Source organism: Vitreoscilla stercoraria DSM 513 (assembly GCF_000382305.1).
In the GTDB taxonomy this organism is placed as follows: Bacteria; Pseudomonadota; Gammaproteobacteria; order Burkholderiales; family Neisseriaceae; genus Vitreoscilla; species Vitreoscilla stercoraria.
Genome location: NZ_KB908020.1, coordinates 115,343 through 173,013, shown reverse-complemented (window position 1 = coordinate 173,013; position 57,671 = coordinate 115,343). Strand labels below are relative to the sequence as shown.

At 44.7% G+C, this 57,671-nt stretch carries 49 protein-coding genes (2 of these 49 running past the window's edge); 18 read left to right on the top strand and 31 right to left on the bottom strand.

All coding sequences use genetic code 11. The annotated features are described in order from the left end of the window. From pcaF to antA, 9 genes are all read right to left on the bottom strand, one after another. Positions 1-1,119, bottom strand: the 5' portion of a protein-coding gene (gene pcaF, locus H150_RS0103415) for a 3-oxoadipyl-CoA thiolase (protein ID WP_019957650.1). The gene continues 90 nt to the left of window position 1, outside the view; only the first 1,119 of its 1,209 coding nucleotides appear in the window; its start codon is at positions 1,117-1,119; the stop codon falls past the left edge of the window. 34 nt (positions 1,120-1,153) lie between these two features. Beyond that, the gene (locus tag H150_RS0103410) at positions 1,154-1,822 is read right to left on the bottom strand and encodes a 3-oxoacid CoA-transferase subunit B (protein WP_019957649.1); all 669 of its coding nucleotides are present in this window, start codon (positions 1,820-1,822) and stop codon (positions 1,154-1,156) included. A 9-nt stretch (positions 1,823-1,831) separates the two neighbouring features. After that, positions 1,832-2,575, bottom strand: coding sequence for a 3-oxoacid CoA-transferase subunit A (locus tag H150_RS0103405; protein ID WP_019957648.1), 744 nt, complete (start codon positions 2,573-2,575; stop codon positions 1,832-1,834). Continuing rightward, entirely contained in the window at positions 2,572-3,501 is a 930-nt protein-coding gene (gene catA / locus H150_RS0103400) for a catechol 1,2-dioxygenase (RefSeq protein WP_019957647.1), read from the bottom strand. Before catA ends, H150_RS0103405 begins: the two co-directional genes overlap by 4 nt. A 70-nt stretch (positions 3,502-3,571) precedes the next feature. Then, complete coding sequence (gene catC, locus H150_RS0103395) at positions 3,572-3,862, bottom strand: muconolactone Delta-isomerase (protein ID WP_019957646.1); 291 nt, start codon at positions 3,860-3,862, stop codon at positions 3,572-3,574. Between the two features lie 13 nt (positions 3,863-3,875). Next, positions 3,876-4,985, bottom strand: coding sequence for a muconate/chloromuconate family cycloisomerase (locus H150_RS0103390; protein ID WP_019957645.1), 1,110 nt, complete (start codon positions 4,983-4,985; stop codon positions 3,876-3,878). A 13-nt stretch (positions 4,986-4,998) separates the two neighbouring features. Then, complete coding sequence (gene antC, locus H150_RS0103385; RefSeq protein WP_019957644.1) at positions 4,999-6,045, bottom strand: anthranilate 1,2-dioxygenase electron transfer component AntC; 1,047 nt, start codon at positions 6,043-6,045, stop codon at positions 4,999-5,001. A 10-nt stretch (positions 6,046-6,055) separates the two neighbouring features. Further along, positions 6,056-6,568, bottom strand: a complete 513-nt coding sequence (gene antB / locus H150_RS0103380; RefSeq protein WP_019957643.1) for an anthranilate 1,2-dioxygenase small subunit — start codon at positions 6,566-6,568, stop codon at positions 6,056-6,058. 3 nt (positions 6,569-6,571) lie between these two features. Beyond that, entirely contained in the window at positions 6,572-7,984 is a 1,413-nt protein-coding gene (gene antA / locus H150_RS0103375; protein WP_026353432.1) for an anthranilate 1,2-dioxygenase large subunit, read from the bottom strand. A 369-nt stretch (positions 7,985-8,353) separates the two neighbouring features. On the opposite strand from antA, the gene H150_RS0103370 reads away from it, so the two are divergent. Next, a complete protein-coding gene (locus H150_RS0103370; RefSeq protein ID WP_026353431.1) occupies positions 8,354-9,346 on the top strand; it encodes an AraC family transcriptional regulator in 993 nt (330 codons plus the stop codon). 72 nt (positions 9,347-9,418) lie between these two features. Here the strand turns inward: H150_RS0103370 and H150_RS0103365 are convergent, their stop codons facing one another. The 6 genes from H150_RS0103365 to H150_RS0103335 all read right to left on the bottom strand — a co-directional run bounded on the left by H150_RS0103365 (position 9,419) and on the right by H150_RS0103335 (position 17,300). Next, positions 9,419-10,774 (bottom strand): MFS transporter, encoded by a 1,356-nt coding sequence (locus tag H150_RS0103365; RefSeq protein WP_019957639.1) that lies wholly within the window; start codon positions 10,772-10,774, stop codon positions 9,419-9,421. Positions 10,775-11,321: 547 nt separating this feature from the next. Beyond that, the gene (locus tag H150_RS0103355; protein ID WP_040755622.1) at positions 11,322-12,521 is read right to left on the bottom strand and encodes a branched-chain amino acid ABC transporter substrate-binding protein; all 1,200 of its coding nucleotides are present in this window, start codon (positions 12,519-12,521) and stop codon (positions 11,322-11,324) included. Positions 12,522-12,707: 186 nt separating this feature from the next. Next, complete coding sequence (locus tag H150_RS0103350; RefSeq protein ID WP_019957636.1) at positions 12,708-14,201, bottom strand: aldehyde dehydrogenase; 1,494 nt, start codon at positions 14,199-14,201, stop codon at positions 12,708-12,710. Positions 14,202-14,211: 10 nt separating this feature from the next. Continuing rightward, positions 14,212-15,081: a 4-hydroxy-tetrahydrodipicolinate synthase gene (gene dapA / locus H150_RS0103345; protein WP_019957635.1), complete on the bottom strand. Its 870-nt coding sequence runs from the start codon at positions 15,079-15,081 to the stop codon at positions 14,212-14,214. A 36-nt stretch (positions 15,082-15,117) separates the two neighbouring features. Continuing rightward, entirely contained in the window at positions 15,118-16,356 is a 1,239-nt protein-coding gene (locus H150_RS0103340) for an NAD(P)/FAD-dependent oxidoreductase (protein WP_019957634.1), read from the bottom strand. Beyond that, on the bottom strand, positions 16,353-17,300 hold the full coding sequence (locus H150_RS0103335) for a 4-hydroxyproline epimerase (RefSeq protein WP_019957633.1): 948 nt from the start codon (positions 17,298-17,300) through the stop codon (positions 16,353-16,355). Before H150_RS0103335 ends, H150_RS0103340 begins: the two co-directional genes overlap by 4 nt. 138 nt (positions 17,301-17,438) lie before the next feature. Here H150_RS0103335 and H150_RS0103330 point away from each other — a divergent pair, with 138 nt between their 5' ends. Continuing rightward, a complete protein-coding gene (locus tag H150_RS0103330) occupies positions 17,439-18,245 on the top strand; it encodes an AraC family transcriptional regulator (RefSeq protein ID WP_169708860.1) in 807 nt (268 codons plus the stop codon). Positions 18,246-18,300: 55 nt separating this feature from the next. On the opposite strand, the gene H150_RS0103325 is transcribed toward H150_RS0103330, so the two are convergent. Further along, positions 18,301-19,503, bottom strand: coding sequence for a sugar transporter (locus H150_RS0103325; protein WP_019957631.1), 1,203 nt, complete (start codon positions 19,501-19,503; stop codon positions 18,301-18,303). Between the two features lie 69 nt (positions 19,504-19,572). On the opposite strand from H150_RS0103325, the gene H150_RS0103320 reads away from it, so the two are divergent. Further along, the gene (locus tag H150_RS0103320) at positions 19,573-19,875 is read left to right on the top strand and encodes a monooxygenase (protein WP_019957630.1); all 303 of its coding nucleotides are present in this window, start codon (positions 19,573-19,575) and stop codon (positions 19,873-19,875) included. An 82-nt stretch (positions 19,876-19,957) separates the two neighbouring features. Here H150_RS0103320 and H150_RS13635 read toward each other — a convergent pair whose 3' ends face one another. From H150_RS13635 to acnB, 3 genes are all read right to left on the bottom strand, one after another. Next, on the bottom strand, positions 19,958-21,511 hold the full coding sequence (locus H150_RS13635; RefSeq protein WP_019957629.1) for an LA2681 family HEPN domain-containing protein: 1,554 nt from the start codon (positions 21,509-21,511) through the stop codon (positions 19,958-19,960). A gap of 94 nt (positions 21,512-21,605) precedes the next feature. Beyond that, positions 21,606-25,061 carry a DNA translocase FtsK gene (locus H150_RS15300; RefSeq protein WP_019957628.1) on the bottom strand — a complete coding sequence of 1,152 codons (3,456 nt, stop codon included), beginning with the start codon at positions 25,059-25,061 and terminating at the stop codon, positions 21,606-21,608. 274 nt (positions 25,062-25,335) lie between these two features. Beyond that, positions 25,336-27,927: a bifunctional aconitate hydratase 2/2-methylisocitrate dehydratase gene (gene acnB, locus H150_RS0103305; protein ID WP_019957627.1), complete on the bottom strand. Its 2,592-nt coding sequence runs from the start codon at positions 27,925-27,927 to the stop codon at positions 25,336-25,338. Between the two features lie 353 nt (positions 27,928-28,280). On the opposite strand from acnB, the gene H150_RS0103300 reads away from it, so the two are divergent. The 5 genes from H150_RS0103300 (at position 28,281) to H150_RS14685 (ending at position 32,606) form a co-directional block, all read left to right on the top strand. Then, positions 28,281-28,592, top strand: coding sequence for an ArsR/SmtB family transcription factor (locus tag H150_RS0103300; protein WP_026353429.1), 312 nt, complete (start codon positions 28,281-28,283; stop codon positions 28,590-28,592). A 196-nt stretch (positions 28,593-28,788) separates the two neighbouring features. Continuing rightward, positions 28,789-29,622: an amino acid ABC transporter substrate-binding protein gene (locus tag H150_RS0103295; protein ID WP_019957625.1), complete on the top strand. Its 834-nt coding sequence runs from the start codon at positions 28,789-28,791 to the stop codon at positions 29,620-29,622. 103 nt (positions 29,623-29,725) lie between these two features. Continuing rightward, positions 29,726-30,370, top strand: coding sequence for an amino acid ABC transporter permease (locus H150_RS0103290; RefSeq protein WP_019957624.1), 645 nt, complete (start codon positions 29,726-29,728; stop codon positions 30,368-30,370). A 4-nt stretch (positions 30,371-30,374) separates the two neighbouring features. Further along, positions 30,375-31,130: an amino acid ABC transporter ATP-binding protein gene (locus H150_RS0103285; RefSeq protein ID WP_019957623.1), complete on the top strand. Its 756-nt coding sequence runs from the start codon at positions 30,375-30,377 to the stop codon at positions 31,128-31,130. 240 nt (positions 31,131-31,370) lie between these two features. Next, complete coding sequence (locus H150_RS14685) at positions 31,371-32,606, top strand: ankyrin repeat domain-containing protein (RefSeq protein ID WP_019957622.1); 1,236 nt, start codon at positions 31,371-31,373, stop codon at positions 32,604-32,606. A gap of 65 nt (positions 32,607-32,671) precedes the next feature. Here the strand turns inward: H150_RS14685 and H150_RS0103275 are convergent, their stop codons facing one another. Together H150_RS0103275 and H150_RS0103265 are read right to left on the bottom strand one after the other, a co-directional pair. Next, positions 32,672-34,195: a cation:proton antiporter gene (locus tag H150_RS0103275; RefSeq protein WP_019957621.1), complete on the bottom strand. Its 1,524-nt coding sequence runs from the start codon at positions 34,193-34,195 to the stop codon at positions 32,672-32,674. Positions 34,196-34,469: 274 nt separating this feature from the next. Then, positions 34,470-35,783: an MFS transporter gene (locus tag H150_RS0103265; RefSeq protein WP_019957619.1), complete on the bottom strand. Its 1,314-nt coding sequence runs from the start codon at positions 35,781-35,783 to the stop codon at positions 34,470-34,472. Positions 35,784-36,292: 509 nt separating this feature from the next. On the opposite strand from H150_RS0103265, the gene H150_RS0103260 reads away from it, so the two are divergent. Then, the gene (locus H150_RS0103260; RefSeq protein WP_019957618.1) at positions 36,293-36,925 is read left to right on the top strand and encodes a nitroreductase family protein; all 633 of its coding nucleotides are present in this window, start codon (positions 36,293-36,295) and stop codon (positions 36,923-36,925) included. Between the two features lie 198 nt (positions 36,926-37,123). Here H150_RS0103260 and lpdA read toward each other — a convergent pair whose 3' ends face one another. From lpdA to H150_RS13620, 7 genes are all read right to left on the bottom strand, one after another. Continuing rightward, positions 37,124-38,899, bottom strand: a complete 1,776-nt coding sequence (gene lpdA / locus H150_RS0103255) for a dihydrolipoyl dehydrogenase (RefSeq protein WP_019957617.1) — start codon at positions 38,897-38,899, stop codon at positions 37,124-37,126. Positions 38,900-38,921: 22 nt separating this feature from the next. After that, positions 38,922-39,518, bottom strand: a complete 597-nt coding sequence (locus H150_RS0103250; protein WP_019957616.1) for a hypothetical protein — start codon at positions 39,516-39,518, stop codon at positions 38,922-38,924. Positions 39,519-39,564: 46 nt separating this feature from the next. Continuing rightward, a complete protein-coding gene (locus tag H150_RS0103245) occupies positions 39,565-40,140 on the bottom strand; it encodes a hypothetical protein (protein ID WP_019957615.1) in 576 nt (191 codons plus the stop codon). A 93-nt stretch (positions 40,141-40,233) separates the two neighbouring features. Then, a complete protein-coding gene (gene aceF / locus H150_RS0103240; protein WP_019957614.1) occupies positions 40,234-41,877 on the bottom strand; it encodes a dihydrolipoyllysine-residue acetyltransferase in 1,644 nt (547 codons plus the stop codon). Positions 41,878-41,948: 71 nt separating this feature from the next. Next, the gene (aceE, locus tag H150_RS0103235; protein ID WP_019957613.1) at positions 41,949-44,624 is read right to left on the bottom strand and encodes a pyruvate dehydrogenase (acetyl-transferring), homodimeric type; all 2,676 of its coding nucleotides are present in this window, start codon (positions 44,622-44,624) and stop codon (positions 41,949-41,951) included. A 476-nt stretch (positions 44,625-45,100) separates the two neighbouring features. Then, entirely contained in the window at positions 45,101-45,742 is a 642-nt protein-coding gene (locus H150_RS0103225; RefSeq protein ID WP_019957611.1) for a Smr/MutS family protein, read from the bottom strand. An 11-nt stretch (positions 45,743-45,753) separates the two neighbouring features. Continuing rightward, positions 45,754-46,515: a SanA/YdcF family protein gene (locus H150_RS13620; RefSeq protein ID WP_019957610.1), complete on the bottom strand. Its 762-nt coding sequence runs from the start codon at positions 46,513-46,515 to the stop codon at positions 45,754-45,756. A 662-nt stretch (positions 46,516-47,177) separates the two neighbouring features. On the opposite strand from H150_RS13620, the gene H150_RS0103210 reads away from it, so the two are divergent. The 4 genes from H150_RS0103210 to H150_RS0103195 all read left to right on the top strand — a co-directional run bounded on the left by H150_RS0103210 (position 47,178) and on the right by H150_RS0103195 (position 51,623). Continuing rightward, on the top strand, positions 47,178-47,927 hold the full coding sequence (locus tag H150_RS0103210) for a gamma-glutamyl-gamma-aminobutyrate hydrolase family protein (RefSeq protein WP_019957608.1): 750 nt from the start codon (positions 47,178-47,180) through the stop codon (positions 47,925-47,927). Positions 47,928-48,000: 73 nt separating this feature from the next. Then, positions 48,001-49,335: a glutamine synthetase family protein gene (locus tag H150_RS0103205; RefSeq protein WP_019957607.1), complete on the top strand. Its 1,335-nt coding sequence runs from the start codon at positions 48,001-48,003 to the stop codon at positions 49,333-49,335. Between the two features lie 64 nt (positions 49,336-49,399). Beyond that, positions 49,400-50,764: an aspartate aminotransferase family protein gene (locus tag H150_RS0103200; protein ID WP_019957606.1), complete on the top strand. Its 1,365-nt coding sequence runs from the start codon at positions 49,400-49,402 to the stop codon at positions 50,762-50,764. A gap of 283 nt (positions 50,765-51,047) precedes the next feature. Further along, a complete protein-coding gene (locus H150_RS0103195; protein ID WP_019957605.1) occupies positions 51,048-51,623 on the top strand; it encodes an Ail/Lom family outer membrane beta-barrel protein in 576 nt (191 codons plus the stop codon). Positions 51,624-51,698: 75 nt separating this feature from the next. Here H150_RS0103195 and H150_RS0103190 read toward each other — a convergent pair whose 3' ends face one another. Then, positions 51,699-52,592: a LysR substrate-binding domain-containing protein gene (locus H150_RS0103190; protein ID WP_019957604.1), complete on the bottom strand. Its 894-nt coding sequence runs from the start codon at positions 52,590-52,592 to the stop codon at positions 51,699-51,701. Positions 52,593-52,700: 108 nt separating this feature from the next. On the opposite strand from H150_RS0103190, the gene H150_RS0103185 reads away from it, so the two are divergent. Then, positions 52,701-53,138 (top strand): PACE efflux transporter, encoded by a 438-nt coding sequence (locus H150_RS0103185; RefSeq protein WP_019957603.1) that lies wholly within the window; start codon positions 52,701-52,703, stop codon positions 53,136-53,138. A gap of 63 nt (positions 53,139-53,201) precedes the next feature. Here the strand turns inward: H150_RS0103185 and ispZ are convergent, their stop codons facing one another. Beyond that, positions 53,202-53,783 carry a septation protein IspZ gene (gene ispZ, locus H150_RS0103180; RefSeq protein WP_019957602.1) on the bottom strand — a complete coding sequence of 194 codons (582 nt, stop codon included), beginning with the start codon at positions 53,781-53,783 and terminating at the stop codon, positions 53,202-53,204. A gap of 264 nt (positions 53,784-54,047) precedes the next feature. Between ispZ and H150_RS0103175 the strand changes: the two genes are divergently transcribed. Then, a complete protein-coding gene (locus H150_RS0103175; protein ID WP_019957601.1) occupies positions 54,048-54,512 on the top strand; it encodes a hypothetical protein in 465 nt (154 codons plus the stop codon). A 65-nt stretch (positions 54,513-54,577) separates the two neighbouring features. On the opposite strand, the gene purM is transcribed toward H150_RS0103175, so the two are convergent. Next, the gene (gene purM / locus H150_RS0103170; protein WP_019957600.1) at positions 54,578-55,615 is read right to left on the bottom strand and encodes a phosphoribosylformylglycinamidine cyclo-ligase; all 1,038 of its coding nucleotides are present in this window, start codon (positions 55,613-55,615) and stop codon (positions 54,578-54,580) included. A gap of 50 nt (positions 55,616-55,665) precedes the next feature. On the opposite strand from purM, the gene H150_RS15075 reads away from it, so the two are divergent. From H150_RS15075 to H150_RS0103160, 3 genes are all read left to right on the top strand, one after another. After that, positions 55,666-55,806, top strand: a complete 141-nt coding sequence (locus tag H150_RS15075) for a hypothetical protein (protein WP_155970388.1) — start codon at positions 55,666-55,668, stop codon at positions 55,804-55,806. A gap of 234 nt (positions 55,807-56,040) precedes the next feature. Further along, on the top strand, positions 56,041-56,910 hold the full coding sequence (locus tag H150_RS0103165) for a DUF2797 domain-containing protein (protein ID WP_019957599.1): 870 nt from the start codon (positions 56,041-56,043) through the stop codon (positions 56,908-56,910). Positions 56,911-57,083: 173 nt separating this feature from the next. Further along, positions 57,084-57,671, top strand: the start of a protein-coding gene (locus H150_RS0103160; protein ID WP_019957598.1) for an ATP-dependent nuclease. Its footprint extends 918 nt past the window's final position; only the first 588 of its 1,506 coding nucleotides appear in the window; the start codon lies at positions 57,084-57,086; its stop codon lies beyond the right edge, outside the window.

Sequence of the window (57,671 nt, the reverse complement as noted above, 5' to 3'; positions counted from 1 at the left end):
CTGATTCAAAGCTGTCGTCACCAAACGGGCACCTGACGCACCCAAAGGATGACCAATGGCAATCGCTCCGCCGTTGGGATTCACATGCGCCGCACCATCGGGCAAGCCCAAATCACGTGTACAAGCTAAGGCTTGAGCCGCAAATGCCTCATTTAGTTCAATGACATTTATTTGATTTAAATTTAAATTGGCTTGTTTAAGCAATTTTTTAATGGCAGGTGCAGGACCAAAGCCCATAATACGTGGCTCTACACCAACCACAGTAGCCGCAATGATTTCAGCTCGTGGCTTCAAACCATATTTGGCAATGGCTTCTTCTGAGGCAATCAATACCGCCGCCGCACCATCATTAATGCCCGAAGCATTGCCTGCGGTCACGCTGCCATCGGGTTTGACCACACCTTTGAGCTTGCCCAAAGCCTCCAAAGTGGTTGAAGCACGCGGAAATTCATCCGCCGCCACCACCAAAGCATCGCCTTTGCGCTGAGGAATGCTCACTGGCACCAATTCTTTTTCAAAAAAACCCCGTTGGCGTGCGGCTTCGGTGCGTTGTTGGCTGTTAAATGCCAATAAATCTTGGTCTTCTCGGCTAATGCCAAATTGCTCGGCCACATTTTCAGCTGTTTGCGGCATAGTTTCCACACCATACAAAGCCTTCAGTTGTGGATTGATAAAACGCCAACCCATGGTCGTGTCTTCGATTTTTTGGCTGCGGCTGTAAGCACTGTCGGCTTTGCCCATGACAAACGGCGCACGGCTCATAGACTCCAAGCCACCTGCAATCATCAAATGCGCTTCTCCTGCTTTGATGGTGCGCGCGGCCATGGAGATGGCATCTAAAGACGAGCCACACAAGCGATTGATTGTGGTGGCAGGCACTTGATATGGCAAGCCTGCGAGCAAGGCTGACATGCGAGCGACATTGCGATTGTCTTCGCCAGCTTGGTTGGCACAACCATAAATCACATCGTCCACTTGTGCCCAATCTATATTAGGATGGCGTGTCATCAAGGCTTGAATCGGCACAGCACCCAAATCATCGGCACGCATGCCTGCCAAACCACCACCATAACGGCCAAACGGTGTGCGAACGGCATCGATAATATAAGCTTTGGTCATATTGTTCTCGTTTTCTTGTGTGAGCATGGGTCTATTAAGCTTGTTCCAAACGGGTTTCAGTAGCATCAATCAAGGGTGCGGCAGTCAAAGCTTGCAAAGCTTCAAAACTCAAGCCGCCTACTTTTTCAATCACTTTCAGGCCGCTTGGTGTCACATCCATCACGCACAAATCGGTGTAAATGCGATCAACACAGCGTTTGCCAGTCACAGGATACGTCAGCTCAGCCACAATCTTAGGCTCACCTTGCTTGGTCACATGGTCCGTGGTGACAAAGACTTTTTTCGCCCCTACCGCCAAATCCATCGCCCCGCCCACAGCGGGAATGGCATCAGGTGCGCCCGTATGCCAATTGGCCAAATCGCCATTGGCAGCAACTTGAAACGCCCCTAAAACACAAATATCCAAATGACCGCCACGCATCATCGCAAACGAATCACCGTGGTGAAAAAAAGCACCACCTGTCAGCATGGTCACAAACTCCTTGCCCGCATTGATCAATTCAGGATCTTGCTCGTTTTCTGGTGGCGGTGGACCAAAAGCCAACAAGCCGTTCTCAGAATGTAAAAACACTTCTTTGTCATCGGGTAAATACGAAGCAATTTTGGTTGGCAAACCAATACCCAAATTCACATAGGCACCATCAGGAATGTCTTGTGCCACACGTTCTGCAATTTGGTTGCGGCTGAGTTTTTGATACGTCATATGACCTCCTTAAGCTGCGGCTTTGGCTGGTGTCACTTGCACCACGTGTTGTACAAAAATGCCAGGGGTGATGATGTGTTCAGGATTAAGCTCACCCAAAGCCACCACTTCCGACACTTGTGCAATCGTACAGGCCGCTGCCATGGCCATAATCGGACCGAAATTGCGTGCCGATTTGCGATACACCAAATTGCCCCAACGATCGCCTTGATGCGCTTTGATTAAAGCAAAATCAGCACGAATCGGATTTTCCAACACATAATCTTTGCCTTCATACGTCATGGTCGGTTTGCCTTCGGCAAGCAAAGTACCAAAACCTGTTGGCGTATACACAGGACCCAAGCCCATGCCTGCCGCTTGAATGCGACAAGCCAAATTGCCTTGTGGCACCAGTTCCAATTCAATTTTGCCCGCTCGATACAACTCGTCAAAGACCCAAGAATCCGATTGGCGCGGGAAAGAGCAAACCATTTTGCGCACTGCACCCGTTTTTAAAAGCTTGGCCAAGCCGTAATCACCATTGCCGGCATTGTTATTGACAATTACCAAATCGCGCGTGCCCAAAGCTATCAAGCCATCGATTAATTCAGTGGGTTGTCCTGCCGTGCCAAAGCCACCAATCATAATGGTCGCACCATCGTGAATCTGCGCTAAGGCGTCCTGTAAAGAAAGATTGCTTTTGTCTATCATGATGTGCTTTCCATCAAAAAATGCACCCGCCAAAACGGGTGCAATACCATTTTCTTGACTCAAACAGACGCCAAGGCAACGCGGCGACGATCCACTTCCGCAGCAGGTGCACCTGCTTTTTCAGCCACCAATTTCACATCAAACACAATGTGTTTGAAGGGCTTGTCTGCGCCTAAACGAGCCATTTCAGCTGCATCGCTGACGTCAGCGGCCACGGCCACCAAGCCTTCGCGTGTCGCAAAAGCAAAGTCGTCCCACAAATATTGGTCGCCTTCAATGTTAAATTGTGTCGTCAACTTACGGAAACCTGGTGCAGATACAAAATAATGCACATGCGATGGACGGTTACCATGACGACCTAATTTATTTAACACCGCTTGCGTCGTGCCTTCTGGTGGGCAGCCATAACCGACAGGCATGGTGGTTTGCGCCACATAATGACCATTGCCATCGGCCATAATGGTGCGGCGTAAATTGAATTCAGATTGGGAGTTGTCAAAGAAAGAATACATGCCCAAACCATTGGCATGCCACATCTCGACTTTCGCGCCTTCAATCACATTGCCATCCACATCGGTGACGGTGCCTTCAATAAACAATAAATCTAATTTGTCTGACTCGGTACCATCGTCCATGCGTGCAAAACCCACAGATTCAGGCGCACCAGAGACGTACAAAGGTCCTTCGATGGTACGAGGTGTGCCGCCTAAAACGCCAGCTTGGGCATCGGCTTCGTCTGAACGCAAATCCAAGAAATGTTCCAAACCCAAACCCGCCGCCAACAAACCCAATTCATTGGCCTGGCCTGCATCGGTAAAATACTCCAAACCTTTCCAAACCTCGCTTGGACTCAAATCCAAGTCTTCAATCGCTTGGAACAAATCGCCCAACAAACGCACCACGATTTGCTGGATGCGCTCATCCACCACGCCCGTTGCAGTTTCCACATTCATTTTTTTAACCAACAAATCAATTTCCTGACGGTTCATCTTATTTCTCCTCGTTTTTATAGACGGCTTTGGGGTGTGTCAAAGTCAGTTTCAGATTTACAGGACGCTGTTACGCATCGCTGTCACGCACCGAAGATGGGTGGCGGTTCAAAGCCATCACTTCAATGTTCATGTAAGGATACAAAGGCAGTGCTTGTAACAAATTGTGTAACTCTTCATTGCTGTCCACATCAAAAATACTGATGTTGGAATATTGCCCCGTGATACGCCAAAGATGGCGCCACTTGCCTTGTTGTTGCAAAGCTTGCGAATAAGCTTTTTCAGTCATTTTGATTTGGTCGGCTTCTTCTTTGGGCATGTCTTTGGGGATGTTCACATCCATGCGTACATGAAACAGCATGTTTTTCCTTTCTTTATGCGCGGCGCAAATGCTCGATTTTGTCTTCGTCTATTTCCACGCCAATGCCAGCGGTCTGCGGTAAGTGCAATTGGTAATTTTGGTATTGCAATGGTGTTTTCAAAATGTCTTCGGTCAACAACAATGGTCCAAACAATTCGGTGCCATAAGCCAAGCTAGGGAATGTGGCAAATGCTTGGGCAGAGGCCATGCTGCCCACTGGACCTTCCAACATCGTGCCACCGTACAAATCGATGCCAGCGACATGGGCAATGTGTGCCACTTGGCAAGCTTCATACAGGCCGCCTGATTGCGCTACTTTCACCGCAAACACGTGTGCTGCATGTTGTTTGGCCAAACGGTAAGCACTGTCAGGTCCCGTCAAAGCCTCATCAGCCATGATGGCCACATCAAAACGTTGCGTTAATCGAGCCAGCAAATCGGTGTTGTTAATGGCGCAAGGTTGTTCAATCAAATCAATGCCACCGTCTTGCAATGCTCGTATGCCTTGGATGCATTCCATCTCCGACCATGCCCGATTGACATCGACCCGAATACTGACATCGGCACCCAAAGCTTGTTTGATGGCAATCACATGTGTTACATCTTCTTGCCACGGCTTGGCGCCAATTTTGAGTTTGAAAAAATTGTGTCTGCCCAAAGCCACCATTTCACGCGCTTCGGCAATGTCAGTGTCGGTGTCACCCGAAGCCAAAGTCCACAACACCGGTACGCTGTCACGCACTCGACCACCCAATAACTCGCTCACTGGCACGCCCAAGTGCTTGGCGTGAATGTCGAGCAAAGCCGTTTGAACCGCGCATTTGGCAAAACGGTTGCCATTGATGGCTTTGTGAATGGTTTGCATGGCTTGCGCCACATTGCTTGCAGACATGGTTTGCAACAACGGCGCAAAATAAGTTTGAATATTGGTCTGAATGCTTTCAGGGCTTTCTTCGCCATAACTCAAACCACCTATCGTCGTCGCCTCACCCCAACCCACGACTCCATCGGCAGCAGTGATTTTCACCAATACCAAAGTTTGGGTGCGCATCGTGGTCACCGATAAACGGTGCGCACGAATGGTCGGAATGTCGATTAAGATAGTTTCTATTTGCATAGACATGGGCTGTTTATCCTTAAACTGATTCAGTATTGGCAGTGTTCACATTGCTAGGTACAAATTTTTCACTGTACAAGCGATAGTCTTGCAAACCTTGCTCATCGAGCCATGTTTTCACCGCTTCAATCATCGGCGGCGGTCCACACAAATACATATCAAAAGCCGCTGCCGCCAAGCTTTCACGCGGCAAATGTGCATGAACATAACCGCGCTTACCCGTCCAACTTTCTGAACCTTCTGACACCACCAAATGGCATTCAAAATTCGGCAAGCGGTCTGAATACGCTTGTAAACGCTCCAGCTCACACAAATCTTGCTCGTGATTCACACCGTAATACAGGTGAATAAGCAAAGCGCAATCGGCAGCGGCCAAGTCATCCAACATACCCAAAAATGCAGACAAGCCCGTTCCACCAGCAACAAACACCAACGGTCGCTCGGCTTCACGCAAATAAAAACTGCCCAGCGGTGCTTCTAACAAAATGGTCTGACCCACTTGGCAACGCTCACGCAAGTAATCACTCATTACGCCACTGGGCAAAATGCGTATCAAAAATTGCAATTGATTGTCTGTATTCGGACAATGAGCAAACGAATACGAACGGTAAGTACCGGTATCAGGTACATACAAATGGGCGTATTGACCCGGCAAAAACTGCAACGTCTGCCCATTGGCGCTGGCATCCACTTTCAATACGGCGGTATTGGGTGAAACCCATTGCACGCTTTTGACCACGGCGGCAATTTTTTGTGAGTCGCCTGCATGGCAAATATGAGAATGGTGATCGAAATAAAATGCCGCATTCGATTGCACTTTGGTTTGGCAAGCCAAAATTTTTCGCTCCGCCAAATCCCGTTCGCTCAAAGCATCTTCGTCCACATAATCCAACTCATACAGGCCGCTTTCACATTGCCCTTGGCAAGTACCACACACGCCTTCACGGCAATCAATCGGGATTTTGATACCTTGACGCATTGCCGCATCAACCAACAATTCATTGTGTTTGACTTGGATGAAAAACGTCTTGCCATCGGCAAAATTCAAAGCCACTGCATGTCCCATCGCTTGCTCCTTACACGTGATAGAAGTCCAAAACCGAATCGATTTTGTCGTTCAAAAGCAAGATGTGTTGGTGGCGAATGCGAAAACCGTTTTCGGTTTCACGCAGTACATAGGTGGCGTGACCATAAAAACAGCCTTCCAAACCTTGGCGATTGAACAAAGTGCTCCAAGCAACTTTGGCTTCAATCAAACCATCGTCCAAACGCGTGACCATCACATTATTGATGGCATGGCTCGTGCGCGGCAAAGGCATGGCCGAAGCCGCTTTGCCCGTGCGCACACGGAACACACGGTCTTCCAATCCACTGCGGTCTTCGTAATAAATGTAAGACATGCCTTGATTCGGGTCTTGCACATAAGTGTGTTCGTCTATCCATTGTGGGATGTGGTAGATGCTGTCTTCATCGTACAAATCCAAATATTCATCCCACAAACGCGCGTCACACAAAGCGGATTTTTGGTATAAAAATTGGCTGACCGCAAATTGCAATTCTTGGGCTGTACTTAAAATCTCTTGGTTCATGGTTTAGGCCTCGCTGTTGGCTTGTTCGGTTTCGTTGGCAATGTGGATGTGCAAAGACTTTTTCTTCAAGCCTTGCAATAACAATTGCTGCCAATGACCATGTTGGTTGACGTACAAGCCTTCGTGAGTGATTTCAATACCAGTCATCACGGGTTGTATGTTCAAAATTTCACTGTTTTTGGTGGCGCCATAACACCAATTTTGATGACCACGGGAAATATCGCTCCACTTTTCCAAACGTGCTTGGAAGCCTTTTTGTTGTTCACGAAACTCCACCAAATCGTCAGGCGTGCCCAAACCAGAGACATTGAAAAAATCTTCAAATTGACGAATGCGATTGCGGCGCGCTTGTGCCGATTCGCCTTTCACACCCAGACATTGGCTGATGACTTCGGTTTTGTTCCAAGCGACAGGACGCACGATGCGCAGTTGTGAGCTGATTTGATCCATGAAAAACAAGCTTGGGTACAAATTCAAATTGCGCAATTTGTGCATCGCCCATTCGGCACGTTCTGAGCCATAGGTTTCCACCAAATAAGGCATCACCGTTTCATAACCTGGGCGCACCGCAGGATTGGGCATGTCGCTGAACAAAACGGAATGACCGTTTTTAAAACTGAAGAAACCATCGTCGGTTTGAGCATCGCCCGCACCCAATTTGCTGTAATCCAAGGTGTCCATGTTTTCACCTTTGGCAGCATTCAACTCTTGGCGGTGTTGTACGGTGCTGACATAGTTGTAATGCACAGTGCTGACGTGGTAGCCATCCAAACCATTTTCGTCTTGCAATTTCCAGTTGCCATCAAAGGTATAAGCGGATTTGCCTGGCAATACTTCCAATTCGCCCGTTGGCGATTGCTCCACCATCAAGTCCAAAAACACTTTGGCATCACCCAAAAACTCTTCCAACGTATCGGTTGCAGTCACATCCAAACTCACAAATACAAAACCACGGTAGCTGGCAATGCGCCCTTGTTTCAAACCACGACTGTCTTTGTCAAAATCTTGGCAATATTCAGCAGGGGCTTTGACTTTCACCAAACGACCATCCGACTTGTAACACCAAGCATGAAACGGACAAGTAAACGTCGATTGATTGCCCTTGCCCACACGAGTCAAAGTGGCACCACGGTGTTCACACGCATTGACCAAAGCGCGTAACTGTCCATTGCCGTCACGGGTGATAATCATCGGTTGACGACCAATTTGAACCGTTAAAAAATCGTGTTTGTTAGGCAATTCACTTTCGTGACAGGCGTAAATCCACACCTTTTCGAAAATCAATTCCATTTCCAATTCAAACAATTCAGGCTTGGTAAACATGTCGCGGCTGATGCGGTACACACCTTCATCAGGACGAAAATCCAAACTGTCTTGTACAAATTCTTGCCATTGTGAGGTGCTCAGATGTGTCATTTTCTCTTCTTTCATCGGTGATGATTTTCATACCATTGAACCGTGAATCCACCTTGGTCTCTATCCACTTTTTCCAATTTCATATCCATTTTGAGCACCCAGCTTCACATTTTGAATACATCGCAGCCACACAAATAAAAGCGTCCTGTAAATCTTTACAGGACGCTTAAAATCACACGCTTTGTGACACCAAACTCAGATAAGATATTGCAAGTGCACAATTTTTTTATCTTATGCAATTGACAACTCTAAAGTATTTTTTGTTATATTCCTTTATATCCATGCTCATTTGACATTTATCAAAGCATGCGATGCACCCCAATCATAATAAAAAATACAACCAATAAAGAACATCAAAGGAACCTCATCATGCAAAGCGCCATTGGAGAAGTCGATTTTAACCACCAATCCCAACATGCCGATTTTGCCCATCATTTGATGTCAGGCATTTGCGGACAACACCAATTAAGCACACGTTGTCGCGATGATTTGAATTTCAAATATGTGGGCATGCGTTTTCCGCAAAAACGCTTGGCCATCGGCTCCATCAGCTATGGTGCCAATGTCGCCATTCATGTTGCCAACTTGGGGGCTTATACCATCAGCTTGCCCACGCAAGGGCGCCAATGTTTGGACAGCCACGGCGCGCAATTTACCTCTAATATTCACCAAGGCGTGATTGTGTCGGGCAATGACACGCAAGACTTATTGATAGACAAAGACTGCATTAAATTGCAAGTGGTCATTCCTGTTGCCAGCATTGAACAAACTTTGGCGCATATGCTGCAAAAACCTTTGAGCCAAGCGGTGGTATTTGATCCGGAGATGTATGTTAATTCTCAACCTGCCATTGGCGTATGGTGGAAACACATCCGCCATTTTTTACAATCACGCAGCCATTACACCCAATTCAGTGGTATGCCAATGTTGGCAGCAGATTATGAAAATTTGGTCATCAAATCTTTGTTATTGTCGCAAGAGCACAATTACTCGGCAGCATTAAGACAATTGAACCAACCATCCATCCCCAAACACATCCAATACGTCCACCAATTCATTTTGACCCATGCACGCAATCCTATTTGCGTCGATGATTTGGTGCGTTTGGCAGGTGTTTCCAAATCCAAATTGTATGAAGAATTCAAGTTGTATTACGGCACCAGTCCAATGTCTTATTTGCGCCAATACCGTTTGCAACAAATTCACAATGCTTTGAAAAATCCATTCCAACAACCAAAACTGTCCATTTCACAATTGGCTTATGAATGGGGCTTTACGCATTTGAGCCGCTTTTCCGAAGAATATCGCCAAGAGTTTGGCGAAAACCCAAGTGAAACCAAACTCAAAGCCATTGCCCACTAACACGTCTGCCATCGAAAAAGCGGTATGGAAATCCTCCATACCGCTTCAAAACAATGGCAATTTCATCCCAGTTTATCGCGCCGACTCATTGACCACAGCATTCGCTTGGGCTGGAGCCGATACAGGCCGCTCTTTCATGCCTTTGAGCCACAAAGCCACAAAAGAAATGAAAGTAGGAATGGCCAACACAAAGAAAATGCTGCCCAAACTTAAATTGTACGCAAAAATCAACGCACCAAAGAAAGCACCCAAAATCGCACCAACACGTCCAATACCGTGCATCCATGACACGCCAACCGCACGGCACACCGATGGGTAGAAAATCGCAGACAAAGGCAATAAAGACGACTGTGCTCCTGCCAACAACGCACCAATCAAGAAAATGGTTACGCCCAACAAATAAATATTACCGCTGACAAAACCCGCCACAATCAACAATAACATGGCTAAGAAATACGATATTTTAATCACGGTATTGGGATTGGCTTTGTCCATATACCAACCCATGATGGTCGCACCAAACACGCCACCGAATGGGAAAATAGCGGCAATGAAACTGAATTGTTGGGTTGAAAAACCCGCTGTTTTCAAAATGGTCGGCATCCAACTGGTTAACAAATAAAACACCAACAAACTCATGAAACAACACAACCACAACATCGAAGAGCCCCACAAATATTTTCCCAACACCAATTTCACTGGACTGTCTTCGCCTTGCTGTTCTGATTTTGGCAATACCAATTGCACATCACCCACAAAAGCTTGTCCTTGAATGGTTTCCAAAATGCGTTTGGCTTGTGCGGTTTTTTGTTTTTTAATCAAATACGGTGTCGATTCTGGCAATTTCAACACCAATACCAATACCAAAGCCAATGGAATCAAGCCGCCAATGATGATGACTTTGGCCCAACCCAAATTGTCGAGAAAATAAGCCGACAATAAGCCGCCTGAAGAAATCCCCAACATAAAGCCACAACCTGCCAAACCAGTTAAAAAAGCTTTGCGTTTGGCTGGCATGTACTCCGACACAATGGTACTGATGTTAGGCATGGCAGCCCCCAAGCCCACGCCCGTCACGAAACGGTAAAACGTCAATTCCCCAATAGAGCTGGCAAAACCACACAAAATCGTGAAAATCGAGAACAAGCACGTGGTAATGACGATCACCCCTTTGCGTCCAAACTTATCTGACAAGGGTCCTGAAATGATGGCACCAATGGACATACCGATCAAAGCAGCGCTCAATACTGGTGCCAATTGTGGTTTGGTGATGTCCCACTCAGTTAACAACGATGGCGCAATAAAACCGATAATGCCTGTGTCCAAACCATCACAAAAAAATACCAAAAATCCCAACACAAACACCATCCATTGCAGTGGTGAAAGTTTGTCCCGATTGATGATGTCATTGACCTCTATTGTTTTCATTGCATTTCCTTTTGCGACCGATGAATTGTGTGTATTAAAGACATGATGAAGCTTTGAATGGGTGAGCCTTTAATCTGCCTGAAAATCACAAACAACCATGCATTCAAAAGACATCACACCCATTGATTGAACGCCAAAAAAATGTGGTTCACTATCCTTTTTTTCCGTTTTCACATCCAAAAAATCCATTTTAAGGGCATAGGAAATAGCTCATACCAATTCATATTCCAATATAATATGATTAATCAAATGTAATTTTGAAAAAAATTCATTTTTGCCTATTTTTCACTTCAATACTTAACATCAGTTTTTGCAATATTTCTAAGACAAAAGCCGTTTTTAATTCAGAACATTGAGATATTTTTGAAACTTTAATCATTGATTAAATGCTTTATTTCAATACAATATTATCTAATTCATAATGCATTTAAATCATGCTTTTTTGACTGTGGATGTCTTGCCAATTTACTGTTGGTTTTCCACAAAAAAGGCGTCCTGTAAACAGAACGCCAAAACCACAGGTCAGTGTGGAGGATTTAAATGGTTATTACATATTGCCCGCAGTCAAACTTTCAACAGGTACCCATTGACCTTTTTCGACTTTGTAAACGGTGATGGCAACGTCTTTCAAGTCACCTTTGTCGTCATAAGCAAAATTGTTACTGGTAATACCAGCCATGTTGGTAGCTGCCAATTTCGGCAAATAATCAGCGGGTTTAGAAGAATTGGCTTCTTTCATCGCATTGATCATCGCCCAAGTGCCATCGTAACCATAAGGTGAGTAAATTTGCACATCTTTGTTGTATTTAGCTTTGTACTTGGTTTCAAATTCAGGGCCTTTAGGCAAATCTTTCAACGGCACACCCGCCAAAGAAGCCATCACGCCTTCTGCATTTTCGCCCGCCACTTTAATGAAATTCGGGTTTTTGGTCATCTCGCCTGACAAGAATTGAGATTTGATGCCCAAACGTTTCATTTGCACAACCATAGGCGCCGCTTGAGGGTCTGCACCGCCGTAGAAAATCACATCAGGTGCGTTGTCTTTGAATGTCGTCAACACAGATTGAAATTCTGTGGCTTTGTCATTGGTATATTGACGTGGCAAAATCGTAGCGCCTGCGGCTTTGGCTGATTTTTCAAACTCATCTGCCAAACCTTGACCATAAGCAGTACGGTCATCGATGATGCCGACGGTTTTATAGCCCAATTTTTTCACCGCATACGTACCCAATACCAAGCCTTGTTGGCTGTCTGAGGTCATAGAACGGAAGACAGTTTTGAAGCCTTGTTGTGTCAATACTGGGCTGGTCGCCATAGACACGTTAGGGATATTGTTTTCTTCGTAAATCTTAGAAGCTGGGATGGTGGTACCAGAGTTAAAGTGACCAATCACACCCGAAACACCTTTGTCCACAAAACGTTCAGCCACTTGGGTAGCTTGTTTTGGGTCTGCTGCATCGTCTTCCGCCATCAAGACAAATTTCGCAGGCGCGCCATTGATGGTCAAGTTTTGTGCATTGGCTTCCTCAATTGCCATTTGCACACCTTCTTTGTAGTCTTCACCATAATGTGATTGAGGACCTGTTAATGGCGCAGAAAAACCAATAATGATGTCTTTACCGTCTGCGCTTGCTGTAGTCGATGCACCAGAACCGCTGCTTGATGCTGCCGTACCACTGCTTTGCTGTCCACCACATGCGGCCAATACTGCCATTGCCATTATGCTCACTGCCATCATCTTCATCATAACTTATCCTTTGTTCAATTGAGTTGCTTATCTGTATTGCCGTTTTTTTGTATCCGACCTGTGATGATGCTCAACTTCTGTGTGCCAGCCACTATCATATTGTTATGGCGCAACTGGCACAGGATGCTACTGACTCATATTGCTGACTACTGACTACCTCATACTGCTATTTATGACATAAAGATGTCAGTCTTGTACATACCAGATTGTTTTCGTTTGTACATATTGTTGTAAAGCTTCCAATCCTTTATCACGACCACCGAAACCAGATTGTTTAAAACCGCCAAAAGGTGTGGTGATATCGCCTTCAGAAAAACCATTAATCGATACCGTACCTGCACGAATGGCGCGGCTCACACGATGAGCAGTTTTAATACTTTCGGTATACATAGAAGCTGCCAAACCGTAAGCGGTCTTGTTGGCCAAAGCAATCGCTTCTTGTTCGGTTTCAAATGTGGTCACTGCCAAAATAGGACCGAAAACTTCTTGTTGGAACAAAGTCATGTCAGAAGTGACATTGTCAAAAATCGTTGGTTCCACATACCAACCACTGCCCACATCGCTGTGGATTTTGCCGCCATGCACAACCACGCCACCTTCTTGCAAGGTCGTTTCAATGAAACTTTTGACTTTATTAAAATGCGCCTCTTCCACCATAGGGCCAATAACCACGCTCTCATCACGTGGATCGCCCAATTTCCAAGCAGCCAAATCTGTTTTCAATTTCTCAAGCAAAGCCTCTTTTACAGCGGCCTGTACAATCAAACGCGAGCCACAAGAACAGTTTTCAGACATATTCCAAAACGCTGCATTCAAGATGTGTGGCACTGCTGCGTCCAAATCGGCATCGGCAAACACCACTTGTGGACTCTTGCCACCGAGCTCCAGCACAATTTCTTTCAAATTGCTTTCGGCAGAATATTTCAAGAAATAACGACCCACTTCAGTAGAACCTGTAAAAGACACCATGTCTACATCAGCATGGCGACCCAAAGCCTCACCCACTTTTTCACCCAAGCCACACACCAAGCTCAAAGCGCCTTTAGGCACGCCCGCTTCGTATGCCAACTCTACCAAACGGTAAGCCGATAACGATGTCAATTCAGCCGGTTTCACAATCACCGAATTGCCCGTTACCAAAGCAGGCGCCACTTTCCACGCAAACATTTGTGCAGGGAAATTCCATGGCAACACCACACCCACCACACCAATGGCTTCTTCTATCACCAAACCCAAAGCATCTTTGCCTGTAGGCGCGACTTTACCGAAGACCTTATCAACCGCTTCTGCGTACCAATAAAATGTTTCAATCGTCTCTGGCAAATCGGTATTCAAACATTCGGTAATCGGCTTGCCCGCATCGATACAATCGAGTGCCGCCAATTCTTCGATGTTCTCTTGCATCAAATCCGCCCAACGCAACATCACCGCTTTGCGCTCGGCAGGCGATAAATCTGACCATTCGCCGTTTTCAAACGTCGCACGCGCCACTGTGACAGCCGCATCCACATCTGCCGCTTCACCATCAGCAATGTAACCAATGACAGAATTGTCAATCGGGGTGCGGTTCTCCAGTTTCAGGCCGCTTGATGTATGTCCATCAATCCAATGGCCTGCCCACAATTGTCCTGCTTGCGCTTGATCAAACACAGTTTGAATGGCATTTTGAGTTTCGCTCATGTATGGCTCCTTAAGCTTGCGCCAATAAGTTTAAAAACTCAGTTTTATCAGCTTCGCCCAAGTTTGCCAACGGCGTGCGCACACCACCAACCGCAATCGTGCCTTTGACACAGCCCAATTTCGCTTTTTGGTTGTAGTCGCCAGACTCCATAGAATGAATCACAGGGTAAATTTGGCTCATCAACTTTTTCGCCTCATCCCAGTTACCGGCTTGAGTGGCGTTGTAAATCGCCACTTGTTCAGCAGGGAACACGTTCGCCGCACCGGCAATCCATGCACCTGCGCCCCAGAAGAAATAATCCACAGGTTGGTCGTCACAACCGCACACCACGGTAAAATCATCCCAGTTCGCTTGCAACATGCTCAACGCGCGGCTAAAGTCGCCACTGCTTTCTTTGATGCCGACAATTTTCGGGTGTTTGGCCAACTGCTCAACCGTTTCAAAATCAATGCTGATGCCTGTACGCGCTGGAAAGTTGTACATCACAATCGGCAAATCCGTTGTTTCTGCGACTTGATTGAAGTGGGCAATCACGCCTTCTTGGCTAGGTAAGCTGTATGGCGGTGGCGCCAACATCAAGCTTTCGTACCCCAACTCTTGCGCACGTTGGGCTTTTTTGGCTGAACCTTCGGTCGACAAATCGTTCACGCCCGCCATCAACGCCACTTTGCCTTTGGCAATTTCAGCCACGGTTGACAACACCAATTCGCGCTCTTCATCGCTGAATGTGTAATATTCGCCTGTCGTACCGCACACCACCAAACCATGCACGCCCGCATCAATCAAGGTTTGGGTCAAGGTTTTCAAAGTAGCCACATCAATTTGGTTGTTTGCATCAAACGGTGTCACCATCGGCACATAAATTCCACGAATACTCATCTTGCTTTCCTTTTTACTTTTCAATGTGTGTTGCTTTTAAAAACGATTCAAACGGTAAGGATGCAAATCCAAAATCGGCTTTTGAGCTTGCATCAAATTTTGCATCAATTGCGCGGTGATGGCCGCATGAGTCAAGCCCAAATGTTGGTGTCCAAACGCCAAAAAGACGCTGCCAAAACGATCAATCACAGGCAAAGAATCCACAATAGTCGGTCTGAAGCCCATCCATTCAGTCGCATCTTGGGCATTCAATGTGGTTTTGAGCATCGGATTGGCCAATTGCAACAATTTGCGTGCGCGTTCCATATTCGGAGCGGCCTGTAAACCTGCGTATTCAATCGTGCCGGCCAAACGCAAACCTGTGTCCATCGGTGTCATGATGAAACGTCGATCGGCACTGGAAATGGGAATGCTCAAACGGTTTTTTTCTTGCGGCAACATGTAGTGATAACCGCGCTCAGTGTCCAATGGCACGTTCACGCCCGTGATTTTTTTCACCAAATCTTTGGCATGTGCACCCATTGCAATCACCACTTTTTGGGCTTCAAAGGTTTTTTGTGCACTGACAATCTGTGTTTGGGTCGGCGAAATAGGCTGGATGTCGATGACTTCGCAATCTTCCATCACTTGTCCGCCATCTGCCAAAAATGCCTCTTTCAACGCCACCATCATTGCTGACAAATCGCTGACATGTCCTGTTTGTGGAAACAACAAGCCACCGATTTGATTGTTGGCCAATGCAGGTGCAGCGTCCTGTAAAGCATTGGCATGCAAATATTGGTTTTGCACACCCAAAGCATTCAATTTTTGACCATGTTCTTGCAAAGCGGCAGCGGTTTTTTCTTGCTCACACACGAGCAAAGAACCATTGACGTGCACCCATTTTTGCAAACCAAAATCTTGTACCATCTCGCTCCAAGCAGCCAAACTGACGCTGTTCATGCGCTTGATGGTTTCATGAATTTGCAAAAAGTTTTCAGGCCGCATGTTGAGCACCAAACGGCTCATCCATGGCAATAATTTCGGCAAATAACGCCAATCCACACGCAAAGGTCCCAATGGATCGAGCAACATTTTCGGCAAATGCTTGAAAATAGACGGGTCTGCAACGGGATACACTTGTTCAGTCGCCAAGTGCCCGGCATTGCCAAAAGACGCGCCCGAACCTATTTTCTTGGCATCCATCAGCGTCACGCTCATGCCATCTCGTTGCAAACGCGCGGCAATACTCAAACCGATGATGCCACCACCGACGACAACCACAGTCGGTTTCATACACTGATGCCCCAAGCAAATGGGTCTTGCTCATCAATAATCGCAACGGTTTCAGCGCAAACATACGCAGTACCGCGAATGGTTGGGATGATGTGTTGTTCATCCAAGCGGCGATATGAAGCGGTAAATGTGCTGCCAACGACACTTGCTTGCGTCCATAAAACCCCTTCTGCCAGTTTGCCATCTGCTGCCAAACACGCCAATTTGGCGCTGGTGCCTGTGCCGCAAGGCGAGCGGTCGTATTGCATACCAGGACACAAGACAAAACTTTGGCTGTCGGCAAAATCACAATTTTGGAACAACTCAATGTGATCAATGTCGCCTTCATTCGCGCCTGTGATATTTTGTGCAATCAAAGCTTGGCGTATGCGGCCTGTAATGTCAGTCAATTGAGGTTCATTTTCCAAATTGATGTCAACAAAATGTTGGTTGACCAAGAAAAACCAATTGCCGCCCCACGCAATGTCGCCAACAACCGTACCCAAACCTTCTACTTCGACCGCCACATCTTTTTGATGGCGATAAGCAGGTACGTTGTCGATGCTCACCGAGCCATCTTCATGCAAGGTACACGTCACATCACCTACTGGCGTTTCCACCAAATGCACGCCTGCTTGAATTTTGCCTTGGTACGCGAGCGACGCCATCAAACCGATGGTACCGTGACCGCACATGTTCAAATAGCCTGCGTTATTGAAAAAAATCACGCCCGCACAAGCATCGGGATTCACAGGCTCACACAATAAAGCACCCACCAACACATCATTACCACGCGGCTCTAACAAAACGGCTTTGCGATAATCGTCATGCTGATTTTTCAAAACATCCAAACGCTCGGCCATAGAACCATTTCCCAAATCAGGAAAGCCTGCGTATACCATGCGGGTTGGTTCGCCGCCGGTGTGTGAGTCGATGATGTGGATGCGTTGGTAACGGTCTGACATGGTGTTTTAGTCCTATTAATTTTGCATAAGATTGCCGTAATAAAGCAGTCATGTCTTGATGAGTTTGGGCAAATTGCTGCCGAAAAGCGCATAATGGGCTATGCTATGATTTTCCATCACGATAAGGCAGATGACACAATGAGCAATGAGCATGACCGAATCGATTGGCAAGCATGGGGACAGCAATGGCTACAAGCACGACCTGAAAGCCTTGAGGATTTACTCAAACACTTGTATATGGTTTTGCCTTTAATCAACGCCTTAGACCGCGTGGTCTTTTTTATCAAAGACACCGAAGCGCGTTATGTTTTGGTCAACCAAAGTTTAGTACAACGCCTAGGACATGCCCAAACCACGACTATTTTGGGTCTGACTTGTGTCGAAACTTTTGTTATTAACCATGGCAAATCGTATTTGGAACAAGACCGCCAAGTCTTGCAAGAAGGCATACGCATCACCGAAAAATTAGAGTTGCATGTGCATCACAACGGCGATTTGGGTTGGTGTTTGACTTACAAATACCCTATTTTTGACACTCAAAACCGCATCATTGGTTTGATGGGCATGTCGGTGGATTTGGCTTCCAATGAGTTGAACGAAACCAAAACCAACTTGCGTTTGGGTAAAATTGAGCAATACATACGCGAACATTTAAGCGAAGAATTGCGCATTCAAACCTTGGCACAATTGGTCAATATGAGCGTGTCACAGCTAGAACGGCGCTTGAAAAAAAATTTCCACATGACACCCAAGCAATTGATACAAAAAATTCGCCTCGAGCAAGCCATACAATTGCTGCAAAACGAACACGCCATTGCCGACATCGCCCAAGCATGCGGCTATACCGATCACAGCGCCTTCACGCGCCAATTCAAGCAAATGACGGGTGTATCCCCGAGCCAATTCAAACAATCTTTGCCCAATAAAAAACGCGGTACTTCTTGACCCTCCCCAATCAAAACAGGACGCTTTTTAAGCGTCCTGTAAACTGGTATGCCGATTAAACAAGCGGTTTGCGTACGGGTTTAAGCCACAATTTGCGTCCCAACACACAAAACAACAACAAAGCCAATACCGCCAATACACTGCCCACATAACCCACCATAGGCAAGCCCAAATGCATGATGACTTGTCCGCCTATCAAAGCGCCGCCACCGATGCCCAAATTGTAAACGCCCGAGAACATCGCAATGCCAATATCGGATGCATCCGATGCCACTTCCAACACTTTGTTTTGCAACACCATCGCCAAAATCGTGATCGCCACACCCCAAGCCAAAGCCAAAGTGAGCATGCCCACCAAATTCAAACTGAGCGTGTGCAGCAATAACAAACACAGCAACAATACCGCCATCGGCATGATGAGCAAACGTGTTGGATGTGCATCCGATGTGCGTGCAAAAATGATGCCGCCCACAATTCCCTCCATGCCAATGACAAACAAAGTCGCCACAATCGCCGTTTCACCCAAGCCGCCCACTTCGCCCAAAAACGGCGTGATATAAGTATAAGCAGTAAAGTGTGCGCCAATGACCAAAGCGAGCGTGGCGTAGACATACAACAATTGCGGGCGTTTGAGCAAGCTTGGCAACACTTTGATGCTGCCTGAAACCGTGCTTGGAATGCGTGGCAATACCGATAACAAAAGCAACAAAATGCACAAAGCCAACACGCCTATCACGCCAAACGTGGTGCGCCAACCAACCGCTTGCCCCAAAATCGTGCCCAGTGGCACGCCCAACACCGTCGCCAAAGACGAGCCTGTGATGATGAAACTCAAAGCCTTGGCACGTTTGCCCTCAGGCGCCAAACGCACTGCCATCGGAATGGTGATGGCCCAAAACACCGCATGCGCACCCGCAATGCCCAATCGTGCCACCAACAGCGCTTCAAAACTCCAAGCAAAAGCCGCCAAAACATGGCTCAAAATAAACAACACAAACAAACAAGCGAGCAAACCGCGCCGCTCAAAGCGTGCCGTCATCATCGTAAATGGCAACGAAAACAACGTCACCGCCCACGCATACACTGTCATAATCAAACCTGTATGCGCCACTTGCATGTCAAAACTGGCTGCAATATTGGGCAACAAGCCCACAGGGACAAATTCGGTGGTGTTAAAGATAAAAGCGGCAATGGACAAAGCCACCACCGCCAACCAAGAATGTTCAGGACGCTGTTGCGCCCGCGAGAATAAAGCCATGATGATTTACAATATGCCGCAACACCACATATGAAAATGTGGTCAGACATCTTTTCAAAGGAATAAACCATGATTGTACTGCAAATAGACTTTCCAAGCAGCGGCCCTTTTGGCACACAAATGACCGAAGCATTCACGGCTTTGGCGCAAGACATTCAGCAAGAAGCGGGTTTGATTTGGAAAATTTGGACTGAAAACGAAGAAGAACACACAGCAGGCGGGATTTATTTGTTCAACGATGAAGCTTTGGCGCGCCAATATTTGGACAAACACACCGCGCGTTTACAGTCGTTTGGCATTCAAGACATACGCAGCAAAGTGTTCACAGTCAATGAAGCGCTGTCAGCCATCAATGGTTTTTCATTGGCTTGATGATTTAAGAGCTTTGAATGTGAGAAATAAAATGTTTACAGGACGCTTGTGACTGAAATAAGCGTCCTGTAAACATTCATAATCAATCATATGGCTTCAAATAAATCTTCACTTCCTGCAAATTTTCATCACTATGATTAAGAGCTCTTTGTCGTAAATCCTCACTTATGGCAAAAACTGTTGAGAAAATTGCTGAGCGCGTTAATTGCATCAAATTTAACAAATTTTCTTCAAATTCATTTAACTTAACCCAAATAGCATCCGTGTCAAAATAAATGCTGTTAGGCGCATATCCTCCATTCTCGGTCAAAAATAACAAATCGTGCTCTAATTTATTACGCCACTTTTTGTAAAAGTGAAATTGTCCCTTTTCTTGGTTGGATAAATCATTAATGATGCTGCGCAGCGCAATCAAAGCAAAATTGTCTTTAGATTCAAGAATGTCTCTATTGCCATCCCAAAAAGTTGTAAAATAAGTCTTGTTTGATACTTTCAAATCAAAATAACGACAAAGAATGATGGCCAATTTGTCTAAAATGGAAAAATTCAAACGAAAACAGGTTCGTAATTTTTCTACATTTAAATTAATCACTTCTGCCTCAGGCAAACTCGTGAAACCCGTTTCAAAATCATGTTGTTTTGATTCATCATGCACAGCCTCATAATACAAAACACGCATCAATGAAAACTCAGATTTAATCCGATTCAAATATTGTTCAAATTTTAAAATATCAAATCTTGCTATAGGATTGTTTGACACAATCATCAAATTATCACGCTCTGTTGCCACGCAAGAACAATACAAAGCATGAACGTTTAAAGTCAGGTTTTGTTTCAAACACCACTGACGAAACGGTGTCATTTGCTCAAAATCGGCTTTATCTTGCTCAATCTGCGCCTCAACTTCATCAAAAGATATTTGTTTTTTTAACCATGTAATTTGACTTAAAAGATTGTCTTTATATTCAGACCATTCTGGTCTTTGTTTTGAATGATAAATTTGCTCATAATTTTTGATAACCTCATACACCAATTTGTCTGTACCGTGCTGCCAAAATTTAGCAATGCTTTCAAGGCACATGGCACGCCCCATACAAGCTTCAATCCAAATGGCAGTTTGATTAATATGAGTATCATAAAATCTCATTGCTTCTGAAAAACGGTATTGTTGTTTTAGAAGATTGGCCAAATTAATGGTATTTTGAGCAAATAAAAATGGTTCCGTATTAGCACCAATGCTAACAGCTGCTTGCCAATACAAATTTTTGATTTCATTGTATTGGTGTATGTTTGTCATACCAATACTTTCACCTCGATTTTCTAACTTCACCAAATCAAATTTGGCATTCGCTAAAAAATAATAATAAGTACCTTTTGAATACGCTAAAAATTCATCCTGATTCATTTGTAAAAGTAAGATGGCTTGTTCTATGGTTTGAGGGCATTGTAAATAAATGCCAATATCAATCAATTGGCCTATCAACTGTATATAATATTGACATAAATCTGAATAGATTAAAGACGCTTCTACTTTAACTAATGCTTGTTGGCATTGTTGCAAAGCCTCTTGGAAACTACCTTGTTGAATAAACGATTCAATAATATGAATATCAGAACTGCCAATGGGATGATTCATAAAGCATCTCTTAATATCTTAATTAGATCAACTTACAGGACGCTTTAAGCGTCCTGTAAACATGTCCTACCCAAATAAAAACCTCAAAACAAGCTTATTGAGCCTGTTGCGGTATCAACAAAGTGCGGTTGCCGTTGTGTTCGGGCGCGGACAACACGCCTGCCGCCTCCATTTGCTCAACCAAACGCGCGGCGCGGTTGTAGCCGATGCGCAATTGGCGTTGCACGGCTGAAATCGAAGTTTTGCCACTGGTTGCGACAAAATGCACCGCTTGGTCATACAATGGGTCTTCTTCGGCAGCACGCGCATTGCCACCATCTGCACCGCTGCTGTCATCAATGCCACCATGCGTGAGCAAGTCTTCGACATAATCAGGCTCGCCAAACTGCTTCAAATATTCCACCACATTGTGCACTTCATCGTCCGCCACAAACGCGCCATGCACGCGACGTGGATAGCCTGTGCCCGGTGGCAAGAACAACATGTCACCTTGTCCGAGCAAGTTTTCTGCCCCCATTTGATCCAAAATAGTACGTGAATCAATTTTGCTCGATACTTGAAACGCAATGCGAGTCGGAATATTGGCTTTGATCAAACCAGTAATCACATCCACCGATGGACGTTGCGTCGCCAAAATCAAATGGATGCCTGCCGCTCGGGCTTTTTGTGCCAAACGGGCAATCAATTCTTCGATTTTTTTGCCTGCTGTCATCATCAAATCAGCAAACTCATCCACGACCACGACAATGAAAGGCAATTTTTCTAATAATTCAGGCGTTTCAGGGGTGAGGCTGAATGGATTGGCTATGCGTTGGCCTTTGGCTTGGGCTTCGACAATTTTTTGATTGTAACCAGCCACGTTGCGCACGCCCAAATGACTCATCAAGCGGTAGCGTTTTTCCATTTCACCCACACACCAATTCAAAGCATTGGCCGCCAAACGCATGTCAGTCACCACAGGTGCGAGCAAATGCGGAATGCCTTCGTATACCGACAACTCCAACATTTTCGGATCAATCATAATCATGCGCACTTCTTCAGGCGTGGCTTTGTACAGCAATGACAAAATCATTGCGTTTACGCCCACAGACTTGCCTGAACCTGTCGTGCCTGCCACGAGCAAATGCGGTGCTTTGGCCAAATCAGTCACCACAGGATTGCCCGAGATGTCTTGACCCAAAACCAAAGTCAATTTGGACTTGGATTCTTGAAACGCCACCGATTGCAAAACAGAAGACAGGCGAATGATTTGGCGTTTTGGGTTCGGCAATTCCAAACCCATGCACGTTTTACCCGGAATGGTTTCAACCACACGAATCGATGCAAAGCCAAGCGAGCGCGCCAAATCTTTTTCCAAATTCACCACTTGCGAACCACGCACACCTGTTGCAGGTTCAATTTCATAACGGGTGATGACGGGACCTGCATAAGCATCGGTCACTGTGACATTGACTTTGAACTCAGCCAATTTTTCTTCGATGATGATGCCATTGTTCAGCAAAATTTCTTCATTCGGACGCAAGGCACTGTCGTCTATCGCAGGTTGAAGCAATCCGACACTAGGCAATAATTCATTTGCATCGTCCCAAACAATTGGCGCCACCGTTTTTTTAGATGGCAATACAGCAGAATCAACAACGGTTTTAGAAGAACGCACCACTTGATTGGCGACATCCACACGGTTTGCCAGTGCCGCCACTGCTTTTTCTGTCACCGTATGAACTGGCGCAACAACAGGCATCAATACATTGGCGGAGGCAAATTGGGCTGACGCCTCCACAGGCAACGTCGTGTCTATAGCGGCCTGTAACACAGGCACCAACACCGATTCAGACGCAGCCGCTTGCGATGGCATAACAGGTACCACATTGACGGAGACAGGCTCCGTAGGCGCATTGGCATCGGTTTCAGATGTTTGCAATTCAGAATGTGAAAATGGGGTAAAACGGGTGGATATCGGCTGCACAGGAACAGAAGTACTGGCTTGTGGTTTCACTTTAAAACCATGCTCACCACCCACACGCGAAGTCGGTGGAATCACACTGTCACGCACCAATGGGCGTGGTTTTACAGGACGCTGTTGGCGATTGACTGGTGAATCGGTCTTTGCCAAATTCGCCAATACTTCTTCTTCAGCAATCACACTGTTAGACAACAAACCTGCTACTGCCACATCATTGGCACCACGACGGCGTGCCATGCGTTGACGCAATAAATTGGCACGAATATCATCATCGGCAATCATCGCTTGTGTGCGCCCTTCAACCATCGCATTCAACAATGCAGTATCCGAAGCCGCACGACCTGGACGCACGCTAGAGGTCATGGTTTCATTGGCCTGTACAGTTTGCAAACCTTCTTCGGTTAAAACAATGGTTTGCAAGCTTGGGGCAGATTTGGGCGTGACTTTTTTCACCACCGCATTAGGGAATTCAATCACCTCATGCGTCATTTTTTCTACTTTAAGCTTAGGCACATAAGTGTGCTCAGGCAAATGAATGGTTTCCAAACGGCTTTTGTCCACGCTCACTTTAGCAACTTTTTGAGCACGCGCTTGTAAAATATTTTGGTGTTGTTGAATTTCGTCTAAACCTATGGTTTGCAATGGCATTGTGATGGCTTGTTTTTCAGCTTCTTTAGGTATGAATTCAATGACTTCCAACTCAGGAGCAGGCGCAATTTTTTGCTCGGCTTTGATAGACTGAATCACATGTTCTACTGCCTCAGCCTCAATGGTTTCTGCCGCAAGCACAACAGGCACAGCCTCTTCCTTGATTGCACGAATCACATGCGCCACATCATTTTCTTCAATGATATTTTGATGAGGAATAAACTCAGGTTCAAATACATGCGGCTGTATACGTTGGCGCTCACGCAAACGCTCACGGCGGGCATTGATTTCCTCTAAAGTGATTTCTTGGCGCATATTGTCCTCAGTCTCATCTGACCAACGATCCCAATTTTCTTCGTGGGACATGAAGGCATCGTCATATTGCAAACCCGACTCATCCATTTGCATGGCTTTAAATACCATTTCATTCAAATCTGATACTTCAATCACATTTGTGCGCTGAGCGGCTGAATGAATGGTTGTATTTTGTTTGTTGGCGTCTGGTAATGTTGCTATCGCGTTAGGTATCTCTGTTTCAGTCGGCATCCACAACGGATAAGCAGCCAAATCTTTTGCATCTGGCTCATCATCCATCCCTGTCTCTGCCAATACAACAGCTTGTACAGGTGGCACCGACGTTGTTGTCTCAGCGGTCACCACTTTTTCAGATTTTTGATGTTTGGCAGCTTGTTTGACGCTGCTGAACCAATCTTGCCCACGCTGCAAAGACACAGAACTGGTTTCTCGCAAACTGTCTTGTACTTTGTGTTGTAAATTCTTCCACTTCACATCGGTATTTTTTTCTGGCTCTGGCGTGGTCAACAATTCATCATTGAATGCCATATTGATATTAACCGATGATGTGGCAAATTGACTTGGAATATCTTGGGTTTCAGGACGCTTGTGTGGTGTGGATACCAATTCTGAATTCAAATCCATCCCATCATCAACTATCGGAGATACTAATGGCTCGTCTTTTTCATGACGCTTTAAATATAGGTATTCCATCTTCCATTCTGCACGCTTTTTCGCTTCGCGCTTATAGAACCATATAATGCTTACCACCAATATCAATGCAAGAATCCAGATCATATTATTTTGTGAAGATTTGTTTGTATCCGTAAAGTGAGCTTATTGTACCTGTTTTCAGGACGCTTGCTACAAAAAAGCCCCATCCGAAGATGGGGCTTGATGCAAATCATTTATTCAATGATTAAATCTCAACTTTAGCAGCAACCGTTTCGTATTTTTCAATTTGATTGAAATTCATGTAACGGTAAACTTCTGCGCCTTTTTCGTTGATGATGGCCACATTTTGATGGTATTCCTCAACGCTTGGCAAGTGACCCAATTTAGATGCAATCGCAGCCAATTCAGCCGAGCTCAAATACACGTAAGTGTTTTTGCCCAAACGGTTCGGGAAGTTACGAGTAGAAGTAGACACCACAGTCGCACCTTCGCGCACTTGTGCTTGGTTACCCATACACAATGAGCAACCTGGCATTTCCATACGCGCGCCAGCACGACCTAAGATGCCGTAGTAACCTTCGTCAGACAATTGCTCTGCGTCCATTTTGGTAGGAGGCGCAACCCACAAGCGTACTGGAATGTCCGCTTTGCCTTCTAACAATTTACCTGCAGCACGGAAGTGACCGATGTTGGTCATGCAAGAACCGATGAACACTTCATCAATCTTAGTGCCAGCGACTTCAGACAATACTTTCACATCATCTGGGTCGTTAGGGCAAGCCAAGATAGGCTCTTTGATGTCGTCCATGTTGATTTCGATAACAGCTGCGTATTCAGCATCAGCATCGGCTTCCAACAAGTTAGGATTCGCCAACCATTTTTCCATGCTTTCAATACGACGCGCCAAAGTGCGGGCATCTTCGTAACCGTCAGCAATCATGTTTTTCATCAATACGATGTTAGATTGCATGTATTCAATGATCGGTTCTGGGTTCAATTTAACCGTACAACCTGCAGCAGAACGCTCAGCAGAAGCATCGGTCAATTCAAACGCTTGCTCTACTTTCAAATCAGGCAAACCTTCAATTTCCAACACGCGGCCAGAGAAGATGTTTTTCTTACCAGCTTTGGCAACAGTCAACAAGCCCGCTTTAATAGCGTACAAAGGAATCGCGTTCACCATATCACGCAAAGTGATACCAGGTTGCAAGTTACCAGAGAAGCGTACCAATACCGATTCAGGCATGTCCAAAGGCATCACGCCAGTGGCAGCAGCAAATGCTACCAAGCCAGAGCCTGCTGGGAATGAAATACCGATAGGGAAACGAGTGTGCGAGTCGCCACCAGTACCTACTGTGTCAGGCATCAACAAACGGTTCAACCAAGAGTGAATCACGCCATCGCCTGGACGCAAAGACACACCGCCACGAGTTGAAATGAACTCAGGCAATTCTTTGTGGGTTTTCACGTCAACTGGTTTTGGATACGCTGCAGTGTGACAGAATGATTGCATCACCAAGTCAGCAGAGAAGCCCAAGCAAGCCAAGTCTTTCAATTCATCACGAGTCATAGGACCTGTGGTGTCTTGAGAACCAACAGTGGTCATTTTAGGTTCACAGTAAGTACCCGGACGCACGCCTTGGTTTTCTGGCAAACCACATGCGCGACCAACCATTTTTTGAGCCAAAGTGAAGCCAGCAGAAGTTTCAGCAGGTGCTTGTGGTAAACGGAATGCATCTGATGCAGGCAAGCCCAAAGCTTCGCGTGCTTTACCAGTCAAACCACGACCGATAATCAAGTTAATACGACCACCAGCTTGAACTTCGTCCAACAACACTTGTGATTTCAATTCAAAGTTAGCGATGGTTTCGCCTGCTTTAACGATTTTGCCTTCGTATGGATAGATGTCAACCACATCACCCATGTTCAAGTTAGACACATCTACTTCGATAGGCAATGCGCCAGAGTCTTCTTGGGTATTGAAGAAAATCGGTGCAATTTTGCCACCCAAGCACACGCCACCGAAACGTTTGTTCGGTACAAATGGAATGTCTTGACCTGTGTACCAAATCACAGAGTTGGTAGCAGATTTACGGCTAGAACCAGTACCCACAACGTCGCCCACGTAAGCGACCAAATTGCCTTTAGCAGTCAATTCTTCCAACAATTTTACAGGACCCACAGAACCTGCTTGGTCGGGCGTGATGCCATCACGTGGGTTTTTCAACATGGCCAACGCGTGCAATGGAATATCAGGACGGCTCCAAGCATCAGGGGCTGGAGACAAATCGTCGGTATTGGTTTCGCCAGTCACTTTAAATACAGTGATGGTGATTTTTTCTTCTACTTTAGGACGTGAAGTGAACCACTCAGCATTGGCCCAAGATTCAATCACTTCTTTGGCATAAGCATTGCCATTGTCCATTTTAACTTTTACGTCATGGAACGCATCAAACATCAACAAAGTATGTTTCAAGCCTTCAGCCGCAGTTGCTGCCAATTGTTCGTCGTCCAATAACTCAACCAAAGCTGAAATATTGTAACCACCCAACATGGTACCCAATAATTTGGTTGCCAATTGCGCATTGACCAATGGACTTGCCACTGAGCCTTCAGCCACAGCAGCCAAGAAAGAGGCTTTAACTTTAGCAGCATCATCCACGCCAGGCGGCACACGGTGGGTCAACAAATCCACCAAAAACTCACCTTCACCTTCAGGTGGATTTTTCAACAACTCAACCAAGTCAGCAGTTTGAGCAGCTGTCAATGGCAAAGGTACGATTCCTAAAGAGGCGCGCTCTGCCACATGGGCACGGTAACTATCCAAGAAAGACATTGATGTTTCCTTTTGTTTAAATATAAACGGTTCTTATTCGTATTCTATGCTGTTGCAAAACAACATGTAGATTTTAAATCAAATTTAGTCTGTATGAAACTGCTTTTATCACAATCATCTTGATTATAGATTTATACAATCTAAACAAGAATCAGTTACATTTAATAAAGTCATCCAACAATCTTCAAAAGATTAAGATACTTAATGAGTTTTTGTCATAATACATAGCTATCTTGCATATTTATAAAGAATATCAACTCTCTAAAAGTATTTATTTTTATTTACATTTTCATTCCATATGATTAAAATTTTATAAATTACTCTATTTTCTGTTTTCAATATGTGTGAATACCATGAATTCGAACCATTTAATGTGGCAACAAGCTGAAAATGTTGCACAAATTTACAAGTTACTTAGCAACCCACATCGCCTGATGATTTTATGTGTTTTATTGGAACACCAAGAATTGTGTGTCGGTCAATTGAATCGCTATATTCATTTAAATGCTTCGCCCTTATCGCAACATTTGAAAATTTTACGCGATGAAGGTTTGGTCAGTCCGCGCAAACAAGGACAGACTGTTTTTTATCATGTTTCAGATCCTATGATTTCACAGTTAATTACTTTAAGTAAGCAACTGTATTGCACCGATGCAACTGTTTAAGATACCCCTTTTAAAAAAACTAAAAAACACCCTCAAGCTTATTCATTGTTTCTAAAAAATCCAATTCGCGACAATTTCACACGTTTTGATTGCCAAACTTCACAATAAAGATGACAATCTCAAGTTGAATTTTGATGTTCTTGTCGCATTTTTAATCATTTTGTAGTTATACGCACTTCTTTAGGATGACCGTTTCATGCAAAAATTATTTGCCTCTTTGATGACAGTTTCTGTATCAGCCATGTTATTGAGCGCTTGTGGTGGCAATAGCAACCAAACCGCAGCTCCTACTACACCTGCTGCTTCTGACACACAAGCTGCCAGTGCTCCTGCAGCCGCTTTGCCAAGCAAAATCGTAGTAGGCTTGGATGACAACTTCCCTCCTATGGGCTTTCGTAATGACAAAAACGAATTGGTTGGTTTTGACATTGATATGGCTCGTGCTGCAGGCGCAAAAATGGGCATTGAGATGGAATTCAAACCGATTGATTGGTCTGCCAAAGAATCTGAATTGAAATCCAAACGCATCGACATGTTGTGGAACGGTTTGACCATCACCGAAGAGCGCAAACAAAATATTTTGTTCTCTAAGCCTTACATGGAAAACCATCAAATCATCGTGGTTGCAGCGGGCTCTCCAATCAAAGTCAAAACCGATTTGAATGGTAAAGTCGTCGGCGTACAGGACGGAAGCAGTGCGGTTCCAGCGATTGAGGCCGATGCCGTTGCCAAATCATTCAAAGAATTGAAAAAATATGGCGACAACGTGACCGCTTTGATGGATTTGGGCGTGAAACGCATTGATGCGGTGGTAGTCGACGAAGTGGTAGGTCGTTATTATGTGGCTAAAAAACCAACTGAATACGTGGTTTTGGAAGACAACTTTGGCACTGAAGAATATGGCGTAGGCATGCGTTTAGAAGACGCAGCCTTGCAAGCGAAATTGCAAGAGGCTTTGGATAATATGAAAGCCGACGGTACTTCTGCTAAAATTGCCAACCAATGGTTTGGTAAAGACATCGTGAAATAAGCACGATACTGCGTTTGTAACACCTTACAACGCTGTCTGAAATATCATTCAGACAGCGTTGTCTTTTGTTGAAAACGTACCGATTTTAAGTTTGGAAACACACATGGATTATTTATTACAAATGCTACCGCCCATGTGGGAAGGGGCTCAAGTCACGCTAAAACTGTTCGTGATTACCTTGATGCTCTCTGTCCCTTTGGGTTTGATTTTGGCATTAATGCGCTTGTCAAAATACAAAATACTGGATGTACTGGTCAATGGCTATATTTGGCTGATGCGTGGCACACCTTTGATGCTGCAAATGCTGTTCATCTATTTTGCCTTGCCATCAGTGGGCATCTTGCTGCCTGATTTTACTGCGGCAGTGGTGGCATTTGCTTTGAATTATGCTGCTTATTTTGCCGAGATTTTCCGTGGTGGTATTTTGGCCATCGGCAAAGGTCAATACGAAGCGGCCAAAACTTTGGGTATGTCTTACCCCCAAACCATGCGCCGCATTGTGTTACCGCAAATGTGGAAAAAAATTCTCCCGCCTTTGTCCAACGAAACCATTACCTTAGTCAAAGACACTTCTTTGGTTTACATCTTGGCATTGAATGATTTGTTGCGTGCCACACGCAATATTGTGCAACGCGATTTCAACGTGACCCCGTTTATCACTGCTGCTGCCTTTTACCTCATCATGACTTTGATTTTGACTTGGATGTTCCAATACATGGAGAAACGCTATGCCGTCTACGAAGACTGATTGGATGATTGACGCTCAGCACATCCGCAAATCTTACGGTTCATTGGAAGTGTTAAAAGATGTGAGTTTACAGGTCGCTAAAAGCGAAGTGGTGGCGATTATTGGTTCGTCTGGCTCGGGCAAATCTACCTTGCTACGCTGCTTAAACCATTTGGAAGTCATCAATGGCGGCAGCATTGCCATTGAAGGTTTGACGATGGTGGCATCTGATGCCCAAGGCAACGCTCAATACAAATCAGACCAAGAAGTCAAAACCATTTGTGCACAAATGGGCATGGTGTTCCAACAATTCAACTTATTCCCGCACATGACTGTGATTCAAAACATCATCGAAGCGCCGATGACAGTCAAAAAAATGCGCAAAGAAGACATTTTGCCTTTAGCGCACGAATTGCTTGCCAAAGTCGGCTTGGCTGAAAAACACGATTTTTACCCATCGCAATTGTCTGGTGGTCAAAAACAACGTGTGGCCATTGCCCGTGCGTTGGCGATGCAGCCTGACATCATGTTGTTTGATGAGCCAACTTCGGCACTGGATCCAGAACTCACTGGTGAAGTACTCAAAACCATGCAGCAATTGGCCGAAGACAATATGACCATGGTCGTGGTGACGCATGAAATGGGTTTTGCGCGTGAAGTGGCAGATACAGTGTGCTTTATGGATGGCGGTGTGATGTTGGAAGTGGGCGAAGCCAAAGCTTTTTTTGACAAGCCCAAGCATCCACGTACACAAGCTTTTTTAAGCAATATGTTGAAATAAATATTGCTTTGACTGACCCACATGACAAGCGTCCTGTAACCATTTACAGGACGCTTGTCATGTGGGTCATGATATTTTAATCATCAAGAGATATATTTCATATCACAATCGCATCACTGCCAGTGATTCATTCCAGCCGCCGTTCAAGCTTGAAAACTTTACCTAAAACAACATGCTCAGTCATAATTTGGTTTATGCTAAGGCATTCAGAAAATAATTTTAACCAAGGACAATGACAATATGGGCAGTCGTGATTATTATTTTCAAATATTGGTTGTCAATCGACAAGGCTATATCAATGAGTTAAAAGAAATTTTTGAGAACAAATTAGACATTCACGAAATGGATTCTGAGCAGCAAACCAATTATCTGCACATTGCTTTGCAAAATGCCACGCAAACCACGCCACCTATTGAAACGATACAATTTTATTTAGACCACCACTTAGATGTCAATTTACAAGATATCGTTGGCAACACACCTTTGCATTATGCGCTTGTTCACGGCAATATTGCATGCGCTTTATTGCTCTTAAAAGCAGGTGCCAATCCCAACTTGGTCAATCAAGAGGGGTTTTGCCCTTTGAGCATGTTGCAAGAAATCAATCATTTAGATTCGCGTTTAACATTATTACAGGCCATGTTAGCCCAAGGTGGCGATGTCACTGCCAAAGCACCCAATGCATTGAGCATTGCCGCATCTTACGCCTTTAAAACCCAAACAGACCCATCGTTTGAAGCAGTGGTCGCTGCGATAGAGCAACACACACAAACCATCATGCCAGCTGCTCACACAACGCCCAGCACAACCACACCGATCATGGCGGCCACCGTTGCCAATTTGGCAAGCACTTCTGCGGCAGTAGCTCCGACCAAACCCACCACCTTGCCTAGCCAAATCGAAAGCGAAATTCATTTTCGCGTACAAGAAAATATCTTGGTTTCTACCGATATCGTCCAACACATTATGGCGCAATTTCATTTAGATGAAACGGTGTTAACTCTGGTTCAAAATACGGTGCGTGAGCAAAGACAAGCTTTGATTGCGGCTCAAAAAAAATGGCCAAGCATGACCGATTGTGAAAAATTATTATTGGCATTTTATGCTTTGTTCAAGCAAGGCATCATTGCCTTGCCTGCCGCTTGCACCAATACCGATGGCAGCCATGCCCAAATTCATGCCTTTCAAACCCGTTATCAAGGTGACAAGACGTTTCAAGGATTTTGTTTTTTTAGCTCAGAAGACATACGCCATGTTTTAGCGCACCGTGAATTGCCATTGACGCTTGGCACCATTGCGTCACCCTCTCACGACTCAAGCACGCAGAGTATTAGCAAAATCATTGCCGAGCAATTGAAAGCACAAGGTCTGCATGTTTCTCAAGACAAACATGCCAACCAAACCATCACCATCAAAGATTTCACTTGGCGCAATCGCAGTGATTTTCATGTTTTTAAAACCAAATATCTGATCTAGTTTGCAAACAAAACAAGCGTCCTGTAAAGCTTACAGGACGCTTGTTTTATTCTTACATTTAATGATTAAAAGTTTTTCGGGTCTTCCAAACGTTTCACTTCTGCGGCCAATTTTTCTTCATTCAATTTATCCAGACCCATTTCAGAAGCCTGACTGGTTTCTTTGGCATCAGCCACCACCAAACATTCAGGATTGTGCACCACAATTTGCTCTTTGCCTTGAGCATCTTCCGTCACCCAATACATCATGCCTTTGCGATTAAACACTTTGTGACACCATCTTTGATACCAACCTGAAAAACCTGTTTTGGGTTCATCTGGATTGTAATAAAACGCATTCATCACGCCCGGCAAACCCAAACCACAAACCAAGCCTGACAACAACACGCACACGAATGTGTAGCCGATTAAAATATCACTGTATTTGCTCAATGGTGGCATATTCGCCACCGCCAAAATCAACGCTAACGAAATGCCGCCACGCACCCCACCCCAAGATAAAATCGTCAAGCTGCCATTGTAACTTTGGCGTCTAATACTGCGAAATGGGACAAATGCCAAGAAATTGGCGGCAAATCGAGCCAGATGCAAAATCACAAAAGCCACCACGCCACCAATGAGCAAATCAACATGAAAATCAATGATGAACAACTCCATGCCAATCAAAGTGAACAAAAATGAATTAATAATGCCTTCTACCGTATGCCAAAAATGGTTCACTTCAGACACTTCTTGTTCAGACAAAATTTCTTGCCAACGATTACCCACCACCAAACCAGCAATCACACAGGCAATCGGACCTGAAGCATGGGCATACAAAGCCACCAAATACGAACCTGAAGCCAAAAACGCTGTCGACAAAATCAAAGATTCCATCTCATGTTTGCCTTTGAGCAAACGCAAAACAAACCAACCAAAAGCCAAGCCAATGATGACAGCAACCACAATTTCATATGCCAAAACACCCAAAGCGCCCACCACAGTGAACTCGCCACCTTTAATAACAGCCAAAATCGTCATGAACAAAGCGATACACACCGCATCATTGAACAAAGATTCGCCTTCTAGCTTCACCATCAAATGGTGAGGAGCTTTGACCGAACTTAACACGCCTTTGATACCAATAGGATCGGTAGCACCCAAGGCCGCGCCCAACAACAACAAAACCAACAAACCAACTTTGTGCCCTGTCGCGATTTGATAACCATACAAAGCCAAGCCAAAAAATACGGCACACAAAGCCAACGCAATGCTGGCCAAGATGGCAATCGGTTTGAAATATGTCTTCAAATCAGAAATTTTGAATTTCAATGCCGATGAAGTCAAAATAAAACAAATCACGCCATTGATTAAAAAATCATAAAAATCAATGCCTCTTACCGCATTTTCAATTTCTTTAATATTGATGTGCACAAAATCATTGTGACCAAATAAACTGACTGCCCATTGCAACAAAAACACCGCTACTGCCGATACAATCGGCACACCAATGGCAGCAGGCAAACCCAATACCCGCTTATTGAATAAAGTCGTGGCAATGGACAAGCCAAATACCACTGTGAACATTTGCAAAAAAGAATAACTGCCCATTTCCCATCCCCCTTAAAACCTGTCTTGACACCGAGCGACTTGATAACACCCAAAAAATTCAATTCAATTTCATTTGATTCAATATAAATGAGTTTATTTATACCCTGTCATCAGTCTTTTAACCATATTAGATTATTTATTTCATGTCTATCAAATCAATTTACCATCTTTCATTAAAACTTCATATTTGAAACACATCAAAAAAGCGTCCTGTAAATGTTTTACAGGACGCTTGTCACGCTTCAATCAATTGATCATAAAAGGACAATGAAATTCATGCGGTATTTTTTTCAAATCGGCAATAAAACACTGCCGCTGCCACAGACACCACTACCGATAAGAACAACACATAATACAATGCCCCAATCGGCGAATATTGACTCAACCATTGCACAATAGGCAAAGTCAAGCCACCGACAATGGCATAAGCGACGTTATAAGTGAAAGAAATACCTGTAAAACGCACAGGCGCGGCAAACATACGCACCATCAACAAAGGTACAACGCCGACAGAGCCTGCCACCAAGCCTAAGACGGCATAAGCGATGAAAATGCTGCTCTCACTCCAAACCCCCAAATGGGTGTAATACACATAAGCGGCAATGCCCGTGGCCACGCCTCCTATCAACATGCTCTTGCCACCACCAATACGATCTGCCAACCAACCGAACAGCACACAACCGACCACTTGCATCACAATGCCTGTGCTTTGCAATACAAACGCATCAGCACGCTGGTAGCCAAATGTACTGGTTAACAATTGCGGCATAGACAACAAAATCACCACCACACAAGCGGTCAAAAACCATGTGAACAACATGCCCAAGACCACTGAGACTTTGTAATTTTGCAAAATCTCTTTAACAGGCAAACCTTGGTACAACTGTTTGCGCTCTTGCATGGCTTTGAACACAGGCGTTTCTTTCAAATAAGAACGCAAATACATGGTTAAAAAACCCAACAAACCACCAATGATGAACGGAATGCGCCATGCCCAATCGTGAATTTGGGCTTCGGTAAAATTTTTGGCAATGGCCAAAGACATCAACGCACCCAATAAAATGCCAAACGACAAACCCGCAGTCAGCGTACCATTGGCAAAACCCACATGGCGTGGCGGCACATGTTCAGACACAAACGTCCACGCAGCAGGCACTTCACCACCAATGGCAATACCTTGCATCACCCGCATCAATAACAACAATAGCGGCGCAGCATAACCGATAGTTTCAAACGTCGGCAAAATACCAATCATCAAAGTCGGTACCGCCATTAAGAAAATAGACAAGGCGAACAAACGCTTGCGCCCAACCAAATCACCAAAATGCGCCATCACCACACCACCAAGCGGCCTGAAAAAATAACCTGCGGCGAAAATACCATAAGTATTGAGCATCGCCCAAAATGGACTCAGCGTGGATGGAAAAAACAACTCCGAAATGATTTTGGCGTAAAACACATAAATCACAAAATCATAAAACTCTAAGGCACCGCCTAAAGAGGACAAAGACAAAGTACGGTAATCTTCACGATTGAGATAACGGTTGCCATGCACGTCATCGTATTGGTCAACTTTTAATTGGGTCATATTGTGCTTTTAAAAAAATAGTCAACGATTTCTCACTCTAAATAATACATTAAATGTATTTAAATTTCAAAATTTATAAAAATAATGAAATTTAATTTCAATTAAATATGTTTAAAATAAGATTTACAACAGAATATGTTAATTTATTTAAAAAATAAGTCAATCATAAGCCATCAAAATACGATGCAATCGTATTAAAAATACATATTAATAAAACATGGGGAGTCAAATTAAAAATTCAGTTGATTATTTTTTAATCAAAACACCAAATCATTGATATACCTAAACTAAACCATCTTATCAACACACTTATACACAGATTCTGTGCATGAATTGTGGACAAAATCAATCCTCTGTTTCTCAACACATACCTGCATTTGAAAAAAATCTAAAGCCTGAAAAAAATCCTTACAAATCCATACAGTTGACTCACTACCAAAACTATTTGGTCAAATTTGTATCTATTGTGATTGCCAACCACATCATGTTTACATGTTCAAAGGACTCAAATGCAATTGATTGACGCTTTACAACACCGCTCTGCCGTCAAACGCATGACAGGTGAAAAATTAGACCAAAACGTGGTTAACACTATTTTAGAAGCCGCTCGCCTAGCACCAACTTCGGCAGGCTTACAACCGTTTCACATCGTGTGCGTGAGCGATCAAACCTTAAAACAAGCATTGGCACCAGTGGCTTTTAACCAGCCACAAATTACCGAATGTTCGCATTTGTTGGTGTTTGTGTCGTGGGATGCGATGGACGATGCACGCATTGATCAACGTGATGCCGAAGCACGCACCATTCGCAAACAAGATGCGTCTGTAACCACCGAGACAATTCAAGGCTTGAAGGATTTGTTTGGCGGTTTTACCCAAGAGCAGCAATACCATCACTCAGCCAAACAAGCCCACATCGGCATGGGCGTGGCCATTGCTGCGGCAGCGCTGTTGGGTGTGGCTGCCACACCGATGGAAGGCTTTGACAAAGAAGGCATGGACCAAGTGTTGCATTTGTCTAAATTGGGTTTGAAATCGGTGACTTTGCTGGCGTTGGGCGTGCAAGACGTGGAAAACGATTGGTGGTCAAAACTTGAAAAAGTGCGCATGCCGATGGATGAATTTGTGATTATCAAACCATAATGGTCATGCTTAATGATGCCACCATAGGCGTTCTGTAAAGCTTTGACATAAATCGTCACCTTTGATGCTTAACCATAATCCAAAGCGTCCTGTAAACCTTTACAGGACGCTTTTAGCATATACATGACCTGCACAAAAAAACAGCCTGTTACCGAAGCAATCAGGCTGTAAAACCAAGCAAGCTTTCTTTCAATCAAATTATTTTTTACGCATCGGCGGCAAATCGGTACAAACGCCCAATGCCACTTCTGCTGCCATACCAATAGACTCACCCAAAGTTGGATGCGGATGAATGGTTTTGCCGATGTCTTCGGCATCACAACCCATTTCAATGGCCAAGCAAATTTCGCCTATCATGTCACCTGCGTGCGTGCCAACAATGCCACCGCCGATGATCAAGCCAGTTTCAGCATCAAAAATCAACTTGGTAAAGCCTTCGTCGCGGCCATTGGCAATGGCACGGCCTGAAGCTGCCCACGGAAACACCGATTTGGTGATTTTGATACCATCGCGTTTGGCGATTTCTTCGGTCACACCTACCCAAGCCACTTCAGGATCGGTGTAAGCCACACCTGGAATCACACGCGCATCAAAAAACGCTTTGTGACCGGCACAATTTTCCGCTGCCACATGGCCTTCGTGCACCGCTTTGTGCGCCAACATCGGTTGACCGACAATGTCACCAATGGCGTAAATGTGCGGCACATTGGTGCGTTGGGTTTTGTCAACATTGATAAAGCCGCGCTCGGTTACCGCCACGCCTGCTTTGTCCGCGCCAATTAACAAACCATTAGGTTGTCGGCCCGCTGCCACCAACACCAAATCATAACGTTGTGGCTCGGTTGGAGCTTTCGCACCTTCAAACGTCACGTAAATGCCGTCCTCTTTAGCCTCAACGCCCACCGTTTTGGTATTCAACATGATGTTGTCAAAGCGGTATTCGTTCATTTTTTGCCACACTTTGACCAAATCACGGTCCGCGCCTTGCATCAAGCCATCCATCATTTCCACCACATCCAAGCGTGCGCCCAATGTGCTGTAAACAGTGCCCATTTCCAAACCGATGATGCCACCACCGATAATCAGCATTTTTTCAGGCACGGCTTTCAATTCCAACGCACCCGTTGAATCCACAATGCGAGGGTCTTGCGGAATGAACGGCAATTGGGTCACGCGGCTGCCTGCGGCAATGATAGCGTTTTTAAAGGCCACCACTTTTTTGTTCGCGGTTTCGTCCTTGCCTGTGCCTGTGGTTTCGGTCACTTCAAAATGGTTGGCAGAAATGAACTGCGCATTGCCACGAATCACGTCCACTTTGCGCGCTTTGGCCATGCCAGCCAAACCTGTTGTCAGTTTGCCTATGACTTTTTCTTTGTAACCACGCAACATGTCGATGTCAATTTCAGGCTCAGCAAACTTGATGCCGTTGGCGGCCAAATGCTTGACTTCATCCATCACCGCAGCATTGTGCAACAAAGCTTTCGATGGAATGCAACCGACATTCAAACACACACCGCCCAAAGTCGCATAACGCTCAATGATCGCCGTTTTCAAACCTTGGTCGGCAGCGGCAAAAGCGGCTGAATAGCCACCAGGACCACCGCCCAACACCACCACATCGTACTCAGCTTCAGCGGCACCTGAAAAATTCGCTGCCGCTGGTATAGGCGCAGCTTCGGTTTTCGGTGCAGCTTCGGTTTGAGCAGCTGTCACCGCAGATGTGGATTCGGCTGCAGCAGCAACCTCAATCACCACAATCACACCGCCTTCAGAAATCTTGTCGCCCACAGCCACTTTGATTTCTTTGACCACGCCCGCTTGTTCAGCAGGCACATCCATGGTGGCTTTGTCGGTTTCCAAAGTGATTAAAGTGTCATCCACAGCCACGCTGTCGCCCACTTTCACATTCACGTCAATGATATCAACATTTTCGCTACCACCAATGTCAGGGACTTTTAATTCAATGAGAGCCATAATTACCTCTATTCATTTGTATTCAATTTTTCGGCACCAAAATACTGTTTGGTTGTTGATTCCTGCGCCGGTAATAAGTCATCAATAATTGTTCAAATTGCGGTTTGCTGTAATCTTTCACTCGGTTTACCAACATTTGCGAACTGGTTTGCTTGTATTTTCGATACACATCACGTTGTTTTTCACCTATTGGATATTGTTCTTTGACATAAAGATACTTGCTACCTGTATAAAAATGCAAAGTTACCGAAGCATAAACTTCTACCTGAATGGCTGCGACATTTTCCCATGCAAGATGGTAAGAAAGCGGTCTGTAAAGCGTCTGTACACAAATGCCTTCAGTGTTCAAAAACACATATCGAGGTGCTGCCAATATTCCTATATAAAAGCAGTAAAAACAACCAAACAACAATACCGACCAAAACACCAAAAAAAACAACGCCAATAACACTGCCCAACTGCCATGGATCAAAGCCATCCACACCGTCCCAACATGAAAAGCAGTCATGTAGGCGGGAATCGCTGAAAATGCGATGAGAATCACAACCGCCCAACAAAGACAAAAGTAATGCGTCCATGAAAATTCAATCACAGTGGCTTCGTTGGTGTCTAAAGTCATCCGCAAACCTCATGTAAAGCAGTGTTATGACATCCGCTCCGCTCTATCAGATTGCCTTGTCAGGAGCATACAAATTAAAATGGTATTGTAATAAATTCAACCACTCATACTCGTTATAGCCGACCATTTTTTTGGGCAACTTATGTTGGAAAACATCATTTCGATTGGGCTGATAATAGTTCTGACGCTGCCAGTACTCATAATCATAAGTCTGCGTCTGATACCAATAGCGATAACCCTTACAATAACGTATTTCCACCGATGAAGATGTGTGTTGAATAGCAACGATGTCTTCCCATTTGAATAAATGAGAGTTGCGTTTGTAAAACCTTTCTATCCAAATACCATGCTTATCGATATGAATCGCCGTCGCTGTATCTGCACAAACTTTACCCATGGCATACACAAAAAACCACAATAATAAAGCCCAGACAATCAAGATGACACTCACCCCAATTGCCATAGAGCTCCTCATGCTGAAAACAATGTATGCAAACAATGCTGTTCTGCAAAAAATAATGCAAGTCGGTATCGCTAAAAACAACAGCACCACGCCTACGCAACCATATTCAGAACGCTTAAAAGCCACTTTAATGACCGTATCTGAATCAAGTTGCATCATCTGCCCAATCCCATTCACTTAAGAAACACGATTAACATTCAGCGAAACCATCTGATAAGCGTCCTGTAAACTTTTACAGGACGCTTATCAGTCTTACAAAATCACACGGCGGAAGTCTGCCAACAATTGTGCGATGAACACAGTGAAACGCATGCCTGCCGCACCATCAATCACACGGTGATCAAACGACAATGACAATGGGCACATCAAACGTGGTGCAAACTCCTTGCCATTCCAAACAGGTTTCATTTGTGATTTGCACACGCCCAAAATCGCCACTTCAGGAGCGTTCACAATCGGTGTGAAGCCTGTGCCACCAATGCCGCCCAATGAAGAAATGGTAAAGCAAGCACCCTGCATTTCTTGCGGTTTGAGTTTGCCTTCACGCGCTTTTTTCGACAATTCAGCCAATTCTTGTGAAATTTCTTTCAAGCCTTTTTTGTCCGCATCTTTGATGACAGGCACGACCAAACCGTTAGGCGTGTCGGCAGCGAAACCAATGTTGAAGTATTTTTTCAACACCAAATTGTCACCATCCAAAGACGAGTTGAACTCAGGGAATTGTTTCAAGGCCACCACAGAGGCTTTGATGATGAAGGCCAAAGGCGACACTTTCACGCCTTCGCGTTCCCATTCTTTGTTGATGGTTTTGCGGAACTCTTCCAATTCGGTCATGTCCGCGTCTTCATTCACGGTCACGTGTGGAATCATCACCCAGTTGCGCGACAAATTTTGACCTGAAATTTTCTTAATACGGCTCAAAGGCTGAACTTCGACCTCACCGAACTTAGAAAAATCAATTTTAGGCCATGGCAACAAATCCAAACCACCGCCCAAAGACGCTCCCGCTGTGGCCGCAGGCACGCTGCCTGTCGCCATAAAACCTTTGACAAATGATTTGATGTCTTCCTTGGTAATGCGACCCTTGGCACCAGAACCCTTAACACGACCCAAATCCACGCCCAATTCACGCGCAAATTTGCGACTAGAAGGGCCTGCATGGGCTTTAGAGAAACCTGCTTCATCCACGGCTGCTGTCGATTGCAAAATCGTGCTTGAAGCGGCCACAGGTGGGTTGTTAGCAGGTGTCACCGTTGGTGCGGGCGCAGCAACAGGTGTTGCCACCGCCACAGGTGCCGAAACCACAGGCGCAACAGGTGCTGCTGTTTGAGATGATGTCGCAATCACAATAATGGCTTTGCCTTGGCTGACTTTGTCACCCACTTTGACATTCACCGCTGTGATGGTACCCGCTACTGTAGATGGCACATCCATGGTCGCTTTGTCGGTTTCCAAAGTGATCAAGGTTTCATCCAACGCAACCGTATCACCCACTTTCACAGGCACATCAATCACGTCCACATTTTCATGTCCGCCAATATCAGGCACTTCAATGCTCACTTCAGCAGCAGCCGAAGTTGAAACTGCTGCGGCTGCTTCAGCCACGGGAGCTTGGGTTGGGGCTGCAGCAGGTGGTGAAGGCTCAGCAACGGCTTCGCCACTTTCAATCAACACAATCACGCTGCCTTCAGAGATTTTGTTACCCACAGCCACTTTGATGTCTTTGACCACACCAGCCACATCAGTGGGAACGTCCATCGTTGCTTTGTCCGTTTCCAACGTGATCAAGGTTTCATCCACTGCCACGGTGTCGCCTACTTTGACTGACACATCAATCACATCCACATTTTCATGTCCGCCAATGTCTGGCACTTTGATTTCTACGATTTGACCCATCGAGATATTCCTTTAACGCTTAGCTCACTAAAGAGGCGTCCTGTAAATGTTTACAGGACGCAAGCCATTGATTAACGCAACCAGCTAGGGATCGCTTCGGCATCAATACCGTATTTGTCGATAGCCAAAGCCACTTGTTCTTTGCCAATCTTGCCTTCATTGGCCAAGCCATTCAAAGCGGCCACCACCACATGGTAACGGTCTACTTCAAAGAAGCGGCGCAAGTTAGCGCGAGAATCCGAGCGACCGAAGCCATCCGTGCCCAACACAGTGAAGTCAGCATCAATACCAGCACGAACACGGTCTGCAAACGAACGAATGTAATCGGTTGCCGCCACCACAGGACCTTCATGACCTTCTAATTGCGTGGTGATGAATGGCACTTTTTGCTCGCCTGTTGGGTGTAAACGGTTATAACGCAACACTTCTTGCAAATCACGATTCACCAAGTTAAATGACGTCACGCTCCAAATATCCGCATCAATATTGAAATCTTGTTTCAACAATTCTGCACCGCGAATCACTTCTTCCAAAATCACGCCTGAACCCATCAACTGTACTTTATGGTGTCCCGTGCCTTCAGCAGCTTGCAACAAATACATGCCTTTGAGCAAATCGGCTTTGACTTTTTCACCTTCTGGCAACGCTGGGTGTTTGTAGTTTTCGTTCATCACAGTCAAGTAGTAGAACACATCCTCATGTTCGTCATACATGCGACGCAAACCGTCCTGAACAATCACTGCCAATTCGTAAGCATAGGTTGGATCGTAAGAGATGCAATTTGGAATCAAGTCGGCCTGAATTTGACTGTGACCATCTTCGTGTTGCAAACCCTCACCGTTCAAAGTCGTGCGACCTGCGGTTGCACCCAACAAGAAACCTTTGGCACGCAAATCGCCCGCCGCCCAAGCCAAATCACCCACACGTTGGAAACCAAACATAGAGTAATAAATGTAGAATGGAATCATCGCGTAATTGCTGTTGGCGTAACTCGTTGCCGCCGCAATCCAAGAGCTCATCGCACCAGGCTCGTTAATGCCTTCTTGCAACATTTGACCTGATTCAGATTCTTTGTAGAACATCAATTGATCAGCATCTTGTGGCGTGTATTTTTGACCTTTAGGGTTCCAAATACCGTATTGACGGAACATGCCTTCCATACCAAAAGTACGGCTTTCGTCTGGCACAATCGGCACCACACGTTTGCCAATTTGCTTGTCTTTGAGCAAAGTACCCATGATACGAACAATGGCCATGGTGGTAGAGAATTCACGGTCACCTGAAGCTTTCAACTGTGCATCAAAAGCATCCAACGATGGTACTACCAATGGCGTTTTGTTCGCTTGACGGCTAGGCAAATAACCATTCAAAGCCTGACGACGCTCATGCAAGTATTGGATTTCAGGACTGTCGTCAGCTGGTTTGAAGTAAGGCACTTCACCTGCTTCCAATTGCGCATCGCTCACAGGAATGCTGAAACGGTCGCGGAATTTTTTCAGTGATTCCACATCCATTTTTTTGGCTTGATGCGCAATGTTCTGACCTTCGCCAGATGCACCCATGCCATAGCCTTTGATGGTTTTCGCCAAAATCACAGTCGGGCGACCATTAGCATTGGTGGTCGCTTCGTGGTATGCCGCATACACTTTATGAGGATCATGACCACCACGGTTCAACGCCCAAATTTCTTCATCTGACCAATTGGCAACCATGGCTTTGAGTTCTGGGTAGGCGCCGAAGAATTTCTCACGCACATATGCACCATCTTTGGATTTGAAAGTTTGGTAATCACCATCCAAACAATCTGCCATGCGTTGCTTCAAGAAATTGTCTTTGTCTTGAGCGAGCAATGGATCCCAACGACCGCCCCAAATCACTTTCAATACATTCCAACCTGAACCGCGGAAATCACCTTCTAATTCTTGAATGATTTTGCCGTTACCACGCACAGGACCATCCAAGCGTTGCAAGTTACAATTGACCACAAAAATCAAGTTGTCCAAACCTTCGCGTGCGGCCAAAGCAATGGCACCCATGCTTTCAGGCTCGTCCATTTCGCCGTCGCCACAGAACACCCAAACTTTACGACCTTTGGTGCGTGCCAAACCACGAGATTCTAAGTATTTCAAGAAACGCGCTTGGTAAATGCCCATCAATGGACCTAAACCCATAGATACGGTTGGGAATTGCCAGAAATCAGGCATCAACCAAGGATGTGGATAAGACGACAAGCCATTGCCATCCACTTCTTGACGGAAGCTGTCTAGTTGCTCTTCGCTCAAACGACCTTCTAAGAAAGCACGTGCATACACGCCTGGTGCCAAGTGACCTTGAATGAAAACCAAGTCACCGTCTTCGTTTTCATTAGAAGCTTTCCAAAAGTGGTTAAAACCCACATCGTACAAAGTCGCTGCCGATTGATAAGAAGCGATGTGACCGCCCAATTCCAAATCTTTTTTACCCGCACGCAACACCACTGCTGCCGCATTCCAACGAATGATAGAACGCAAGCGGTGTTCTAATTCGTGATTGCCTGGCGACTTCACTTCTTTGCCTGTAGGGATGGTATTCAAATAAGCCGTTGTAGCGCTAAAAGGCAAATGTACGCCAGTACGACGTACTTCACGTACCAAGCGCTGCAAAATGTAATGTGCACGCTCAGGACCTTCATGTTTTAAAACCGATGCTAAAGAATCCAACCACTCTTGGGTTTCAATTGGATCTACATCTTTGAATTGCTCAGTCATATTTTATCCTTCAGCACTCAAAATATTCAAAAAACAACATTTTTCAAAAACCAGCTAGTGATATTCTATATTGAAAATAAAACAGTTCGTTTTCGTTCGATTTGTTACAAATGAGTATGCCATGAATACGGAATATATTTTTCAGTTTAAATTCAAAGAACTTAAGCTTTTATATGGCGTCAAAAAACTTTTGATGCACCGCAACATACTGTATTTTCAGAATTATCCTAGCAGCAATTTCCCACTCAAGCAATTGCTAAGTAAGCAGTTCAATCTAAAAAAAACTTGCTTATATTTGTCAATTTATAAGATTTTCACTATTGAATGAAAAAGAAAATGAACAAAATGAAACACATGGATATTATTAACATTTAAATAAAATTGAATCCAGATTCATATTTATTCATCAAAAAAAATAATCTGCCTGATTCATTCATGCAGATTATTCGTTTTTGTTCAAAACCGCTGTTTTATCTTCATTCAGTCTCATCCCTCCAGACTCTTTTTAACAAGATTAAAACCGCACCATCATTATTCACATGAGGCTCTGTATACGCCAAAACCTCAGGATGTTGCATCAACCAACGTCTCACCATATTTTTCAGTACAGGCGCAAAACCACGAGAGCCCAAACCACTGCCATGAATGATTTCACCGCAAGTACCATATTGACGCACATAATCAATAAATTCATTCAATACTTCTTGCGCTTCTTCCAAAGAATAACCATGCAAATCCAAAGTCGAAATCACCCGCAATTTACCTGACAACAATTTTTCAATGTCTTTGCGACCTTGACCGCCCTTAGAAAACTGCTTTGGTGGCGTCTCATCGGCTTCTTGACTGACATAGAAATAATGGTCTTTTTCTGCCAAATCCATGCGCTCGCTGCGCACACGCGTCGGCGTTTTGTCCACATAGCGTGGTGCACGATTAGGATCTTTCAAGCGCGTCACACCCGCCATGGCTTTGTCAAAGTCAAATACTTCGGCTTCTTTTTCTGCCTTTAAGATTGCCAATTTTTGCTGCTGCTCTTGCACTTGCTCAACTTTGGACTGTTTTCCCAAAGTTTCTAATAATTTTTTAAAGTCTTCCATCATCTGTTTTTCTACCATCATCCATATTGCGGCTAAGACAAAGCGGCCTCTGTCTCTTTTTGTTCATCCAGCTGTTCCACATCGTTTTGAGTATCATGATTTAAGCATGCTTCTTTGGGAGCATCCTCATTCGATTTTTCAACACCATTTGTTTGAACATCATCAGTCTTTGTTGTCGTTAATGATGCACTCACAGGCGCATGAATGCGACCTGTTAACAATTCCCAACCCAAACGCATACGGGCAAAACGCTCACGCACTTGCACTTTCAGGCCGCTTTCCACATCACGCGCATTATAAGCATGCGCCCGCACATTCAAATGGTGCGCCAATATCATCGAACGCTGGTTGTGAAACGCTTGTGAAATAATCAACCAATCGTCCATCAAACCTTGGCTTTGGGCATACAACACACTGTTCAAAGTCCGCTCGCCGCCTTTGTCCATCACAATACACATCGCAGGCACGCCCATCGTCTGCAAATCATAACGCATGGCTTCAGGCTCGCTATAATCTTCACCATTGTCCGTACCCGACACCACCACCACATCAATTTTACCTTGTTGGTATAACAGCGCCGCCGCTTCAATTCGGTATTTATAATAATGATTCACCGCACCATTGGCCAAAACGGGCGCCGTACCCAAGACCAAACCATAACGGTGGTAAGGCACATCCTCCACATCATCGTAAATATCCTTTCGGTGGCGCCATGTCACCCAACTGTCCCAAGCTGCTAACGTCCCTGCCAACACCACACCAGTTCCCACCAAAGCTTTGTAACGTTTTTTCATCCAAATCCCTTTTTCAAGTCAACTGAGTCGTTAAAATCGTCTTAGCCAAGTTAAGCTTTTGCTCACTGAATTCTGCCAAACAACATGAAACCACAGCTTGCCATCTTTTGACTAGAAGCAATCATGGCAAAATACAATATTAACATCTTAAACAAAAAATACCTGATTCTCAGACACAAGCGTCCTGTAAACCAGATAACAATACAAATTGCCTCTATAAATACCAGCCATACTCAAAAAACAATCACTTATTTCACCCAAACAAGCAATCTTTAAAATACAAACAATCTCTTTTCAAATCAAAGCTTAAAAAACACCTTTCATTAAAATTGAATTTTAATTAAAAAAATAATGGCTATCTTAACCAAAGACGAAATCATTCAAAAAACTCAAAATAGGCTCAAATCATACCCAACAACATTCCACATAAACAATCCAGCCAACCCAACCATTTGATGACCATACCAAAACAGCAAATTGTTGCATTGCACCGCTTTGACTCACAAAAAATATTTTCAATTCCCCCCTTGCCAAGCCTCAAATGCCGTGTGATAGTAAAGGCAGGTTCATACACAATATGCCGCGTCGGGTGTCCAGTGAACCGTTTATTTAGTGTTGGTGAATGGACATACGGTGCGGAAAAACAATCTTAGGAGCGCATTATGCGTAGACCTGTCATCGGCATCCCTTGTGATGTCAAATTTGTTGGTAGAGCGGATTTTCATGCCGCTGGTGAAAAATACATTGCTGCTGTACAAGGCGCTGTCGGCGATGTGGTGTTGCTGCCTGCTTGGGGCGACTTAGAAATCTTAAAACGTTTGTTGCCGCAACTAGACGGCATCTTCCTAACAGGCTCATTGTCCAATGTCCAACCACATTTGTACGGCAGCGACTTGGATGATGCCAATACCTTACTCGATGCCAAACGTGATCAAACCACTTTGCCATTGATTGAACATGTTTTAGACATCGGCATGCCTTTGTTTGGCGTGTGTCGTGGTTTTCAAGAAATGAATGTGGCTTTAGGCGGCACCTTGTATCAAAAAGTACAAGAAGTGGCAGGTTTCATGGACCACAGAGAGCCCGATAGCCTAGACCATGAAGTTCTTTATGCCGATGCCCACGATGTTCAATTGGTGCCTGGCAGCCATCTACAACAATGGATGAATGGCATCCATGTCACAACCGTCAATTCCTTGCATCAGCAAGGCATCCAAGATTTATCCCCTCGTTTGACTGCTGAAGCACATGCCCCTGATGGCTTAATTGAAGCCTTTCGTGTGACAGATGCCAAAACTTTTGCGTATGCAGTGCAATGGCATCCTGAATGGAAATACACTGAAAAAGCCGCTTCTGTCGCTTTATTCAAAGCATTTGCCGAAGCTTGTGAGCAATATGCCAGCACCAAATGAGTTTTCCACCCCAAGCCTGTAAACAGGCCTTGATTCAAAGGAATCACAGCTAATGTAAACCAAGGACTTTTGTATGTATGACCAAATATTTGACTGGCTCAAAGAACACAGAATCACCGAAGTAGAATGCATCGTTCCTGATATTTCAGGTGTTGCCCGTGGCAAAATTTTACCCAAAGACAAATTCATTTCAGAGCCTGAAATGCGTTTGCCTGAAGCGGTATTGTTGCAAACGGTAACGGGGGAATTTCCTGATGTAGGCATCATGGACATGACCGACCCTGATATGGAATTGCGCCCTGATGTTGACAGCTTGCGCATCGTACCTTGGGCAACCGATCCCACCGCTCAATTGGTATTCGACTGTTTCTCTTCTGATGGCATTCCAGTGGAAACCGCACCACGTACCGTTTTGCGCCGTGTATTGAAACTGTATGAAGAGTTGGGTTATACCCCTGTGGTAGCACCTGAAATGGAATTTTATTTGGTGTCTCCCAATCCTGACCCAGACATTCCTTTGATTCCACCAGTAGGTCGTACAGGCCGCTCAGAGTTTGGTCGTCGCTCTTACGCCATTGATGCGGTGAATGAATTCGATCCGTTGTTTGAAGAGATTTATGACTATTGTCATGCCCAAAACTTGGAAGTGGATACGTTGATTCACGAAGTCGGTGCGGCGCAAATGGAAATCAACTTCTTACATGGCGATGCTTTGGATTTGGCTGACCAAGTATTTTTGTTCAAACGCACCGTACGCGAAGCGGCTTTTAACCACAAAATGTACGCAACCTTCATGGCCAAACCAATGGAAGGTGAGCCTGGCAGCGCCATGCACATTCACCAAAGTTTGACGTGCAATAAAACCGGCAAAAATGCGTTTTCCAATGAAGATGGTTCGCCTTCGGAAATTTTCTTCTATTTCATTGCCGGTTTACAAAAATACTTGCCTGAAGCGATGCCGTTTTTTGCGCCTTACGTGAACTCATTCCGTCGCTTGACCAAATACACAGCAGCACCCACCAATGTGGAATGGGGTTATGACAATCGTACGGTTGGTTTGCGTGTACCGCGCTCAAGCCCACAAGGCCGACGTGTGGAAAACCGTTTACCCGGTGTCGATTGCAACCCTTATTTGGTTTTGGCATGCTCTTTGGCGTGTGGTTTGTTGGGCATCCAGCAAAAACTGCAACCTTCGGCACCCAACTCAAGCAATGCCTATGAATTGCCATTTCAGTTTCCAGTGACGCCTGAAGAGTCAATTGACCGCTTGCGTGCCTGTACTGAAATCCAAGAAATTTTAGGCAAACGTTTTGTAGAAATGTATATCGGTATCAAAGAATCTGAAATTGCCGAATATTTCCGCGTGATTAGCCCATGGGAGCGAAAATTCTTATTGCTATATGTATAAAAAATCAACAATAAGAATTTTCGCTACAACCAGTCATAAAATGAATATTGATAAGGAAATTAACATGACCAATACCACTTTGAATGCAACTGCCAACCATTTACATCCATTTTCTGACAACCAACAATTGAAAGAAAAAGGTGTGCGCGTCATCACCAAAGCCGATGGCATTTATATCTACGACGATGCAGGCAATAAAATCATCGATGGTATGGCAGGTTTGTGGTGTGTGAACATCGGTTACGGTCGCAAAGAATTGGCAGACATTGCCCGTGACCAAATGAATGAATTGGCGTATTACAACACATTCTTCAAAACCTCACACCCTGCGGTGATTAATTTATCTGCCAAATTGGCCAGCATCGCGCCTGCAGGCTTTAACCATGTGTTTTACACAGGTTCAGGTTCTGAATCGGTGGATTCAATGATACGCATGGTGCGCCATTATTGGGATTCAGTGGGCAAACCATCGAAAAAAACCTTAATCGGTCGTTGGAATGGCTATCACGGTTCAACCATCGGTGGCGTGAGCATGGGCGGCATGAAAGGCATGCACAAACAAGGTGGCTTCCCAATTGAAGGCATTGTACACATCGAACAACCTTGGTTTTATGGCTTGCATGAAGAAGGCGAAACGGCTGAGCAATTCGGTATTCGTGCAGCCAATTGGTTAGAAGAAAAAATCTTGGAAATCGGTGCGGACAATGTCGCCGCATTTGTGGGCGAGCCGATTCAAGGTGCAGGTGGCGTGATTATTCCACCATCAACATACTGGCCACGCATCCAAGAAATCTGTCAAAAATACGATATTTTGTTGGTCGCCGATGAAGTGATTTGTGGTTTTGGTCGTACAGGCGAATGGTTTGGTCACGAAACATTTGGTTTCCAACCTGATATTTTCACCACTGCCAAAGGCTTGTCTTCAGGCTACTTGCCTATCGGTGCGGTGTTTGTCGGTGACAAAGTCGTTGAAGGCATCTTAAAAGGCGGCGATTTCAACCACGGTTTTACTTACGCAGGTCATCCTGTGGCAGCGGCGGTGGCTTTGAAAAACGTGGAAATTTTAGATGATGAAGGCATCATCAAAAACGTCCACGACAAAACAGGTCCTTACATGCAAGCCAAATGGCGTGAAATGTTGTCACAATTCAAATACGTGGACGATGTGCGTGGCGTAGGCTTGATTCAAGGCTTCACTTTAGTCAAAAACAAAGCCACTCGTGAAATGTTCCCGAACGAAGGCGAAACCGGCACGATGTTGCGCGATATTTTCTTCAGCAACAATTTGATCATGCGCGCTTGTGGCGACCACATCGTTGCATCGCCTCCTTTGACCATTACCAAAGAAGAAATCGATTTGATGCTTGCTACCGCTGAAAAATGCTTACAAGAATTTGAAACGGCAATGGACTCCAAACTAGGCGCATAATTTTTCAGTATTTGAATCCTTACAAGCGTCCTGTAAATGTTTACAGGACGCTTTTTTCATCCACACCATTTTCACACTCTTTTGCACAATTTCAATTTGAAAATCACTTTTCAAATGAATTAAAACAAACTCACACCAAAAACACATAAACACATGGGTTTTGACTTAGCTTAACCCAAGTTATCTTGCTCCCAAACCAACCCAAGTTTATTGTCAAAAAACACTGTTGCAAGGCTCAATTGAACCCTGACACAGTGGCTTTGACACAGAATAGGAGTTTTCTATGCGCTTCATACCCACTCTTTTATTGACCAGCGGCTTAGGCTTGATTGCGATGAATGCACAAGCACAAGATGCCCAAGGCAATCCCAATACCACTGTTTCCATCGGTTACAGTCACGGTAAGATTTCAGGCGCAGACAAATTAAACGGTGTAACTGCCAAATACAATTACCAATTTGACCAACAACCTTGGGGCGTGATGACCAATCTCACTTACATGGGTGGCAAACAAAGAAACAACATCACATCGAGTAACCAGTTGTATGAAAACGATGTGGATATAGACTATTACTCAGCAGGCGTGGGACCTAGCTATCGCATCAATCCCAATGTCAACGTCTATGGCGTGGTTGGTGTCGCCAAAGCGGACACCAAAGGCACTCAAAAACAAAACCGCACAGGCAGAATTTACAATATCGACAACAAAGACACCAACGTGATGTATGGCGCAGGCGTGCAATACAATCCCGCTCCCAATTGGTCGGTCGATGTCGGCTATGAAAGCTCACGCGTCAACGATGGCTACGACAAACGCAGCATGAATGCATTCAATGTGGGCGTGGGTTATCGTTTTTAATATCACCCTGCTTTAAAATGTCACAAGCGTCCTGTAAAGGTTTACAGGACGCTTGTGACATTCAATATTTTGATATTATGTTTTTTGCAAATACGCTTGCTCTTGCAACCACTTCAACCATGTCGCTACCGCCGTATGTCGCTGTCGTGCCAAACGATACACCGCATAATAAGACTCATGCCACACCAAGCTGTGTTGTGGAAATATGGGTCTGAGCAAACCTTGTTCTACCGTTTTAGAAACCAAAGCATCGCTGGCCAACACCAAGCCATAGCCAGCAATCGCTGCTTGTATTGCATCATTTTCTGTATCAAACACCCGCGTCTGCCCCACTTGCACGCCCAAATGCGCATATTTCTCTAACCACACCCGCCAATTCATGGCTTGGTAAACACAATCATCAGATTGAATCGCAATCACATTCACCGCATCTTGCCAATAAAAATGAGGCGAAGCATACACGCTCATGCTTTCTGCGAACAATGGTTCATAACCGAATTGCGCATCAAACGCCTCTTGCTCAGGCAAACAGCGCAAAAACACATCAATATTCAAATCAGAATCAGGCAAACGCCATTCGCCACTGGTCAATAAACGCACGTCAATATCAGGATATTGGCGGTAAAAATCGCCCAAACGTGGAATCAACCACAAACTCGCCATCGTGGTAGGCATTTGCACACACACGCTCAAAGCCCTTTTTTCAGGGCGCAATGTTTGTATGCCCGCTTGCAAATCAAACAAACTGCGGTGACACACTTCATACAATTGCGCCCCTATTGCGGTTAACACAATTTGATTGGCATGTCGCTCCCACAAATTCAATTGTAGGTGTTGCTCTAATTTTTTCAATTGCTGTGATACCGCTGCAGGGGTCACAAACAATTCTTGCGCTGCCAGCTTAATCTCGCCCAAACGGGCAGTCGCTTCAAACGCACGCAAGGCATTCAAGGGTAAATCTTTGAACATGATTTAGTTTTTCTAATGCTTGAGCAATAAAACTCGTTTGTAAAAACCACTGTATTTTTTTATACTGCTTGTCATTCCAACATATTCATGATTCTAAAAGAGGTTTTTATGCAATTGCAAGGCTTAAAACGCAAAATTGTTCAAGCCATCAGCTACGAAGTTTTAGCGATCATCATGGTATCGCCTTTTGTAGCCACCTTATTTGGTAAAAGTTTATCTAATGCTGCCAGTTTGTCGGTGATTTTGTCTATGTTGGCTTTGTTTTGGAATATGGCTTTCAATTATTTGTTTGAAATGTGGGAAGCCCGCCAAGCAGACACCACCCGTACTTTAAAACGCCGCATTATCCATGCTTTGGGTTTTGAAGCCGGCTTCGGTTTGCTGGTAGTACCGATTACAGCATTTTGGTTGGCGATTTCTTGGCAAGCGGCTTTGGCGACCAACATCGGTTTGATGTTGTTTTTCATGGTGTACCAATTTGGTTTTCAATGGTTGTTTGACAAAACATTTGGCTTGCCAAATTCGGCATTGGTCAACGCCAAATAATCTAAAAAGCGTCCTGTAATTTACAGGACGCTTTTGTATATGCAGACTCAACATCTCAATATATTATTTGATGTCTTTGCGCATAAAACCACGCAAAAACCAAAATTGCGCCACCATAAACACCACCATCACAATCATGTCACCAAAAGCGGTGAACATCGCCCAATATTCCACCCATACAAAGGCAAACAACGCTTGTAAAACCGCCATCAGTGTGAAAAATCCAACCCAAACCCAATTGAGTTTCATCCATTGTTTCGGCGTCATCTCAAAAATTGGACCTAACATTTTTTGGATGCCCGGAGTACCGCCTAAAAACAATGGACTCATCGCCAAGCCAAACGCAAACACCGCATTGATAATCGGTGCTTTCAAACGAATGTAAAAATCGTCTTGGAATGCCATCGTCAAGCCACCAAACACCACCGTCAACACCACCACCAACCACTGGCGTTTTTCCAATGTGAATTTTTGCAACACAAACATCAAGCCATACACAATCAAAGTAGCAATTAATAAGCCTGTCGTCGCTGCAATAATATGCTCGCTGCCCTCGCCCTCAGTCGTTTTATAAATGTAAAAAAAGACAATTAATGGAATCCAATCCAAAAACGGCTTGATAGCATCCAAAGTTTTCGCGTTCATAAACCCAAAGTATTAAAATTTAACAGAGCGCTATTGTAGCCTTAAATGCCGTTTTTGCCGTGAATTAACTGCGTTAATCCAAGCAAAGGATTTGAGACCGCTATGCTATTCGATTTTTTACCACAAAACCCTCACAATTGACCTCTTATCTGCTGACATCTGCAACAAAAATTTATTCATGCGTAGAATGAAACTTAGGCTAAGTTCATGCTTTCTAAATAGCTTTATGCCTGACTCATTTTCTTCCTCAATTAGGGGGTTCTTATGTATAAATTCATCATCTTGGCAGTGATTTTTGGCATAGGAGTACAAATCCCATCCGAATTGCCCACGCCAGCGGTCAACGGTATCCAACTCAATGACAATACAGAAACCGTTTTGTTAGCATTAGGCAATCCTAACGATCAAGACCAATACATTTACAACACTTGCGACCCTGAATCTAACAATATGCAATGGCATTATCCTGGCATGAGCATCACCTTTACCGAGTACCACAAACAACCCATGGTCAGCCAAATTGTCATTTACGATGGCAAATGGGCATTAGGCGGCATTCATTTGCAAGACGATGTTCAACAAGTCAAAGCCTTGTTTGGCGATGCCAATTTCATCCACGACGTCTTGCCATATAACAATCGTGGCGACGCCAGTTGGGAATTCACCATCCGTCACAACCAAGTGGCCAATATTGCTTTGAAACAAGCCTCTTGCAAATCCACTGTTTAAAATCGATGTGCATAAAAAAGCGTCCTGTAAACTGTTACAGGACGCTTTGATTTTGAATCTAAAACTTAAGCCACTTGGGTTTGATGCTCATCGCCTTGACGCTCACGAATCGCGCCCAAACGGTAAACGGTTTCGCCTTGTTCGCTCAAGAATGCTTGTGCACGGTCTGCGTCTTCCGCTGCAACCACAACCACCATACCGATGCCACAGTTAAACGTGCGGTACATTTCTTGTGCCTGAACATTGCCCGCTTGTTGCAACCATTGGAACAATTTTGGCAATTCCCAAGACGCTGCATCGATTTGCGCCACGGTATTTTCAGGCAACACGCGTGGCACGTTTTCAGTGATGCCGCCACCGGTGATGTGCGCCATGCCTTTGATGGTGAATTCTTTCAAAGCCGCCAATACAGGTTTCACATACAAACGAGTCGGTGCCATGATCGCTTGGCGCAAAGTTTTGTCGCCATCAAAGCCGGCTGCATCCAAATCAGGATTGTCGCGCTCAATGATTTTGCGTACCAAAGAATAACCGTTTGAGTGTGCACCGTTAGATGCCAAACCCAACACCACGTCGCCTGCCACGATAGAACGACCATTGATAACTTGGTCTTTTTCCACCACACCAACAGCAAAACCTGCCAAATCGTATTCGCCTTCAGGGTACATGCCTGGCATTTCAGCCGTTTCGCCGCCAATCAATGCACAGCCTGATTCTTCACAACCTTGCGCAATGCCTTTGATGACGTCAGTAGCGCGAGCCACGTCCAATTTGCCGCAAGCGAAATAATCCAAGAAGAACAATGGCTCAGCGCCTTGCACCAAGATATCGTTCACACTCATGGCAACCAAGTCGATGCCGACTGTATCGTGTTTGTCCCAATCAAAAGCCAACTTCAATTTGGTACCCACACCGTCAGTGCCTGACACCAAAACAGGGTTTTGGTATTTCTTGCTGATTTCCACCAACGCACCAAAACCACCCAAATCGCCCAATACTTCAGGACGCATGGTTCGTTTTGCAAACGGCTTGATGTTTTCAACCAATTGATCGCCAGCGTCGATATCGACACCAGCATCGCGATAACTTAAAGAGTCGCTCATGTATGACAGATTCCTAATCCAAATGAGTGCCTAAAGATAGGCGGCTTGAGATGGACTCCATTTTAACCGATTACGCCTCTTATGCACACACCGATAAGATGAATATCTGCAATACTTCTACAACGCAGCAGCAGCAGTTTGATTTTGATAGCAATACGTTTGCTAAAAAACAATGTGACCGCCATCACTAAGCGTCCTGTAAGGTTGACAAGACGCTTAGTAAAATCAGGTCTCACCTCTCAATATTCCATATCCCTAGGCAACGATTAAGAAAACCTACGCCAACATTAAGGGATTCAAACCAATTTTTACGATGGCATCTTGTATAATCTAAACCTTCTATCGGCATCCACCCACACAGCAGCCACACCTCCAAACTAGCTTTTCCAATTCCAAGCTGCTGTCCATTTATAAAAGAGTTTTTTATGCAATATCAAGGCGTATGCCATAAAATGCACACCGATTTGATGTCATCAGACAGCGCATCCAATCCCAGCAAACAACAAGTCCAATACCGCTTTATTTTGGATGAAGCCGTCATCGACACACCATTGGCATTGGGTCAAGAAGTAGAATTGACTTGGACGGGCAATATTTACTGCGTCTCTTGCGGCAAAAAAACGCCCAAATCCTACTCACAAGGGCATTGTTTTAAGTGTTTCAAAACCAAAGCCGCATGTGACATGTGCATCATGAAACCCGAAACCTGCCATTACCATGTCGGCACCTGCCGCGAAGAATCGTTTGCGCAATCGGTATGTTTTCAGCCGCACATTGTCTATTTGGCCAATTCCAGCGCCCTGAAAGTCGGCATCACACGCTTAGGACAAATGCCCACGCGTTGGCTAGACCAAGGCGCAACCCAAGCTTTGCCCATCATGCAAGTCGGTTCGCGCCGTTTGTCAGGCAAACTAGAAGTGATGTTTGGCGAACAAGTTGCCGACAAAACCGATTGGCGCAAATTGCTCAAAGGCGAAGCATCGAGCTTGAATTTGGAAACGGTACGCGACGAATTATTGAACGAGTTTGAGCCGAAAATCGCCGAAATTCGCGATGAGTTTGCGCAAAAATCCGATTTTGAAGAAGGCATCACCATTTTGAATCAAGAAAATATGCGCGAATTTGCCTACCCTGTGAATGTGTATCCTGAAAAAGTCAAATCGCACAATTTGGATAAAACACCTACCGTGCGTGGCAAATTACAAGGCATCAAGGGACAATATTTGCTGCTCGACACAGGCGTGATTAACATTCGCAAATACACGGGTTATGAATTGATTGTGCGTGTGGTTTGAGACGGTTTTTTGATTGTATAGAGTGAATAAGGCGTCCTGTAAAAGTTACAGGACGCCTTTTATAAAAAATTATATTAAATTTTCACAATAAATAACTATTTTAATTAAAATTTTTGACTTTAATAATTATCATGTCATATATTTTTAATTAACAACACAAGGGGGAATTTAATATGTTTATCAAATCGTTAACCATTGAAAACTTCAAAGGCTTTCACTCTACTCACGATTTATCTTTCAATATGCCTGATGGCATTCATGAAGGCAGCGGTCTGAATATTTTTATTGGGGAAAACAATTCTGGTAAATCGACCATTTTTGAAGCTTTGGATTTTTTAAAAGATAGCTCTAGAAAAGAACCTTCTTTAATAGTCAACAAATCTGACCCTAACATTCAGTTGAATGATTTTTCAGTTGAAGTAACATACGTAGGAAATATTAGCGATGTCGTAAACAATTATGTACAAGCAAATAAAATCAACTCTTTTACAAACGCCATCTTTCAATGTCAAAATAATGTCGAACATTTTAGAGTTAAGAGGCAATGGAACCAAGCAACTCCAAATGATATAAAAACGATAAATTTTTGGAATAATACCCAACAAAATTATTCAAATCCATCAGGCATCGATGCGCCATTCAAAAAAATTTATGACAATAATTTTATATGGGCAGATACCAATCCAAGCGATGAAGCAAAATTCGGAGCTTCAACAATATGTGGTTCGCTTTTGAAGGAAATTGCAATTGGGCACTCAAGT

Bases quoted from the DNA above. Each gene is read 5' to 3' on its own strand.
- H150_RS13620 (WP_019957610.1), bottom strand. From the start codon at position 46,515: ATGAAAAAACGTTACAAAGCTTTGGTGGGAACTGGTGTGGTGTTGGCA.
- lpdA (WP_019957617.1), bottom strand. From the start codon at position 38,899: ATGGCTCTCATTGAATTAAAAGTCCCTGACATTGGTGGTAGCGAAAAT.
- H150_RS0103390 (WP_019957645.1), bottom strand. From the start codon at position 4,985: ATGTCTATGCAAATAGAAACTATCTTAATCGACATTCCGACCATTCGT.
- antC (WP_019957644.1), bottom strand. From the start codon at position 6,045: ATGGGACATGCAGTGGCTTTGAATTTTGCCGATGGCAAGACGTTTTTC.
- H150_RS0103265 (WP_019957619.1), bottom strand. From the start codon at position 35,783: ATGACCCAATTAAAAGTTGACCAATACGATGACGTGCATGGCAACCGT.
- H150_RS0103210 (WP_019957608.1), top strand. From the start codon at position 47,178: ATGCGTAGACCTGTCATCGGCATCCCTTGTGATGTCAAATTTGTTGGT.
- H150_RS15300 (WP_019957628.1), bottom strand. From the start codon at position 25,061: ATGGATTTGAATTCAGAATTGGTATCCACACCACACAAGCGTCCTGAA.
- H150_RS0103175 (WP_019957601.1), top strand. From the start codon at position 54,048: ATGTATAAATTCATCATCTTGGCAGTGATTTTTGGCATAGGAGTACAA.
- H150_RS0103165 (WP_019957599.1), top strand. From the start codon at position 56,041: ATGCAATATCAAGGCGTATGCCATAAAATGCACACCGATTTGATGTCA.
- H150_RS0103340 (WP_019957634.1), bottom strand. From the start codon at position 16,356: ATGAAACCGACTGTGGTTGTCGTCGGTGGTGGCATCATCGGTTTGAGT.
- aceF (WP_019957614.1), bottom strand. From the start codon at position 41,877: ATGGGTCAAATCGTAGAAATCAAAGTGCCAGACATTGGCGGACATGAA.
- H150_RS0103320 (WP_019957630.1), top strand. From the start codon at position 19,573: ATGATTGTACTGCAAATAGACTTTCCAAGCAGCGGCCCTTTTGGCACA.
- H150_RS0103330 (WP_169708860.1), top strand. From the start codon at position 17,439: ATGAGCAATGAGCATGACCGAATCGATTGGCAAGCATGGGGACAGCAA.
- H150_RS0103200 (WP_019957606.1), top strand. From the start codon at position 49,400: ATGACCAATACCACTTTGAATGCAACTGCCAACCATTTACATCCATTT.
- H150_RS0103300 (WP_026353429.1), top strand. From the start codon at position 28,281: ATGAATTCGAACCATTTAATGTGGCAACAAGCTGAAAATGTTGCACAA.
- H150_RS0103290 (WP_019957624.1), top strand. From the start codon at position 29,726: ATGGATTATTTATTACAAATGCTACCGCCCATGTGGGAAGGGGCTCAA.
- ispZ (WP_019957602.1), bottom strand. From the start codon at position 53,783: ATGAACGCGAAAACTTTGGATGCTATCAAGCCGTTTTTGGATTGGATT.
- H150_RS0103350 (WP_019957636.1), bottom strand. From the start codon at position 14,201: ATGAGCGAAACTCAAAATGCCATTCAAACTGTGTTTGATCAAGCGCAA.
- H150_RS0103355 (WP_040755622.1), bottom strand. From the start codon at position 12,521: ATGATGAAGATGATGGCAGTGAGCATAATGGCAATGGCAGTATTGGCC.
- catC (WP_019957646.1), bottom strand. From the start codon at position 3,862: ATGCTGTTTCATGTACGCATGGATGTGAACATCCCCAAAGACATGCCC.
- H150_RS0103185 (WP_019957603.1), top strand. From the start codon at position 52,701: ATGCAATTGCAAGGCTTAAAACGCAAAATTGTTCAAGCCATCAGCTAC.
- purM (WP_019957600.1), bottom strand. From the start codon at position 55,615: ATGAGCGACTCTTTAAGTTATCGCGATGCTGGTGTCGATATCGACGCT.
- H150_RS0103205 (WP_019957607.1), top strand. From the start codon at position 48,001: ATGTATGACCAAATATTTGACTGGCTCAAAGAACACAGAATCACCGAA.
- H150_RS0103190 (WP_019957604.1), bottom strand. From the start codon at position 52,592: ATGTTCAAAGATTTACCCTTGAATGCCTTGCGTGCGTTTGAAGCGACT.
- H150_RS0103195 (WP_019957605.1), top strand. From the start codon at position 51,048: ATGCGCTTCATACCCACTCTTTTATTGACCAGCGGCTTAGGCTTGATT.
- dapA (WP_019957635.1), bottom strand. From the start codon at position 15,081: ATGAGTATTCGTGGAATTTATGTGCCGATGGTGACACCGTTTGATGCA.
- antA (WP_026353432.1), bottom strand. From the start codon at position 7,984: ATGACACATCTGAGCACCTCACAATGGCAAGAATTTGTACAAGACAGT.
- aceE (WP_019957613.1), bottom strand. From the start codon at position 44,624: ATGACTGAGCAATTCAAAGATGTAGATCCAATTGAAACCCAAGAGTGG.
- H150_RS0103335 (WP_019957633.1), bottom strand. From the start codon at position 17,300: ATGTCAGACCGTTACCAACGCATCCACATCATCGACTCACACACCGGC.
- H150_RS0103285 (WP_019957623.1), top strand. From the start codon at position 30,375: ATGATTGACGCTCAGCACATCCGCAAATCTTACGGTTCATTGGAAGTG.
- acnB (WP_019957627.1), bottom strand. From the start codon at position 27,927: ATGTCTTTCTTGGATAGTTACCGTGCCCATGTGGCAGAGCGCGCCTCT.
- H150_RS0103325 (WP_019957631.1), bottom strand. From the start codon at position 19,503: ATGGCTTTATTCTCGCGGGCGCAACAGCGTCCTGAACATTCTTGGTTG.
- H150_RS0103295 (WP_019957625.1), top strand. From the start codon at position 28,789: ATGCAAAAATTATTTGCCTCTTTGATGACAGTTTCTGTATCAGCCATG.
- H150_RS13635 (WP_019957629.1), bottom strand. From the start codon at position 21,511: ATGAATCATCCCATTGGCAGTTCTGATATTCATATTATTGAATCGTTT.
- H150_RS0103225 (WP_019957611.1), bottom strand. From the start codon at position 45,742: ATGATGGTAGAAAAACAGATGATGGAAGACTTTAAAAAATTATTAGAA.
- H150_RS0103365 (WP_019957639.1), bottom strand. From the start codon at position 10,774: ATGAAAACAATAGAGGTCAATGACATCATCAATCGGGACAAACTTTCA.
- H150_RS0103245 (WP_019957615.1), bottom strand. From the start codon at position 40,140: ATGATGCAACTTGATTCAGATACGGTCATTAAAGTGGCTTTTAAGCGT.
- H150_RS0103410 (WP_019957649.1), bottom strand. From the start codon at position 1,822: ATGACGTATCAAAAACTCAGCCGCAACCAAATTGCAGAACGTGTGGCA.
- H150_RS0103370 (WP_026353431.1), top strand. From the start codon at position 8,354: ATGCAAAGCGCCATTGGAGAAGTCGATTTTAACCACCAATCCCAACAT.
- antB (WP_019957643.1), bottom strand. From the start codon at position 6,568: ATGAACCAAGAGATTTTAAGTACAGCCCAAGAATTGCAATTTGCGGTC.
- H150_RS0103250 (WP_019957616.1), bottom strand. From the start codon at position 39,518: ATGACTTTAGACACCAACGAAGCCACTGTGATTGAATTTTCATGGACG.
- H150_RS15075 (WP_155970388.1), top strand. From the start codon at position 55,666: ATGGACTCCATTTTAACCGATTACGCCTCTTATGCACACACCGATAAG.
- H150_RS0103260 (WP_019957618.1), top strand. From the start codon at position 36,293: ATGCAATTGATTGACGCTTTACAACACCGCTCTGCCGTCAAACGCATG.
- catA (WP_019957647.1), bottom strand. From the start codon at position 3,501: ATGAACCGTCAGGAAATTGATTTGTTGGTTAAAAAAATGAATGTGGAA.
- H150_RS14685 (WP_019957622.1), top strand. From the start codon at position 31,371: ATGGGCAGTCGTGATTATTATTTTCAAATATTGGTTGTCAATCGACAA.
- H150_RS0103275 (WP_019957621.1), bottom strand. From the start codon at position 34,195: ATGGGCAGTTATTCTTTTTTGCAAATGTTCACAGTGGTATTTGGCTTG.